This is a genomic window from Enterobacter cloacae complex sp. XAL002, from assembly GCF_049236805.1.
GTDB classification, from domain to species: Bacteria; Pseudomonadota; Gammaproteobacteria; order Enterobacterales; family Enterobacteriaceae; genus Enterobacter; species Enterobacter intestinihominis.
The window spans coordinates 1-56660 of the sequence record NZ_JBMKJN010000013.1 but is presented as its reverse complement, the minus strand read 5'-3'; the positions used below and the strand labels follow the sequence as shown (position 1 = coordinate 56660).

Genomic DNA, 56660 nt, shown 5'->3' with positions numbered 1-56660 from the left:
CGGTGCCGGACACCGGCACCCCACAGGCAGGTCAGATTGCTGTCCAGCCCTTCTCGCTGTAGCGCCTGTTGCAGACGGAACGTTTCACCGGGCGGTACGACATCGTCGGCATCCCCATGCCACAGCAACAGGGGACGATCGGCCAGCTGTGAAAGCGCATGGCTGACGTCCCATTCAGACAACAGGGCCTCAATCTCCTGAGGTGCCTGCGGCGGGAACAGCGTCTTTGCCAGTGACATAAAGTAGCCCGATCCCATCAGGCAAGCCACGGACGTCACCTCCGGATGCCTGGCCATGATCCCCAGCGCCGTCATTCCGCCCATTGATGCGCCTGCGACCGCCAGCCGTTTCCCCTCCACCAGCCCGGCCTGTAAAAGCGCGTCACGCAGCCCGGCGAACTCGGTCAGATTGCCGTGCAGCGTTTGCCAGAACAGCCCCAGCCGCGCCTGTTCATCGCCCGTAAAGCGTGCCCCATGATTCGGCGCATCAGGCATGACCACCCGGAAACCGGCCTGCGCCAGCGCGACGGCAAAATAGCTGTAGACCAGCTTTGAGGAGAGAAAGCCATGATAGAAAACTACCGTCGGCAGCGGCTGTTCACCTTTACCAGCCGGAAAAGCATGGATGATTTCATGCTCACTAAGCAGGCGAGTTTCAATTTCAATCATTGTCGATCCTGTGCTGATGAATGATTCATAATGTTGAGAGCTGGATTACGGTTTCACGATATTTTCATTCGAAATCTACGTCCCAGATAACACTTCGGGAACATTCCCCCAAAACTAAATTCGCAGACCACTACACTATGGCTATCAGGAAAAGAGACAGGTTTATGCGCAGGCTTACCGCTTTATTGCTGGTCTCACTGCTCAGCGGATGTTCCGTATTGCAGGGTACGCCAGAACCGGCACCGCCGGTTACCGATCATCCTCAGGAAATTCGTCGTAATCAGACGGAAGGATTACAACGCCTGGGAACCGTATCCGCGATGGTTCGCGGTTCACCGGATGATGCAGAAGACGCAATTGAAGCACAGGCCGTTGCCGCAAAAGCAGATTATTACGTCATCACGATGATTGATGAAACCATTATTACGGGACAGTGGTATGCACAAGGCATTTTGTACCGTAAGTGAGCATCATCATTTGAACGACCTTTACACTGCTTTGCGTCCGTAGACATTTTCCTGTCCACAATAAACTCCATGCCAGCAACAATGGAAATGAGTTTATTCGCGAAGGATTGCCCGGCGGATACCGGAGACATGTGAAAAGGAGCTGACGATGAAACGAACCCTTGCTTTAACGACGCTATTGCTTTCAGCGGGCCTGCTGAGCACCACGGCGCAGTCGGCTGAATTTGCCAGCGCGGATTGCGTCACGGGCCTGAATGAGATTGGTCAGATCTCCGTCAATAATATCACGGGGAGTCCGCAAGACGTTGAACGTGTCGTCGCCCTGAAGGCCGATGAACAGGGCGCATCCTGGTATCGCATCGTCCAGATGCAGGAAGATAACCATGTTAATCACTGGCGCGTGCAGGCTATTCTTTATGCATAATCCCCTCCGATAAAAGCCACTTAATTTTAGTGGCTTTTCACTTTTGCAAATTTTTTATCTCTCCCGAAACTCAATAAAAACAAAGGCGTAACATTCAGTTACATTAAACAGATAAACGTTCTCTCCGCTCTGCCGTTGAACAGCCATCACTTTTCAATAATGAGCAATATATGATCACCTTTTTCCGCCGGGCAGGACTGGGCACGAAGCTATCGCTGCTAACAGGTGTAAGTGTCGCTACGCTTTTTTTGCTGTTCACTTTCCTGTTGAGCCACAACGCCAGCCAGCAGCTTGAAGATCTTGCGGTTGAAGACCTGCATAACCAGTCCACCGGCATGGTGGATATGGTAGAGATGTTCAACACCAGCCTGAGCGAAGAGGTTGAAAGCTATACCCGTCTGTTCACCACCTTTTTGCCACAGCCATTGAACAGCGACAGTAGCCAGAGCCGGACCATAAATGGGCTTACCGTTCCTTTGCTGAAAGGCGGCGAAACGGAGTTGCATGAAAACAATACGCTTTCTGATGACTTCCTGAGCCGAACGGGAGCCATCTCGACGCTGTTTGTCCGCAGCGGTAACGATTTTGTCCGCGTGGCGACGTCGCTGCGCAAAGAGAATGGTGACCGCGCGATCGGAACCGTTCTTGATACCACCAGCCCGGCATTTGCCGCCATCACTAAAGGGGAGGTCTATCGTGGCCTCGCGCTGCTGTTCGGCAAGCGCTATATCACGCAGTACCAGCCTGTTAAGAATGCGGAAGGCCAGGTTATCGGGATTATCTTTGTCGGCGTGGACATCACCCATTCGTGGAACGTCATGCGCGAGAAAATCCTTAACCGTCGTCTGGGCGAAAGCGGTCACTTCTTTGTACTGGATCGCAGTAGCGGCAAAACGCGCGGACAGTATCTGTTCCATGCCAGCGAAGAGGGCAAACTGCCTAACTGGGACACGGCGACACAGCAGCAGCTTCTGAGTGATAAAGCCGGCACGCTGGAACGCGTGAGCGCGGATGGCCGTACGCTCAAAGTTGCCTACACGCCGCTGCCGGGCTGGAACTGGACCATCGTGGGTGAAGTGGATAAAGCCGTACTGCTTTCAAGCGTCACCACACTGCGCGATCGCTTCCTGATGGCGGGCGTGGTGCTATCCGCGCTCTTCGCGGGCCTGTTCGTTATCCTCATTCGCCGGATGCTAACCCGCCCACTGCGCGAGGTGATCGCGCTTGCCCGGCAGTATGCCGCAGGCGATCTGCGCGCCAGCCTGCCGGTTACCCGCCAGGATGAAGTCGGCCAGCTGATTGACGCCATCAACGGGATCGGGGAAGGCCTGCAAAAAATTGTGTTGCAGGTCCGCGAGGCCGCAAGCGAGATCCATCTGGGGACTAACGCGCTGGCTTCAGACACCGGCGAGATCTCTGAACAGATCAACAAGCAGGCCAGCAGCGTTGAGGAGACCTCCGCCAGCATGGAGCAATTAGCCGCCACCGTGCAGCAAAATGCCGCCAACATGGAGCAAACGCAGCAGCTGGTGGGTGAAACCTCGCGCGCGGTGCATCAGGGTGGAGAGACGGTGACCCACGCAGTCTCCACCATGGATGATATTCGCGATGCATCGAAACGCATTGAAGACATCACCCGCGTGATTGAGTCCATCGCTTTCCAGACCAATATCCTGGCGCTCAATGCGGCGGTTGAGGCGGCGCGGGCGGGCGAGCACGGGAAAGGTTTCGCAGTGGTGGCGCAAGAGGTACGCGCCCTGGCCGCACGCAGCGCCAACGCGGTAAAAGAGATTGAACAGCTGATTGGGGATACGCTGAACAAGGTGAGCGAAGGCCATGCGCTGTCTGAGCAGACGCGTCTGGCGATGGATGCCATCATTGTTCATATCGATAACATCAGCCAGCTTGTCACCGAGATCAACCACGCCTCCCGCGAGCAGTCGGCGGGAATTGGCCAGGTGAATCTGGCGATGACGCACATCGGTGAGGCATCGCACATCAATGCCGATCGCATCTCACGCAGCGAGCAGACAGCACAGACGCTGCGCGAGAAGGGTTCACATCTCACCCGGCTGGTGAGCCTGTTCCAGCTGAAGGCTTAACCGACCCGGCCCGTGGCGCGCAGCAGCAGGTCGTTTTGCACCTGCTCGCTCATCAGCGTGCCGCCCCGGGTATCCAGCATCATGCGGCACCACGCCTGCGCCACGGGCGGCGATGCGTGCCGCAGCATTTGACTTCCGGCCCCGAGTAAAAAGAGCTGCTGCGCGATCTCCCTGCCCTGCGCTTCCTGCGGTTTCCGCAGCTTCTGCTGTAGCTGACGCCAGCTGCGATCGAAGTGCCTGTCCTGGCCTTTGACCTGCGCGAAATCATCGGCGAGCAGGTCGAGAATGCCCGGCTGCTTCGCCAGCACGCGCAGTACATCCAGGCACATAATATTGCCAGAACCTTCCCAGATGCTGTTGACGGGCATTTCACGGTACAACCGCGGAAGCTCACTCTCTTCGCAATAGCCTGCACCGCCCAGCACCTCCATTGCCTCTGCCACAAACGGTATACCCGCTTTGCAGACGCTGTATTTTGCCGCCGGAGTGAAAAGCCGCGCCCATGCGGCTTCCTGCGGGTCGTTGCGGTTGTCCCACCCCCGGGCGAGTCGGAACAGCAGTGCCGTGTGTCCCTCCAACACCAGCGCCATACGGCTTAGCACGTCGCGCATTAACGGCTGGTCGATCAGATTTTTGCCGAAGGTCTGCCGCTGATGGGCATGATAAAGCGCCACAGAGAGCGCACGGCGCATCAGTCCGTGGCTGCCCAGCGCGCAGTCAAAGCGCGTCAGCCCGCCCATCTTCAGAATTTGCCGGACGCCTTCCCCCTCTTCGCCCAGCAGCCAGCCGGAAGCATCAAGAAATTCAGCCTCACTGCTGGCATTTGAGCGGTTGCCGAGCTTGTCCTTCAGACGCTCAAGGCGCACGGCATTACGTTGCCCGTCGGGTAAGAAACGCGGGACAAAAAAGCAGGACAACCCGCCCTTCGCCTGCGCCAGCACCAGATGCGCATCGCTCTGCGGCACGGAGAAAAACCATTTGTGCCCCATCAGCCGGTAACTGCCATCGCTGCATTTCTCTGCTTTGGTAGTATTACTGAGTACGTCCGAACCGCCCTGCTTTTCTGTCATCCCCATGCCGATCAGCAGGCCGCGCTTTTGCGCCCCCGGCGCGAGATGGGGGTCGTAGCGATCGCTCATCAGCGGCGTTAACCACTCATGAAACGGTTTGGGCAGCGACCGTTGCAACAGCGGCGTGGCCGCAAAGGTCATGGTCACCGGGCAAAGCGTTCCCGCCTCCACCTGAGCATGAAGTACGAAACGCGCGGCCCTGGCGACGAACGATCCTTTCCGCGCCTCCTCCTCCCACGCCAGGTTGTGCACCCGGTTGGCGCAAAGCCCCTGCATCAGAAGATGCCATGCCGGATGAAAGCGGACGTCATCCAGCCTCGCTCCCGTGGCGTCATAACGCAGCAGCTCCGGCGGATTAACGTTCGCCAGTCTGCCCAGCTCCAGCGACTCTGCCGTACCCAACTGCTGGCCGATGCTGGCAAGAAGATCCACATCCCACTCAGCCCCTTCGCGCGCTACCGCATCGCGCAGGGCGCAATCAGAGAGAAAAAGGTTGCTGTTCGATAGCGGTGCAGGTTGATTAAAAACGGTATGTGTCTGCCAGTGCATGTTGTCTCCCTCCTTTCATTGGCAATAAAGGTAAGTATGGACAGAGGGCATGAACGCTGCATGGGAGGGGGGTCACACGATGACGATCGTGTTGATATCATTCGTGAAATAGCTCACAGAACATAAGAATAAACTATTTCCTTACTTAACTAATGCTGAATAATTTATTCTTACCCCGTTTTTGTGAGGATCGTTATGCAACAGGCTGCGCACAAGCGTGCATTAATTGCAGGCTCCATCGGTAATTTCATCGAGTGGTATGAATTTGCGGTCTATGGTTTTCTGGCAACGGTGATTGCCAGAAACTTCTTCCAGCTTGAGGGGGAAGCGGAGCTCACCAGCCTGATCCTCACCTGGGCCTCATTCGCCATCGCTTTCTTCTTCCGCCCGCTGGGTGCGGTGGTCTTTGGCCGCATTGGCGACAGGATTGGCCGTAAACCGACGCTGATTATTGTGCTGGTATTGATGACGCTCGCCACCGCTGCCATCGGTATTGTGCCGGTCTACGCCAGTATCGGGATTGCCGCGCCGCTGATCGTTACACTCCTGCGTATTCTGCAAGGACTGTTCGCGGGCGGTGAGTATGGCGGCGCGGTCTCGTTGATGACGGAGTTCGCCCCGCGCGGCAAGCGCGGTCTTTACGGGGCATGGCAGTCCTTCACCGTGGCGCTCGGGCTGTTAGCAGGCGCAGGCATTGTCGCGTTGCTCTCTGCCCTTCTCTCCCCTGAAGCCTTGCACGACTGGGGCTGGCGCATTCCGTTCTTCCTGGCGTTGCCGATGGGTGCGGTCGCGCTATGGCTGCGGGTAAGCATGGAAGAGACACCGAGCTTTGTGCAGCAACGGGAAAAACCGGTTGTTACTCAGGCCAGCACCGCCGCCACGTTCAAAACCATTCTGATGGGCATTGGTCGCGTGATGGTCTGGTCTGCGGCGGGTTATACCTATCTGGTGATTATGCCGACCTATCTGCAATCTGCGCTGCACACCGGTTTTAACCAGGCGCTGCTGATTGCGGTGATTTCTAACATTGGGTTTGCGCTCACGATCATTCCGTCGGGCATGCTGAGCGACAGGATCGGGCGGCGCACGGTGATGATTATCGCCACCGTGCTCCTGCTGATCCTCGCCCTGCCGCTGCTGAAAATTTTGCAGGCGGAGTCCAGCACGCTGGCTGTCAAAGCGATTGTGGTGTTGATTGCGGGAGGACTTGTGGGGATGCTGGCAGGGCCGGGGCCGGCTATGCTGTCTGAGATGTTCCCGACGCGCGTGCGTTATACCGGGCTGGGGCTGGCCTATTCTCTGTCGAATGCGATCTTCTCGGGCTGTGCGGGGCTGATCATTACCGGGCTGATTAAAGAGACGGGCAATCTGGATATTCCGGCCTACTACGTGATGGCAACGGCGGTGGTGAGTATTTTCGCGCTGATGACGTTGAGGAAGGATGACCATTTACGGTCGTTAGAGGAGTGAGATTGTTGCCCGGTGGCGCTGCGCTTACCGGGCCTACGGTACCATGCTTTTGTAGGCCGGGTAAGGCGAAGCCGCCACCCGGCACAACAGGCTACCCGCGCTGACGCACCGCTTCAAACAGGCAGATACCCGTCGCAACAGAAACGTTCAGGGACGATACGCTGCCCGCCATCGGGATGCTGATCAGCTCATCGCAGTGCTCGCGGGTCAGGCGACGCATGCCTTCACCTTCTGCCCCCATCACCAGCGCCATACGGCCGGTCATTTTGCTCTGATACAGGGTGTGATCCGCTTCACCGGCTGTGCCGACGATCCAGATATTTTCTTCCTGCAACAGACGCATGGTGCGCGCCAGGTTAGTCACACGGATCAGCGGAACGTTTTCCGCCGCGCCGCAGGCCACTTTTTTAGCGGTAGCGTTAAGCTGCGCGGAACGATCTCTTGGCACAATCACCGCATGCACGCCTGCTGCATCGGCGCTACGCAGGCACGCACCCAGGTTGTGCGGGTCGGTTACGCCATCGAGGATCAGGAAGAACGGGTTATCCAGCTCAGCGATCAGATCCGGCAGATCGTTCTCCTGATACTGACGGCCCGGCTTCACGCGCGCGATAATGCCCTGGTGTACAGCACCTTCGCTTTTCTCATCCAGATACTGGCGGTTCGCCAGCTGGATCACGACGCCCTGCGCTTCCAGCGCGTGGATCAGCGGCATCAGACGTTTGTCTTCACGCCCTTTCAGAATAAAAACTTCCTGAAAACGCTCCGGCGCGCGCTCCAGCAGGGCCTGCACCGCGTGGATGCCGTAAATCATTTCACTCATTGATGGTTCTCGTAATAAATATTTTCCCTCTCCCGTTGGGGAGAGGGTCAGGGTGAGGGGAAATTACTCCGCCTGCTGTTTCTTCGCCGCGCGCTTCGCTTTGGTTGCGGCCGCTATTTTTTGGGTCTTGGTCGACGGTTTTTTCGCTTTACGAGCGTCTTTTTTCGCCGCCTTGGGCTTCTGCTGCTTCTCGCCACGGAAGGCGCTGTCTGGCTCAAAGTTTACTCTTTTACCTGCCTGACGTCGCTTGCCGCCCGCTTTACCGTTGCCGCCTTTTTTCGCTTTCTCACGCTCGGTTTTCCCGACGTTACGCGGAGCCCGTTCGCTGGAGATGAGGCTGAAGTCGATTTTACGGTCATCCATATTCACGGCTTCTACCTTCACTTCCACCCGATCGCCCAGACGGTAGGTCTGACCGCCGGATTCACCGATCAGACGTTGTCCGACCTGGTCGAAGCGGTAGTAATCGTTATCAAGGCTGGAAACGTGCACCAGACCGTCGATAAACAGCTCATCCAGACGTACGAAGAAGCCAAAGCCGGTGACGCTGGCAATCACACCTTTAAAGACGTTACCCACCTGATCCAGCATAAAGTCACACTTCAGCCAGTCCGCCACGTCGCGCGTTGCTTCATCCGCACGACGCTCGGTCATGGAACAGTGCTGGCCCAGTTGCAGCATCTCTTCCATGGAGTAGTGATACCCACCGGTTTCGGTCGTATTGCCTTTGTGACCTTGCTCGTGCGCCAGCAGATACTTGATCGCACGGTGCAGGGACAGATCCGGATAACGGCGAATCGGCGAGGTAAAGTGCGCATACGACTGTAACGCCAGACCAAAGTGGCCCCGGTTTTCCGGATCGTAAATCGCCTGCTTCATGGAACGCAGCAGCATGGTTTGCAGCATTTCCGCGTCAGGACGATCGCTGATGGATTCCAGCAGCTCGGCGTAATCGCGTGGCTCAGGCTTATTACCGCCAGGCAGCTCCAGACCGAGTTCAGCCAGCACGGAGCGGAACGAGGTTACGGCTTCCGTGGTTGGCTTGTCGTGAATACGGAACAGCGCAGGCTCTTTGGCTTTCTCAACGAAACGTGCCGCCGAGATGTTCGCCAGGATCATACACTCTTCAATCAGCTTGTGCGCATCGTTACGCTGAGTCTGTTCGATACGCTCGATACGACGCTCAGCGTTAAAGATAAACTTTGCCTCTTCACTCTCAAACGAGATCCCACCGCGCTCTTCGCGCGCCTGATCCAGCGTTTTGTAGAGGTTGTGCAGCTCTTCGATGTGTTTGACCAGCGGCGCGTACTGTTCGCGAAGATCCTGATCGCCCTGCAACATATGCCAGACCTTGGTATAGGTCAGGCGCGCATGAGAACTCATCACCGCTTCGTAGAACTTATAGCCCGTCAGACGTCCCTTGCTGGAGATGGTCATTTCGCAGACCATACACAGGCGGTCCACCTGCGGGTTGAGGGAACACAGGCCGTTGGAGAGCACTTCTGGCAGCATCGGTACAACCTGCGACGGGAAGTAGACCGACGTACCGCGGCTGCGCGCTTCGTTATCCAGCGGCGTGTGCGGACGCACGTAATAGCTCACGTCTGCAATAGCCACCCACAGACGCCAGCCGCCACCGCGTTTTTTCTCACAGTACACGGCATCATCGAAGTCGCGGGCGTCTTCACCATCAATGGTGACCAGCGGCAGATCGCGCAGATCCACGCGGCCTGCTTTGGACTCTTCCGGCACTTCTTCACGCAGGTTTTCAATCTGATCTTCAACCGCTTTCGGCCAGACATACGGAATTTCATGGGTACGCAGCGCCATATCGACGGCCATGCCGGTGCCCATGTTATCGCCCAGCACTTCGACGATTTTACCCACCGCTTTGGTGCGACGGGTTGGGCGCTGGGTGAGTTCCACCACCACCACAAAGCCCATGCGTGCGCCCATCACCTCTTCAGGCGGGATGAGAATGTCGAAGCTCAGACGGCTGTCATCCGGCACCACAAAGCCTACGCCCGCATCGGTAAAGTAACGGCCAACGATCTGGCTGGTTTTCGGCACCAGCACGCGGACCACGCGCGCTTCGCGGCGGCCTTTACGGTCTGCACCCAGCGGCTGCGCCAGGATCTGGTCGCCGTGAATACACATCTTCATCTGTTCGGATGAGAGGTACAGGTCGTCTTTACGGCCTTCCACGCGCAGGAAGCCGAAGCCATCGCGATGACCAATAACGGTGCCTTTCAGCAGGTCGAGGCGTTCTGGCAGCGCGTAGCACTGGCGACGAGTAAAGACAAGTTGCCCGTCACGTTCCATGGCGCGCAGGCGGCGGCGAAGGGCTTCAATTTGCTCTTCACCTTCAATGTTCAGTTCAACGGCAAGTTCTTCACGATTGGCGGGTTTTTCGCGTTTTGTTAAGTGTTCAATGATGAACTCGCGGCTGGGGATAGGATTCGCGTATTTTTCGGCTTCGCGTTCCTGGAAAGGATCTTGTGACATGTCGGTTCCTCCGTTGTCAGCTCCGGTGGAAATTTTCTTCATTCCACCAGCAATAATTTATAAAGCGGTTGATTCTCTTCAACCAAATCGGCCAGCGTGTAGTTATCCAGTTCCTTGAGAAAACTTTGCACGGCCTTTGAAAGCGCCTGTTTCAGGCGGCAAGCGGGCGTAATGTGGCAAAACGCACTGCTACAGTTCACCAGAGATAGCGGCTCCAGTTCACGTACCACATCGCCGATACGGATACTCTGTGCCGGTTTACCGAGACGGATCCCTCCATTCTTCCCGCGGACGGCAGCAACGTATCCGGCACGACTAAGTTGATTGATTATTTTGACCATATGATTACGGGACACACCGTACACCTCTGTGACTTCAGAGATGCTGGTCATCTTCCCATCGGGTAACGACGCCATGTAAATCAGCGCGCGTAAGCCGTAATCGGTGAAACTTGTTAACTGCACATCAACCTCAGGAAAAAGGGAAAACGCGGTCAAACCGCAGAGATATTCATTAATGATGATAAACCAGCCAGATAGTTAGCGGCTAATTTATTTGACAGACGGGGCGAAAAAGCGGAGATCCAGGAGCGGTCGCCGGATGGCGCTGCGCTTATCCGGCCTACGGGTTTCCCCGCAGGCCAGCAGTCACGAAGATTATGCGTCGAACGGGTCGCGCAGGATCATCGTTTCAGTACGATCCGGGCCGGTAGAAATAATATCGATCGGCACTTCGGTCAGTTCTTCAATACGCTTAATGTAGTCCAGCGCAGCTTTTGGCAGGCCACTACGTTCTTTCACACCGAAGGTGGTCTCAGACCAGCCCGGCATGGTTTCGTAGATTGGCTCAATGCCTTCCCAGTCGTCAGCGGCCAGCGGAGTGGTAGTCACTTCGCGACCATCTGGCAGACGGTAGCCCACGCAGATTTTCACTTCTTTCAGGCCGTCCAGTACGTCCAGCTTGGTCAGGCAGAAGCCAGACAGGGAGTTGATCTGCACAGCACGACGCACGGCAACGGCGTCCAGCCAGCCGGTACGACGACGACGACCGGTGGTTGCGCCAAACTCGTTACCCTGCTTGCAGAGGAACTCGCCGGTTTCATCAAACAGCTCGGTCGGGAATGGACCTGCACCCACGCGAGTGGAGTACGCTTTGATGATGCCCAGAACGTAATCCACATAACGTGGGCCCAGGCCGGAGCCGGTTGCCACGCCACCCGCGGTGGTGTTAGAGGACGTTACGTACGGATAGGTACCGTGGTCGATGTCCAGCAGGGTACCCTGCGCACCTTCAAACATGACGAAATCGCCACGCTTGCGCGCCTGGTCCAGCAGATCGGACACATCAACAACCATGCCGGTCAGAATGTCAGCAATCGCCATGACGTCATCCAGCACTTTCTGGTAGTCAACGGCTTCGGCTTTATAGAAATTCACCAGCTGGAAGTTGTGATATTCCATCACTTCTTTCAGTTTTTCAGCGAAGGTCGCTTTGTCGAAGAGGTCGCCCACGCGCAGACCGCGACGAGCCACTTTATCTTCGTATGCCGGGCCGATGCCACGACCGGTAGTGCCGATCGCTTTCGCGCCACGCGCTTTTTCACGCGCCACGTCCAGCGCCACATGATAGTCCAGGATCAGCGGGCAGGCTTCGGAGAGCAGCAGACGCTCACGAACAGGGATACCACGGTCTTCCAGACCTTTCATCTCTTTCATCAGCGCAGCTGGAGACAGCACAACGCCGTTACCGATGATGCTGGTGACGTTTTCGCGAAGAATGCCTGATGGAATAAGATGGAGGACGGTTTTTTCACCGTTGATTACGAGAGTATGGCCTGCGTTGTGACCGCCCTGGTAGCGTACAACATATTTAGCCCGTTCAGTCAGAAGATCGACAATCTTCCCTTTACCTTCGTCACCCCATTGGGTGCCCAGTACGACGACGTTGTTACCCATTTTTTTCAAAATCACCGTTTGCTTAAAAATGGATTCTACCATCGCTTTTTCAGATATACAGCACTTTTTGACCCTAAAATATGCCGATTGCGGTTAGTTTTTGATCAGCCAATCGTTTTCCTCAACATGTAGTAGATAACGATACCGGCAACCACAAGTCCACCACCAAAACGACGCAAAATATTGTCCGGAAGTTGGCTCATGGTCGCGATCATCCGTCGCCATGCGCGTGGATAGAGCATCGGGCCGAGGCCTTCCAGCACCAAAACCAAAGCCAGTGCGAGCCAGATCGTTGAATTCATTTTTCATCCTTATAAAAGAAAACCACCGCTCCGTGAAGAGCGGTGGTTTGAATACTCAAACGAGCCTGAGTTTATCGCGTTGCGTTAGTCGGCGTCTTCATATAACGGAAGAAATCGCTGTCCGGGCTGAGTACCATCACATCCTGGTTGCTCTGGAAGCTATTCTCGTAAGCACGCAGGCTACGGATAAAGGCGTAGAAGTCGGGATCCTGGCTGAAGGCATCGGCAAACAGCTTCGCGGCTTCGGCATCGCCTTCACCACGCAGGATACGGCCTTGACGCTCAGATTCCGCCAGCGTCTTGGTCACTTCGTAGTCCGCTGCGGCACGCAGTTTCTCGGCCTCTTCCTGACCCTGTGAACGGTGACGACGGGCTACCGCTTCACGCTCGGCGCGCATACGGTTGTAGATCGCCTCGGACACCTCCGCTGGCAGGTTGATCTGCTTGATACGCACGTCAACCACTTCGATACCCAGTGCAGCCATACTGTTCGGGTTGATCACCGGTACTTTACCGTTGGTTTCAGCCTGAACGCGTTCAGCCGCTTTGGCAATCGCGTCATCCGCTGCCGGTGTTTCCACTTCGTCTTCGGTACCCGCTGTACCTGAGTTCAATGCATCACGCACTTCCAGGGTCAGACGACCTCGGGAGTCGGTCACGATGTCTTTTACATCCAGACGACCAATTTCAGAACGCAGACGGTCAGAGAACTTACGTTTCAGCAGCACTTCTGCCTGAGAAACGTCACCACCGCCGGTTGCCAGGAAGTAGCGGCTGAAGTCGCTGATACGCCATTTGATGTAGGAATCAACGATCAGGTCTTTCTTCTCTTTAGTCACGAAACGGTCGGCCTGGTTATCCATGGTCTGGATACGTGCGTCGAGCGTTTTGACTGACTGAATGAAAGGCACCTTGAAGTGCAGACCCGGCTCGTAGATCACCGGACGCTTGTCGCCGTCACGCACGACGCTGCTAAACTGGAACTTGATCCCACGTTCGCCCTCTTTCACCACAAAGATGGAGGTGTAGAGCACGACCAGTGCGATGATGATGATCGCAATAACTGACTTACGCATCCTTATTCCCCCTGACGCTGGTAGTCGTTACGCTGCGCGTTAGCACGGCGTTGGTCCATAATGTCACCATCGTTCGAAGAAGGCGTTGTGTTCGCGCTGGAGCTACCAGACGAGGCTGGCGGCAGACGCAGCAGGTTGTTGGCTCCGCTGTTGTCTTTTGCTGCCGGTGCAGAACCGCCTTTAAGCATCTGATCCAGCGGCAGGACCATCAGGTTTCCGCCTTTGTTGTCGTTAACCAGCACTTTACGCGTATGGCTCAGCACTTTTTCCATGGTCTCGATATAGAGACGCTCACGGGTAATTTCCGGCGCGGCTTTATATTCCGGCAGGATCTTCGCGAAGCGAGCCACTTCACCCTGTGCTTCCAGGATGGTCTGGGTCTTATACGCGCGCGCTTCTTCCAGAATACGCTGCGCCTGACCGTTTGCACGCGGCTGAACTTCGTTGGTATACGCTTCCGCTTCACGGATGTACTGCTGTTCGTTTTCACGCGCGGCAATCGCATCGTCAAACGCCGCTTTCACCTCTTCCGGCGGACGTGCAGCCTGGAAGTTGACGTCCAGCAGGGTGATACCCATGTTGTACGGACGGATGGTCTCTTCCAGCTCGCGCTGGGTATCGCTACGAATAACGGTACGACCTTCGGTCAGGATACGGTCCATGGTGTATTTACCGATCACGCCACGCAGGGCACTGTCTGTCGCCTGACGCAGGCTGTCATCCGCGCTGGTCACGCTAAACAGATAACGCTCAGGATCGGTCACGCGGTACTGGACGTTCATCTCAACGCGCACCACGTTTTCGTCAGAGGTCAACATCACGCCAGACGCCGCCAATTCACGGACGGACTCCACGTTCACTGCGGTCACGTTATCAATGAAGGTCGGTTTCCAGTTCAGGCCCGGCTCAACCAGATGGCTGAACTTACCGAAACGGGTTACCACGCCGCGCTCTGCTTCTTTAATGGTGTAGAACCCGCTGGCTGCCCAGATGATGACTACCGCCGCGGCCACAATGCTTACTACGCGGCCACCCATAGGCGGGCGCGGACTCTGAGTGGAGTTGCCACCCGAGCCAGAACCTTTTCCTCCGCCAAGGCCACCAAGCTTTTTGCTCAGTTTGCGGAAGATATCATCCAGATCTGGCGGCCCCTGCTCGCGACCACCTTTGTTGCCATTTCCCCCAGAGTTGCCGCCTTGATTATTGCTGCTTCCCCACGGGTCGCGGTCTTGTCCGTTATTACCGGGCTGATTCCACGCCATGTATATGCTCCATATTTGTTATGCAAGGGCGAATTTTTCAGGCTTCCCCTTTCTGATCAGACGATATAGTCCGCCAGCGCAGGTTCTTGTTTACAGAGGCGACGCCAGTCAACGATCGGCATACGCACCTGCATCCCCACGCTGCCGTCATCCTCCATCCACTCTTTTTCTATCGCCTGAAGCTGATAAAACCGGCTACGCAGCCTGCCTTCCTGTGGCGGCAGTCGCAGCGTGTGCTGAGCTACCTCACCGGAAAGACGTTCTGTCAAAGCCTGGAAAAGCAGTGGCACACCAATCCCGGCCTGAGCAGATAGCCAGACCCGAATTGGTTTGTTCTCTTCATCTCGGTCGATACGCGGTTCGAAATCGTCCAGCATATCGATCTTGTTCATCACCAACAGGGTGGGAATTTCGTGGGCGTCAATCTCTTCGAGCACCACATTCACCGCGTCGATGTTCTCCTGCACGCGTACGTCAGCCGCATCAATCACGTGCAGCAGCAGGGTCGCCTGACGCGTCTCCTGCAACGTCGCTTTAAACGCCGCCACCAGATCGTGCGGCAGATGGCGGATAAACCCTACGGTATCCGCCAGTACCGTTTCACCGACGTCTGCGACGTCAATACGGCGCAGCGTAGGGTCCAGGGTCGCAAACAGCTGGTCTGCGGCATACACCTGGGCCTCGGTTATCTGGTTAAACAGGGTGGATTTACCGGCGTTGGTATAGCCCACCAGCGACACCGTTGGGATGTCGGCTTTGGTTCGCGCCCGACGCCCCTGTTCGCGCTGTTTCTCAACACGCTCCAGACGAGAAAGGATCTGGGTTATACGGCCACGCAGCAAACGACGGTCGGTTTCGAGCTGGGTTTCACCCGGGCCACGTAAACCAATCCCGCCTTTTTGTCTTTCAAGGTGTGTCCAGCCACGCACCAGACGCGTCGCCAGATGGCGCAACTGCGCCAGCTCAACCTGCAACTTACCCTCGTGGGTACGCGCACGCTGAGCAAAAATATCTAAGATCAACCCCGTGCGATCGATAACACGACATTCGCAGAGAGCTTCCAGGTTACGTTCCTGAGCCGGAGACAGCGCATGATCAAACAGCACGACTGATGCGCCGGTTGCTTTTACGGCATCCGCAATTTCAACTGCTTTACCTTCACCAACAAAGTACTTCGGGTGCGGCGCTTTACGGCTACCGGTAATCACCTGCATTGCTTCGACACCGGCGGAAGAGACCAGAGATTCAAACTCCTGGAGGTCTTCCATATCTTTGTCTTGCGAAAAATAGATGTGTACCAGCACCGCCTGCTCACCGGCGTCATAACGGTCAAACAAGCGTAAACCTCTCTAAAAAGATCAGCGGGGAACGCAGGATCCCTGGCTCCCCGTGTGGAAAACAGCCCAAAACCTTATTCGGTTTCTTCGCTGTCCTGCGCAGGAGCAGATGAACCCTGCGCGTTGCTGCCATGATGGTAGTTACTGCCAGTGCCGCCGCCAGCGTTATTGCTGTGATGAGATACCGGACGGGACGGAACAACAGTAGAAATCGCGTGCTTATAGACCATCTGGCTGACCGTGTTTTTCAACAGGATCACGAACTGATCGAAAGACTCAATCTGACCTTGCAGCTTAATACCATTCACCAAATAAATAGAAACTGGAACACGCTCCCGACGCAATGCGTTCAGGAACGGATCTTGTAAAGATTGCCCCTTAGCCATTCTATCTTTTCCTTATATGCTTGTTTTGTACTTAGAACCTTGCGATTCTGAAAAATTGCGCACGATACGGCTTAATTGTACACATTCAGTCAGCGATATCACCAATAACCTCAATCACTTCGTTTAACGCCTGTTGTGGTTTTTCACTGTCTAACCAGTGAACCCCCTCCCAACCGCGCAACCAGGTGATCTGGCGCTTCGCTAACTGTCTCGTGGCGCAAACACCTCGATAAACCATTTCATCGTATGAAATCTCGCCTTCAAGATACGACCACATCTGGCGGTATCCCACACAACGAATGGAAGGCATGTCCGTATGCAAATCTCCACGGGCAAAAAGCGCCCGCACTTCTGCTTCAAAATCTGAAGCCAACATCTGATGAAAACGCTGCTCAATTCGTTGATGGAGCAGTTCACGGCTCGCCGGGGCGATGGCGAACTGATGCACCTGATACGGCAGAGCGTCTCCTGACGTTTGCGTCAGTTCCGTTAAAGTTTTACCCGAAATGAAAAAAACTTCCAGTGCCCGGGAAAGCCTTTGCGGATCGTTTGGGTGGATCCGCGCTGCGGCAACCGGATCAATCTCTTCCAGTTGCCTGTGCAAAACGTCCCACCCCTGCTCTGCCGCCTGCCGCTCAATCTCCGCTCTCACTTCCGGATCGGCCGATGGCAGAGGCGATAACCCCTCCAGCAGCGCCTTAAAGTAGAGCATCGTGCCGCCAACTAACAGCGGTATGCGTCCCGCGGCGGTAATCTCGGCCATCTCAGCTAAGGCGTCGCGGCGAAAATCTGCTGCGGAGTAAGCCTGTGCCGGGTCGAGAATATCCAGTAAACGGTGCGGTGCCGCACGCAGTTCGTCTGCGTTGGGCTTCGCCGTGCCGATGTCCATTCCTCGGTAAATGAGGGCTGAATCAACGCTAATCAACTCTACTGGCAAAACTTTACGTAACTCAATGGCTAACGCCGTTTTACCGGAGGCCGTTGGCCCCATTAAAAAAATCGCCTTTGGCAGGCTCGCCTTACTTACATCAGTCATGTTTCAGGGCGGTCATCGCCGTTTTTAAATCAACAGGTTGTAACAAACCACCTGGCGGCGCTTTCACCAGCTGTGGACAGAGGCGTTCCACCTCTGCCAGAACGGTAATCGCCTGCGCCATACTCCACGGCGAATGTTCGCTGGCCAGATGGCGGGCGATCCACTGCGCGGTATCGGCGGCATCAAACGTCGTTTGTTGCGCCAGGTAGCCTATCAGTTCAGGAATCAAGTTTTGTAAATTTTGTTGGCGTAAGGGTAAAGGCACTGCGCGAATTGTCACATGCTGCGCGTCCAGTACGATTTCAATCCCCATTTCGGCAAGAAGCGCCTGGGCACGCTGCAAAACCCCTGTTTCTTCATGGTTTATTTTCAACCGAACCGGGATCAGTAACGGCTGAGCGCAGGCGGCGTTTTCCCCTGGCGTCAGTTGCGCCTGTTTAAGCCAGCGTTCCGCTACCGGCAACGCCAGCAGCATCAATTTCCCCTCACGTTCAAGCAGTGCCATGTCCGGGGCGACAATCGTCAATACCCGGCCAAAACTCTGGCTATGTCCGTCAAGGGAAGACGGGGATACCTCAATATGTTCTTTCCGTTCCACGGCTGGGGTGTCCAGCAATTTACGGTATAACGCCCCTTGCTGCTTTTGATACCCCGGCTGGGCATTTGGGTAGTTGGCGCCCGTCGGGCGCGGTGCGCTTCCCGCTGACGAAAAACGCGGAGCCACTGGTTCGCGCGCGACTGCGGGTTCAGCGAAATGGTTACGTCCGGCCGCCACGCGATTTTCTGGCAGCGATCGCGGTGCAGGAACGTCGTTTTCCAGCGGCAGCGTTGGCTCAGCCTGCTTCTGCAAAACGCTAACGACGCCCTGATAGATAAAATCATGCACCAGACGCGACTGGTGGAAACGCACCTCGTGCTTGGCGGGGTGCACGTTAACGTCAACCTGATGCGGGTCGATCTCCAGATAAAGCACAAAGGCGGGCTGTTGATCGGTGCCGAGCTTATCTTCACAGGCCTGGCGAATGGCGTGGTTAATCAGACGGTCGCGCATCATTCGACCGTTGACGTAGCAGTACTGAATCTCAGCAAACGCGGCGCTACTGGCGTTCGGATCGGCAACCCAGCCGCGCAGGGCCAAATCGCCATGCTGCCACTCAATGGCCAGCGCTTTTTCCAGGAACGGCGTGCCGCAGATGGCGCCCAGCCGACGCTCCTTTTGCCCGCCTTCCGCCACTGCCCGGTACTGACGCATCACCTTACCGTTATGACTGAGGTTAAGAGTGACATCAAAGCGTGCCAGCGCGATGCGGCGGATGATCTCGTCGATATGTCCGAATTCGGTCTTCTCGGTTCGCATAAACTTGCGCCGGGCGGGCGTGTTATAGAAAAGATCCAGCACTTCAAGCGTGGTGCCTACCGGGTGCGCCGCTGGTTTAACCGTGACGTCCATATCGCGCCCTTCGGCGTAGGCCTGCCAGGCTTCCTGCTGGTCGGCCGTGCGGGAGGTCAACGTTAAGCGGGAAACGGAGCTGATACTGGCCAGCGCTTCGCCGCGAAAACCCAGGCTGATAATCGCTTCCAGATCGTCAAGTGACGCAATTTTACTGGTGGCATGACGCGCCAGCGCCAGCGCCAGCTCGTCCTTTTTGATGCCACAGCCGTTATCGCGAATGCGGATAAGCTTTGCGCCCCCGCGTTCAATGTCGATATCAATGCGGGTCGCCCCTGCATCGAGGCTGTTTTCCACCAGCTCTTTCACCACCGATGCAGGGCGTTCCACCACCTCACCGGCGGCGATTTGGTTCGCGAGCTGCGGCGGTAGAACCTGAATCGGCATGAACTCTCCTTAATTAGTCGCGGTCATCTCACCCGGCAGCGCGGCGCTTGCCGTCTGGGCTGCCCCGCCCTGCGGCGCAGACTGAAGCGGATGCGCGTCAAAGTATTTACGCAGACCGTTATAAATCGCTTCAGCAATTTGCTGCTGATAGCTGTCGCTTCCCAGTAAACGCTCTTCACCGTGATTACTGATAAAACCCGTCTCTACCAGAATTGACGGAATATCCGGCGAACGCAGGACACCGAGGCTCGCATGTTCCGGACGACGCTTATGCAGCGATCCGACGCTTTGCAGCTGGTTGAGTACGTTAGTGGCGACATCATACCCGACGCGCTGAGAATGACCGAACTGTAAATCCAGTACCGCCTGGCTGAGATACGGATCGGCCTGGCTGTTTGCCAGCACATCGCCTGCCCCGCCTAACAGTTCAGACTGCTTCTCGTGCTCTTCAAGCCAGTTCGCCATTTCACTGTTGGCACGACGGTTCGACAGTACCCATACCGACGCGCCGGTGGCGTTACGGTTCGGCGCAGCATCCGCGTGAATCGACACCAGGAAGTTGGCGTTTTGCTTACGCGCCACATCCGAGCGTCCCATCACTGAAATAAAGTAATCTCCGTCGCGGGTCATGACCCCTTTGAACATCGGATCGTCATTCAGAAGCGCACGCAGCTTACGGGCAATGGCGATAGTGACGTTTTTCTCCCGCGTGCCGCCCGGGCCAATCGCGCCAGGATCTTGCCCGCCGTGTCCGGCGTCGATGGCGATAATCACTTTGTCGCCACTGACCGGCGTTCGCCGCGCGCTGACCGCCGGACGCGTCACCGTGTTGCTGCTGGTCACGGCGGTAAGTCGGTCATTTTGTGATTTAAACGGATTACGGGCTGGCTCAGACGGCCTTGGGGTATAAACCGGCGCTTCTACGCGTTTTGCTACCACAGGTGCAGGCGGTGGCGGCGGCGGAACATCAGCATTAATGGTAAAAACCACCGTATAACTGGCGCCGTTTTGCTGCTTAACCGCCTTCGTTTTGCCCTTTTCGGTGAGATCGACCACCAGACGCAGAGACTGCGCATCCTTCGGCGTCCCCGAACGGATGCTTTTCACCAGATTGTTGCCGCTGAACTGGAGCGGCAGCCCCTGGATCACCCCGGACTGTTTAATATCGAGCGCCACGCTGCGGCTGTCGATTTGTGAGAAAGCATATTCAGGATCGCCCATAAAGCTGAAGGTAATGCGGGCCTGGCTATCGCCATTCGACACCTGAATATCCGAGAGGCTGGCCGCACCGGCCTGCGCGCACAGCAGAACCGTGGCTGCCAAAATCCAACCTTTAACGCGATTAATCATCCCGTTATCCCTACGCTCAACCGGCTAAACGCGCCAGTAAGGAACAGCCTGATGAGGAAACCGCACTGATGCGCGCCTCACGCCCTTGTGCCTGATAATCCAAGTGAATTTCGACATCCGGGTCAGGCAGCACACCCGCACCTTGTTGCGGCCACTCCACCAGGCAAATGGCGTCGTTGGCAAAGTAATCGCGGATCCCCATAAATTCCAGCTCCTCAGGATCCGCAAGACGATATAAATCAAAGTGGTACACCATGATATTTTCAAGCGTGTACGGTTCTACTAGCGTATAAGTCGGGCTTTTTACGTTCCCGTTATGGCCTAACGCCTGCAAAAAACCACGGCTGAAGGTTGTTTTACCCGCGCCTAAATCACCATACAGATAAATGACGGTCGCCCCCTGACAGGCCTGCGCCACGCGCTTGCCGAGATCTAAAGTGGCTTGTTCATCAGGTAAAGGAATCGCTCGATTAGTCATTTTCTACGTCAATCACATCCGGGTTAACAACACGCCGCAGCGTGCAAAAAAGATCGGTGGCCAGCATACCGCGCGTTCCGTAACGAGCAGCCAGCCTGTCAGCCGCCGCACCGTGGGCCACGCAGCCAGCACAGGCTGCATCATAAAGGGGTAGTTTCTGTCCGAGCAATGCGCCAATGATGCCAGAGAGCACATCACCCATGCCGCCGCTCGCCATGCCTGCATTACCGGCATCAACGATGCCCATCGCATCATCGCTGGCGATAACGGTCCCCGCCCCTTTCAAAACGACAACACCTCCGTAACGTTTTACCAGACGTTGGGCTGAAAGTAAGCGATCGCTTTCAATTTCTGCCACGCTACAGTTAAGCAGCCGTGCGGCTTCGCCGGGGTGTGGCGTCAGAATGCGATTGTGACGCTTATCCGGGTTTATTGCCAGAAGGTTAAGCGCGTCGGCATCCCAGAGCATCGGCTTACGAAAATTCTCGGCCTTTTGCAGGGCCTGTTTACCCCACTCCTGCTGACCCAGGCCCGGACCAATGACTACCACGTCCGCCCACTCAAGACCCTCTTCAATCGCCTGTGGGACAAGCTCGTGGACCATCAGCTCCGGCCGCGCGGTAATAATCGGCGGAATGTTTTCGCTGCGGGTCAGCACGCGTACTAATCCGGCACCGCTGCGCAACGCGGCCTCTCCTGTCATGCGAATCGCACCTGCCGTGCCATGATCGCCACCGATAATCAGCAGCCGGCCATGATCACCCTTATGGGATGTGGGGCGGCGCGGAGGCAGCCACTGAGCAAGCAGGGAGGCATCAAAGCGGGTGATGTGGGTATCCTGTCCAGCCAGCCAGTTTTCCAGCCCCAGTGCGTTGTGATGTAACGTCCCCACGACATCCCGCGCTTTACCGGTAAGCAAACCCGGCTTCAGGGCGATAAAGGTCACGGTGTGCGCAGCCTCAATCGACACGCCCGGCGTCGCGCCGGTTTGCGCCATCAGGCCGGAGGGAATATCCAGCGCCACCACCGGGGCGGGGTGCGCATTAGCGTGGGTAATCAGCGCGGCGACGTCATCGCGAGTCGCGCGCATCAGCCCCGTCCCCAGCAGACCATCAACAATCACGTCGACATCCTCGGGCCAGATAATATCAGGCGCATGAATAATGCCCCCCGCATTCAGCCAGGCCTCTCTCGCCATGCCAGCCTCTTCCGGTAGCGGCTTGTCGCTCTCCAGCGCCAGCAGGGTAACGCGCAGCCCCGCCGCCACCGCAAGACGAGCCACCACATAGCCATCGCCACCGTTATTGCCGTGCCCGCACAGAATCAGGTAGTGCGAGGCATCCGGATAAGCCGTGCGCGCCACGTTAAACGCCGCCTCGCCCGCGCGCTGCATCAGTTCATAAAGGGTAATGCCGAGGCTGTCTGCGGCCTCTTTTTCGGCCCGACGGAGGTCATCCGCATGCCAGATGGAATGTGGTATACTTGCGGGGTTTTTCTTCACAGTATGGTCCGTCATGTCACAGCCCCTCAATCTCAATGAATTAGCGCAAAAAATAAAACAGTGGGGTGCTGAACTGGGCTTCCAGAAGGTCGGTATTACCGATACCGACCTCTCTGCCAGCGAGCCTAAGCTACAGGCATGGCTGGATAAACAATACCACGGCGAGATGGAGTGGATGGCGCGTCACGGTATGATGCGTGCCCGCCCCCACGAGCTGTTGCCGGGTACGCTGCGCGTCATTAGCGTACGCATGAACTATCTGCCCGCTAACGCGGCCTTTGCGCGCACGCTAAAAAATCCTTCGCTGGGTTACGTCAGCCGATACGCGCTGGGACGTGATTACCATAAACTTCTGCGCAACCGTCTAAAAAAGCTCGGGGAAACCATTCAGCAGCACTGTGTTTCGCTGAATTTTAGACCCTTTGTCGATTCTGCGCCTATTCTTGAGCGCCCTATCGCCGAAAAAGCCGGGCTTGGCTGGACAGGTAAGCACTCACTTATCTTAAGCCGCGACGCGGGCTCATTCTTTTTCCTGGGTGAACTGTTGATTGATTTACCCCTGCCGGTAGACGGTCCGGTGGAAGAAGGGTGTGGCCGCTGCGTGGCCTGTATGACCATCTGCCCAACGGGCGCTATCGTTGAACCCTATACCGTTGATGCGCGCCGCTGTATCTCTTATCTCACCATCGAGCTGGAAGGTGCTATTCCAGAGGAATTTCGTCCGCTTATTGGCAACCGCATCTACGGCTGTGATGACTGCCAGCTGATTTGTCCGTGGAACCGTTATTCACAGTTGACGGACGAAGAAGACTTCAGTCCCCGCAAGGCGTTACATGCCCCGCAGCTGATCGAACTTTTCGCCTGGAGCGAAGCCTGGTTCCTGAAGGTGACGGAAGGTTCCGCCATACGTCGTATCGGCCACCTGCGCTGGCTGCGTAATGTGGCCGTTGCGCTGGGTAATGCCCCATGGGATGAAGCCAATCTTCAGGCGCTCGAAAGCCGCAGAGGTGAGCACCCACTTCTTGATGAGCACATAGAATGGGCGATTGCGCAGCAAATTGAGAAGCGAAATGCCGGCGTGGTTGAAGTGCAGTTACCGAAGAAACAGCGCCTGGTCAGGGTGATTGAAAAAGGGCTGCCACGGGATGTGTGATATATTCACAGGCTGTGAATAAAAATAAGAATTCAGGCGCAATAAGGTTTAGCAAACAGGTCAAGTGATCTCAATAACATTTTGAAATCAAATTTTCTTCATAGATTACAGTTAATTACGAAGATATTATTCACCCTGCTAACATTTTGCACAACTGGGATTTATTACAGTTTCTGTGGATAACTCTGTTTACAAGAGTATTTCAGACATAATAGAAAACGTCCCCAACGAAGCATTTCGCTGTGGATAATTTAGGAAAGAAGAAGAATTTGGAGCGGGAAACGAGACTCGAACTCGCGACCCCGACCTTGGCAAGGTCGTGCTCTACCAACTGAGCTATTCCCGCTTGGGTGTTCTGGTGCTGGCGTATCTTGCGATACTTTTCAAATTTTGGAGCGGGAAACGAGACTCGAACTCGCGACCCCGACCTTGGCAAGGTCGTGCTCTACCAACTGAGCTATTCCCGCTTGGGTGTTCTGGTGCTGGCGTATCTTGCGATACTTTTCAAATTTTGGAGCGGGAAACGAGACTCGAACTCGCGACCCCGACCTTGGCAAGGTCGTGCTCTACCAACTGAGCTATTCCCGCAAATCTGTACTGCTTTTGTTGCTGTCGTAACGTGTAATTCTCTGTCGTTACGGGAGGCGCATTATACGAGAAATCCGTTTAGCTGCAACCCCCCTCAAAGCGATTTTTTTGAAATTCAGTTCAAGTGCTTATTTAATCGGCAAGCTGAACAATTTAGCGACAAAAACCCGGCCACGCAAGGCGCCGGATCGCAAAATTAAAGCTTAATAAAGTTTTCGCGATAGTACGCCAGCTCCGCAACAGACTCACGGATGTCGTCCATTGCCTGGTGCGTCCCCTGCTTTGTGAAGCCGTCGAGAATTTCCGGTTTCCAGCGGCGGGCCAGCTCTTTTAAGGTGCTCACATCCAGATAGCGGTAGTGGAAGTAGGACTCCAGCTCCGGCATGTACTTAAACAGGAAGCGACGATCCTGACCAATGCTGTTGCCACAGATAGGCGATTTTCCTGCCGGCACCCACTGCTTCAGAAACTCAAGCGTCGCCAGCTCCGCTTCGCGGTCGCCCAGAGTGCTGGCCTTCACGCGTTCCACCAGCCCGCTGCCAGTATGGGTACGCACGTTCCACTCATCCATCAGCGCAAGCTGGTCATCGGACTGGTGCACGGCAATCGTTGGGCCTTCCGCCAGAATATTGAGGTTAGCATCGGTGACCAGTGTGGCGATCTCAATAATGCGATCGCGCTCGGGATCCAGGCCGGTCATCTCCAGATCGATCCAAATCAGGTTGTTTTCGTCCGCGCTCATGTTATTTTCCACCCTTCTCGCTTAACCGGCAGTAGCAGGTTAACTAGTATTAATTAGAGTGTATCATAGAGGTTTTGCCCGCTATGGGCGACCAGGAGCCAGCGCGATTGAGTAAAAATAAACTCTCCAAAGGGCAGCAGCGCCGCGTGAATGCAAATCACCAGCGCCGTCTTAAAACCACTACGGAGAAGCCCGATTACGACGACAACCTGTTTGGCGAAGCGACGGAAGGCGTGGTGATTAGCCGCTTCGGTATGCATGCCGATGTCGAGTCTGCCGACGGGGACATCCACCGTTGCAATATCCGTCGCACCATCCGTTCCCTGGTGACCGGTGACCGCGTGGTCTGGCGTCCAGGCAAAGCGGCTGCGGAAGGGGTAACGGTTAAAGGTATCGTTGAAGCCGTGCATGAACGCACGTCGGTTCTGACCCGTCCTGATTTCTACGACGGCGTAAAGCCCATTGCCGCCAATATCAACCAGATCGTGATCGTTTCAGCGATTTTACCCGAACTTTCGCTCAACATTATTGACCGTTACCTGGTGGCCTGCGAAACGCTACAGGTTGAGCCGCTCATCGTGCTGAATAAAATCGATCTGCTGGATGACGAGGCCATGGCCTTTGTGAATGAGCAGATGGATATCTATCGCAATATTGGTTATCGCGTTTTGATGGTTTCCAGCCGCACCAAAGATGGCCTGAAGCCGTTAGAAGATGCGCTGACCGACCGCATCAGTATCTTTGCAGGGCAGTCTGGCGTGGGTAAATCGAGCCTGCTTAACAACCTGCTCGGCCTTCAGCAAGAAATCCTGACCAACGATGTGTCGGACGTCTCCGGGCTGGGCCAGCACACCACCACCGCCTCACGTCTCTATCACTTCCCGCACGGCGGCGATGTGATTGACTCCCCGGGTGTGCGTGAATTTGGTCTCTGGCATCTCGAGCCGGAACAAATCTTTAACGGATTTGTCGAATTCCATGACTATATAGGCGCTTGCAAATACCGCGACTGTAAACATGACAACGATCCGGGCTGCGCCATCCGCGAAGCGGTGGAGAACGGTGAAATAGCGGAAACCCGTTTCGAAAATTACCATCGTATTCTCGAAAGCATGGACCAGGTAAAAACGCGTAAAAACTTTTCTGATTCTGATAACTGACAACTAAGCTAAGCGTCGCTAAAATCGTCCCCTTTTTTCAGGTTCCGGCAGCGTACTGCCGGATCAGGAACGACAAAACAATGGCCTGGAGGCTACCTTGTTAAACTCATTTAAACTTTCGCTTCAATACATTCTGCCTAAACTGTGGCTCACTCGCCTGGCGGGCTGGGGCGCGAGCAAACGAGCGGGCTGGCTGACCAAACTGGTCATCGACCTGTTCGTGAAATACTACAAGGTCGACATGAAAGAAGCGCAGAAACCGGATACGGCAAGCTACCGCACCTTCAACGAATTTTTTGTGCGTCCGCTGCGCGACGAAGTGCGCCCGCTGAATACCGACCCGAACGTGCTGGTGATGCCTGCTGACGGCGTGATCAGCCAGCTGGGTAAAATTGAAGACGACAAAATTTTGCAGGCGAAAGGCCATAACTACAGCCTGGAAGCGCTGCTGGCCGGTAACTACATAATGGCGGATCTGTTCCGCAACGGGACTTTCGCGACCACCTATCTCTCCCCACGCGACTACCACCGCGTTCATATGCCGTGTAACGGCATCCTGCGCGAGATGATCTACGTGCCGGGGGATCTGTTCTCTGTAAACCACCTGACGGCGCAAAACGTCCCTAACCTGTTTGCCCGTAACGAGCGCGTCATCTGCCTGTTTGATACTGAATTTGGCCCAATGGCGCAGATTCTGGTAGGTGCTACCATTGTGGGCAGCATCGAAACCGTCTGGGCGGGCACCATTACGCCGCCACGCGAAGGCGTGATCAAGCGCTGGACCTGGCCTGCCGGGGAAGAAGAAGGTTCTGTGGCCCTGCTGAAAGGTCAGGAGATGGGCCGCTTCAAGCTGGGCTCAACGGTAATCAACCTGTTCGCACCGGGCAAAGTTAACCTTGTCGACGAGCTGGAAAGCCTGTCCGTGACCAAACTCGGCCAGCCTCTGGCAGTATCGACGGAGGTCTTTGCAACGCCAGACGTTGCGCCAGCCCCGTTGCCGGAAGAAGAGATCAAAGCCGAGCACGATGCCAGCCCGCTGGTTGACGACAAAAAAGACGAAGGTTAACAACAGAAGGATCGCTGACGTGCGCCCGATTATCGTATTACTGATGGCCTGGTGCCTCAGCATGGGGGCGTACGCAGCGACGGCCCCCGACGCCAAACAGATTACCCAGGAGCTGGAGCAGGCAAAAGCGGCGAAACCCGCTCAGCCGGAGGCCGTTGAGTCGCTCCAGTCTGCACTGAACGCACTTGAGGAACGAAAGGGTTCTCTTGAGCGCGCCCAGCAATATCAGCAGGTTATCGACAACTTCCCCAAACTCTCTCAAACCCTGCGCTCGCAGTTAAACAGCCTGCGTGATGAACCACGCCAGGTACCCGCAGGGATGACGTCCGAGGCGCTGAATCAGGAGATCCTGCAAGTCAGCAGCCAGCTGCTGGAAAAAAGCCGTCTGGCACAGCAGGAGCAGGAACGGGCGCGTGAAATTGCCGACTCTCTCAGTCAGCTTCCACAGCAGCAAACCGATGCCCGCCGTCAGTTAAATGAGGTGGAACGCCGCATTGGGACGCAGACCGGCAACACCCCGCAGAATCAGGCCCAAAATCTTGGGCTACAGGCGGAATCCGCCAGACTAAAAGCGCTGGTTGATGAACTGGAGTTGGCACAGCTTTCTGCTAATAACCGCCAGGAGCTGTCACGGATGCGTTCGGAACTGGCGCAGAAGCAGAGCGAACAGCTGGATGCGTATCTCCAGGCGCTGAGAAATCAACTCAACAGCCAGCGTCAGCGTGAAGCTGAACGTGCGCTGGAAAGCACCGAGTTGTTGGCCGAAAACAGCGCTAACCTGCCCGACAGCATCGTCGCCCAGTTTAAGGTTAACCGAGAGCTTTCTGCCGCGCTGAATCAGCAGGCGCAGCGCATGGATTTGGTGGCCTCGCAGCAGCGTCAGGCCACTAATCAAACCCTCCAGGTTCGTCAGGCTCTCAACACGCTGCGTGAACAGTCCCAGTGGCTTGGCTCGTCTAACCTGTTGGGCGAAGCGTTACGCGCACAGGTGGCTCGTCTGCCAGAGATGCCAAAACCGCAGCAGCTTGATACGGAGATGGCGCAGCTGCGCGTTCAGCGTCTTCATTATGAAGACCTTCTTAATAAGCAGCCGCAAATCCGCCAGATCCGTCAGGCTGACGGACAGCCGCTCACCGGCGAGCAAAGCCGTATTCTGGAAGCGCAGCTGCGCACCCAACGCGAACTGCTCAATTCCCTGTTGCAGGGGGGCGATACGCTGATCCTCGAGCTCACCAAGCTGAAAGTCTCAAACAGCCAGCTGGAGGACGCGCTGAAAGAGGTCAACGAAGCCACGCACCGTTACCTGTTCTGGACATCCGACGTGCGGCCGATGACCTTCGCCTGGCCGATTGAGATCGTGCAGGATCTGCGCCGCCTCATTTCGCTGGACACCTTCAGCCAGCTGGGTCTCGCCAGCGTGATGATGCTCACCAGTAAGGAGACCATCTTCCCGCTGCTGGGGGCACTGATTCTGGTGGGTTTCAGTATTTATTCCCGTCGCCACTTCACCCGTTTCCTTGAGCGCTCCAGCGCCCGGGTGGGGAAAGTGACACAGGATCACTTCTGGCTGACGCTGCGTACAGTGTTCTGGTCAATTCTGGTCGCGTCTCCGCTGCCGGTGCTGTGGATGACGCTCGGATACGGCCTGCGTGAAGCCTGGCCCTATCCGCTTGCCGTCGCAATTGGCGATGGCGTGACCGCCACCGTTCCGCTGCTGTGGGTGGTGATGATTTGCGCCACGTTTGCGCGGCCAAATGGTCTGTTCATCGCTCACTTTGGCTGGCCGCGTAATCGCGTGGCGCGGGCGATGCGCTATTACCTGATGAGCATCGGGCTGATTGTGCCGCTAATTATGGCGCTGATCATGTTCGATAATCTCAATGACCGGGAGTTCTCCGGCTCGCTGGGACGGCTGTGCTTTATGCTGATCTGCGGGGCATTAGCGGTAGTGACGCTCAGCCTGAAGCGCGCCGGGATCCCGCTTTATCTCGACAAGTCCGGCAGTGGCGATAACATGTTTAACCGTCTGCTGTGGAACCTGCTGCTTAGCGCGCCGCTGGCGGCGATGCTGGCGGCGGCTGTCGGTTATCTCGCCACATCGCAAGCGCTGCTCGCACGACTGGAAACGTCAGTAGCTATCTGGTTCCTGCTGCTGGTGGTCTACCATGTTATTCGCCGCGGCATGCTGATCCAGCGTCGTCGTCTGGCGTTTGACCGTGCCAAACATCGTCGCGCAGAAATACTGGCCCAGCGCGCGCGGGGTGAGGAAGAGCCGAACCACGTCAACAGCACCGAAGGGACTTCAGACGCCGATGACGTCGAACTGGATCTCGATGCGATCAGTACCCAGTCCCTGCGGCTGGTACGCTCAATTCTGATGCTGGTTGCCCTGCTGTCGGTGATCTTCCTGTGGTCGGAAATCCACTCTGCGTTTGGCTTCCTGGAGAACATCTCTTTGTGGGATGTGACGTCGACGGTGCAGGGGGTCGAAAGCCTGGAGCCCATCACCTTAGGGGCCGTGCTGATTGCGATTCTGGTACTCATTATCACCACACAGCTGATCCGTAACTTCCCTGCCCTGCTGGAGCTGGCGCTGTTGCAGCATCTGGATTTAACCCCCGGCACAGGCTATGCGATCACCACCATTACCAAGTATTTAATCATGCTGTTTGGTGGGCTGGTTGGCTTCTCGATGATTGGTATCGAATGGTCAAAACTGCAATGGCTGGTTGCCGCCCTGACCGTAGGCCTGGGCTTTGGTTTACAGGAGATCTTTGCCAACTTCGTCTCGGGTCTGATCATTCTGTTTGAAAAGCCGATTCGAATTGGCGATACGGTGACCATCCGCGATCTGACCGGCAGCGTCACCAGGATCAACACCCGCGCCACCACCATCAGCGACTGGGACCGTAAAGAGATCATCGTCCCGAACAAAGCGTTTATCACCGAGCAGTTTATCAACTGGTCGCTGTCTGACTCCGTCACGCGTGTGGTGCTGACCGTACCCGCTCCGTCGGATGCCAACAGCGAAGAGGTGACGCAGATCCTGTATACGGCTGCTGAACGCTGTTCGCTGGTCATCGACAACCCGCCGCCGGAAGTCTTCCTGGTTGATTTGCAGCAGGGGATCCAGATTTTCGAGCTGCGTATCTACGCCGCCGAGATGGGACACCGTATGCCGCTGCGCCATGAGATCCACCAGCTGATCCTGGCTGGCTTCCGCGAGCACGGAATTGATATGCCGTTCCCACCTTTCCAGATGCGTCTGGAAACGCTGGACGGACGTAAGACAGGAAGAACGTTGACGTCTGCGGCGCGTTCGCGCCCGGCGGGAAGTTTATAATCCATTTCCCCCTCCCTTCCGGGAGGGGTTTTTTCATCCGCTATGCCACTTCTGCCACGCAGGTCATCATGCGGCGGCGGTAGTTCTCATAAATCCCCATTGCCAGCAGCGAGAAGAAGATCGGTCCGCCAACCATCCACAGCGTGCTGCTCCAGTCATTTGCCTCAACCACGGGCTGAATGACGGTAAAGATGTTGGCGAACGCGACGACCAGCACCACAACAGTGGTCGCCAGCAGCGTCGCCACGCGGGTTTTGAAGATCACAAACGGTCGCTCCAGATCCTGCTTCGCCTTAAAGAACGGGAACGCCAGCGCCAGGAATAGGTACGGAAGCGTCATCGATACGTTTGCCATCAGGGTCAGCTTGTTATAGAACGCCGACGCGGTATCGCCGCCGAAGGACACCAGCAGAATGAACACGCACACCAGCATGCACTGCATCCACATTGCGTTGGCAGGCATACCGGCAGCGTTCAGCTGCGTCATACGTGCGGGCCACAGCGCCTTTGGCGTCCCCTGAATAATCGCTTTCAGCGGCGAGTAGATCAGCGTGAAGAACGCGCCAGTATAGGCGAGGAACATCGACAAACCGGTAATCCGCGCAAACCAGATCCCCAGGGTGGCCGACGTTTCCGGCGCGAGATCCATGGCGTTGCCCAGCGTCACCCCCAGGCTTTTCATCAACACGTAGGTAATGTTGCCGAGGTTGGTGGTGTTATTGCTCAGTACCTGCTGCCAGTTGGTGCTGACGCCCCAGAGGAAAATCGCCAGCGAGTAGCCAATGGAAATGACGATGGCGGCAAAGATAATGCCTTTGGCAAAGTTCTTTTCCGGGTTTTCGGTTTTATCGACCAGCCCGCCCACGGCTTCAATTCCACCGTAAGCAAAGATGGCAAACACCACGAAGGAGAGCATGGCCAGCCCGGACTGGTAACCCGGATTAGGCGATGAAACGAAGTTGACTTCCTGTGCGAAATGCCCGCCGTTCAGGCACAGAATAGCGATACTGACCAGCAGCAGCACCAGGTTCAGGCACATCACGGAAATTCCGCCAACGGCAGTGATACGGGCAATTTTGTTGATGCCTTTCGAGGCCACCAGCGTGACAACCACCATCCAGCACACCGCCAGAATACCGACCACCTGTGTGGAACTCAGCCCCGCCAGAGACCAGACCTGCGTTTTATCCGCACCGAAGAGAAACGTTGAGAACGGCACCCAGACCTTGGCCGCCGTACTGACCATCCAGACGACATAGGATGAAAACCACATGAACGTACCGATAAACGCATAACGCGGACCGACGCTGTTGTTCATCCACGAATAGATGCCGCCTTCTTCTTTCCTGTACGCCGACCCCATCTCCGCCATCATTAGCGCAAACGGAATAAAGAAGAACAGCGCGGAAACGATATAAAACGGCGTCGCGCTGTAGCCCATCAGATAAAACGCGGACGGGCTATTGGCAAAGCCAAAAACTGACGTAAAAATCATCAGGATGAGCCCGGTAAGGGTCATTTTTTTGAGTGAGTGAGACATATAACCATCCGAAACGGAATTAAACTGCGCGGATGGTAGCAGATGACCAGACAAATATTGTGGCTATCCGAGTCAAATTAAGAAAAAGACCCGTGCATAGAGAAGATAGTAGTTTTTAATGTGGCAGAGTTAAATGACCGAGTAGACCGGGTAAGCGACAGCGCCACCCGGCAATTCTTTATGCGCGATCGACCGTAAAGGCAATCACATCGCCCAGTTGTTCTGCGCCCAGCGCCAGCATGACCAGGCGATCCACACCCAGCGCCACGCCGGAGCAGTCCGGCAGACCGGCTTTAAGCGCTTCCAGCAGGTTGGTGTCAATCGGCTGCTGCGGCAGACCGCGCGCGTTGCGCTTGCGGTTATCCTGCTCGAAACGCTGTTGCTGTTCGCGCGCGTCGGTCAGCTCATGGAAACCGTTCGCCAGCTCGATGCCTTTAAAGTACACCTCAAAGCGCTCCGCCACGCGGTGATCTTCGGTGCTGATCTGCGCCAGTGAAGCCTGGCTGGCCGGGAAGTGATAGACAAACGTCGGACGATCTTTGCCAATCTGCGGTTCAACACCAAAGGTGAACAGCAGTTGCAGCAGCGTGTCGCGATCCTCTTCGTTATCCGCCACGTTGCTCAAATCCAGTTTTGCCGCCACTTCACGCAGCTGTGTTTTATCAGCCGACAGCGGATCAATTTCCAGATGACGCTGGAAGGCCTGCTGATAGGAGAGCGTTTCAGCTTCCGCGCAATCCAGCACCTGTTGGAGCAGATCGTCGACTTCGTTCATCAGACGATACATGTCGTAGTGCGGGCGGTACCACTCCAGCATGGTGAATTCCGGATTATGGTGTCGGCCCATCTCTTCATTACGGAAGCTACGGCACAGCTGATAGACCGGACCACACCCGGCCGCCAGCAGACGCTTCATATGGTATTCCGGGCTGGTCATCAGATACAGATTCATGCCCTGAGAGTGGCCTGGGCCAACAAAACGGGTTTCAAACGGGACCAGATGAATATCCGTGACCGTCGCCTGACTCATGCACGGCGTTTCCACCTCCAGGACACCGCGATCCGCAAAGAAGCGGCGGATCTCCGCCATAATTGCTGCGCGCTTTAGCAGGTTTGGAATGGATGCGCTCGGCTGCCAGGTGGCCGTTTCGCTCATGAGTTATTTCTCCGTTTTCAGACAAGGGCACGAAGTCTACTCGCAAGCCGGGGCAGAGACAAATTTTGCACAGTAAAAGCCCCTTTTCATTGCACAGAGAAATACTGTGACGTCATTCATTAATCACGATGATAAATCACCGCACAGAACAGCAAAAAAATCGAACACGTCAAATTTCCCTCACTTCTACGCGGTTATACTGTTTTACCCATAAAGGAGCAGTGGAATCGCTTCCGCAATCGTCCGTTCGGGCAGGTGAACGTCCTTTAGCTCATCACGTTGCGGGAAAACCAAAATCTGGAGGAATGTCGTGCAAACTTTTCAAGCCGATCTTGCCGTAATAGGCGCTGGCGGGGCTGGATTACGCGCTGCAATTGCTGCGGCACAAGCCAATCCGAACGCCAAAATCGCATTGATTTCAAAAGTCTATCCGATGCGCAGCCACACGGTAGCCGCAGAAGGAGGATCCGCCGCCGTCGCGCAGGATCATGACAGCTTCGAATACCATTTCCACGACACGGTTGCAGGGGGCGACTGGCTTTGCGAACAGGATGTCGTTGATTACTTCGTGCACCATTGCCCAACGGAAATGACCCAGCTGGAACAGTGGGGATGTCCATGGAGCCGCCGTCCGGACGGGAGCGTCAACGTCCGCCGCTTCGGTGGCATGAAGATCGAACGCACCTGGTTTGCTGCCGATAAGACCGGCTTCCACATGCTGCACACCCTGTTCCAGACCTCCCTCCAGTTCCCACAAATCCAGCGCTTTGACGAACATTTCGTTCTCGACATTCTGGTCGACGACGGTCATGCGCACGGACTGGTAGCAATGAACATGATGGAAGGCACGCTCGTCCAGATCCGCGCTAAGGCGGTGGTGATGGCAACGGGCGGTGCGGGCCGCGTATACCGCTACAACACCAACGGCGGCATCGTCACCGGTGACGGTATGGGCATGGCGCTCAGCCACGGCGTCCCGCTGCGTGATATGGAGTTCGTCCAGTATCACCCAACCGGCCTGCCGGGCTCCGGTATTCTGATGACGGAAGGCTGCCGCGGCGAAGGCGGTATTCTGGTCAACAAAAACGGCTATCGCTATTTGCAGGATTACGGCATGGGTCCGGAAACCCCGCTTGGCGAGCCGAAAAACAAATACATGGAACTCGGCCCACGCGACAAAGTCTCTCAGGCTTTCTGGCACGAGTGGCGCAAAGGCAACACCATCTCAACGCCGCGCGGCGACGTGGTACATCTCGACCTGCGTCATCTCGGCGAGAAGAAACTGCTGGAGCGTCTGCCGTTTATCTGCGAGCTGGCGAAAGCCTATGTGGGCGTCGACCCGGTGAAAGAGCCGATCCCGGTGCGTCCAACCGCGCACTACACCATGGGCGGTATTGAAACCGACCAGCAGTGCGAAACCCGCATCAAAGGGCTGTTTGCGGTGGGTGAGTGTTCCTCCGTCGGTCTGCACGGCGCAAACCGTCTGGGCTCGAACTCGCTGGCTGAGCTGGTGGTCTTTGGTCGCATGGCGGGCGAACGCGCGATGGAGCGTGCCGCAACGGCAGGTGAAGCTAACAGCGCGGCGCTGGATGCGCAGGTTGCAGACATCGAAAAACGCCTGAAAGGCCTGGTGAACCAGGAAGGTAACGAAAACTGGTCGAAGATCCGCGACGAAATGGGGCTGTCGATGGAAGAAGGCTGCGGGATCTACCGTACGCCAGAGCTGATGCAGAAAACCGTCGACAAGCTGGCGGAACTCCAGGAACGCTTCAAGCGCGTGCGCATCACCGACACCTCCAGCGTCTTCAATACCGACCTGCTCTATACCATTGAACTGGGCCACGGCCTGAACGTCGCAGAGTGTATGGCCCATTCTGCCCTGGCGCGTAAAGAGTCCCGCGGCGCGCACCAGCGTCTGGATGAGGGCTGCACCGAACGTGACGACATCAATTTCCTTAAACATACTCTCGCCTGGCGCGATGCGGATGGTACCACCCGGCTGGACTACAGCGACGTGAAAATCACTACGCTGCCACCGGCGAAACGCGTGTACGGTGCAGAAGCAGAAGCCGCCGATAAGAAGGAGAAGGCGAATGGCTGAGATGCAAAAACTGAAAGTTGAAGTGGTGCGCTACAACCCGGAAGTGGACGCCACGCCGCACAGCGCTTTCTATGAAGTCCCTTACGACGAGCAAACCTCCCTGCTGGATGCGCTCGGCTATATCAAAGATAACCTGGCCCCGGACCTGAGCTACCGCTGGTCCTGCCGCATGGCAATCTGCGGCTCCTGCGGCATGATGGTCAACAAAGTGCCGAAGCTGGCGTGTAAAACTTTCCTGCGTGATTACACTAAGGGCATCAAGGTTGAAGCGCTGGGCAACTTCCCGATTGAGCGCGATCTGGTGGTCGACATGACCCACTTTATCGAAAGCCTCGAAGCGATTAAGCCGTACATCATCGGCAACCCGCGCACGCCGGATCAGGGGCCAAACACCCAAACGCCCGCGCAGATGGCGAAATACCATCAGTTTTCCGGCTGCATCAACTGCGGCCTGTGCTACGCCGCCTGTCCACAGTTTGGCCTGAACCCTGAGTTTATCGGCCCGGCCGCCATTACCCTGGCGCACCGCTATAACGAGGACAGCCGCGACCACGGCAAAAAAGAACGTATGGCACAGCTTAACGGCCAGAACGGGGTCTGGACCTGCACGTTTGTCGGTTACTGCTCCGAAGTCTGTCCGAAGCATGTCGACCCGGCCGCCGCTATTCAGCAGGGAAAAGTGGAAAGTTCGAAAGACTTTCTTATCGCTACCCTGAAACCACGCTAAGGAGTGCATGATGACGACTAAACGCAAAGCCTACGTGCGACCAATGCCGTCCACCTGGTGGAAAAAACTGCCGTTTTATCGCTTCTATATGCTGCGTGAAGGCACGGCTGTTCCCGCGGTCTGGTTCAGCCTCGAACTGATGTACGGGGTGTATGCCCTCAAGCACGGCCCGGAAGCCTGGGCCAGTTTTGTGGGTTTCCTGCAAAACCCAATCATCGTGGTTCTGAATCTGATTGTGCTCGCAGCCGCGCTACTGCATACCAAAACCTGGTTTGAACTGGCGCCAAAAGCAGCGAACATCATTGTAAAAGGCGAAAAAATGGGGCCAGAGCCGGTTATTAAAGGGCTCTGGGCAGTGACGGCAGTTGTCTCTGTGGTCATTCTGTTTGTCGCACTGTTCTGGTAAGGAGACTACTGTGATCAATCCAAATCCAAAACGTTCAGATGAGCCGGTCTTCTGGGGGCTGTTTGGCGCAGGCGGCATGTGGAGCGCCATTATTGCCCCGGTCATTATCCTGCTGGTCGGTATTATGCTGCCGCTGGGGCTGTTTCCGGGCGATGCGCTGAGCTATGAGCGCGTACTGGCCTTTGCGAGCAGCTTTATTGGCCGGGTGTTCATCTTCCTGATGATCGTCCTGCCGCTGTGGTGTGGTCTGCACCGTATCCACCATGCGATGCACGATCTGAAAATCCATGTGCCAAGCGGTAAATGGGTCTTCTACGGCCTGGCAACCATTCTGACGGTCGTCACGTTGATTGCCGTGGTCACCATCTGACTGAACAGGCCCGCCATCCGGCGGGCTTTTTACTTTTTCATCTTCTCCACCAGCCACCGGGAAAATTCGCGCATGGCAGGCGTTTCTGCCCGGGACTGCAATCGGGTCAGCCAGTAACTGCCGAGCTCAATCTGCGTTGCAAAGGGCTGCACAATGCGCTCGCTGGCTAACAGATGGGTAAACATATCGACAGGCGCAATGGCAATACCAACCCCTGCCTGAGCGGCCTCCAGCATGGTCACGGACGAATCAAATACCATCACACGGTGCGTTGGCGAAGGGGGGTGCTCGCCGGCCGCCTGCATCCACGCGGTCCACTCGTCGCGTCGGTAGGAGCGCAGCAGCGTAAACCTGAGGATGTCGGCCGGACTGTGCAGACTGGCGGCGATATCGGGCGTACACAGCGGCGCGAGCGGCGCATGACAAAGAAATTCAGCCTCGGTGCCATGCCACGCCCCGCCACCGTAGCGGATCGTATAGTCAAGCCCTTCGGCAGCCGGATCAACGCGGTTGTTATGGGTGGAAAGCTGAAGATCGATGTGCGGATAGCCACGGCGAAAATCGTCCAGCTGTGAGAATAAAACCCCGATGGCAAACGTACCCACCACGCCGATTTTCAGCTTCTCCTGCGCACGATGGTTAGCGAAGCGATCCAGCATTCCGGCTATACGATCGAACGAATCATTCAGTACCGGCAGTAAGTTTTCTCCCTCGGTAGTCAACATCAGCCCGCGCGACACGCGAACGAACAGCTGACAGTTCAGGTGCTGCTCCAGCGTTTTCACATGCTGGCTAATGGCTGAATGGGTCACGTTCAGCTCAATGGCCGCATGCGTAAAGCTGAGATGTCTCGCGGCGGCTTCAAAGGCTCGAAGCGAATTGAGGGGGAGATAGCTTCGCGTCATGGTCTCTTCCGTTAGAAAAATTAACAGCTAATGCTAAATTTAACCGTTTGTCAGGCACAGTCAAATCCAACAGACTACGCCTGTCTGACGGGCCCGGACATCCCCTTGACTCGCTATTACGGAAGATTACTGATGATGAAAAAATCTCTTTGCTGCGCCCTGCTGCTCGGCATCTCTTGCTCTGCTCTCGCCGCGCCAGTGTCAGAAAAACAGCTGGCGGAGGTGGTCGCGAATACGGTTACCCCGCTGATGAAAGCCCAGTCGATTCCAGGCATGGCGGTGGCCGTTATTTATCAGGGTAAACCGCACTATTACACGTTTGGCAAAGCCGATATCGCGGCCAGCAAACCCGTTACGCCTCAGACTCTGTTCGAGCTGGGTTCTATAAGTAAAACCTTCACCGGGGTTTTAGGAGGGGATGCCATTGCTCGCGGTGAAATTTCGCTGGACGATCCGGTGACCAGATACTGGCCACAGCTGACGGGCAAGCAGTGGCAGGGGATTCGTATGCTGGATCTCGCAACCTACACCGCTGGCGGCCTGCCGCTACAGGTACCGGATGAGGTCACGGATAATGCCGCCCTGCTGCGCTTTTATCAAAACTGGCAGCCGCAGTGGAAGCCTGGCACAACGCGTCTTTACGCCAACGCCAGTATCGGTCTTTTTGGCGCGCTGGCGGTCAAACCTTCCGGCATGGGCTATGAGCAGGCCATGACGACGCGGGTCCTTAAGCCGCTCAAGCTGGACCATACCTGGATTAACGTTCCGAAAGCGGAAGAGGCGCATTACGCCTGGGGCTATCGTGACGGTAAAGCGGTGCGCGTTTCGCCGGGAATACTGGATGCACAAGCCTATGGCGTGAAAACCAACGTGCAGGATATGGCGAACTGGGTCATGGCAAACATGGCGCCGGAGAAGGTTGCTGATGCCTCACTTAAGCAGGGCATCTCGCTGGCGCAGTCGCGCTACTGGCGTATCGGGTCAATGTATCAGGGTCTGGGCTGGGAGATGCTCAACTGGCCCGTGGAGGCCAACACGGTGATCGAGGGCAGCGACAGTAAGGTGGCGCTGGCACCGCTGCCCGTGGCAGAAGTGAATCCACCGGCTCCCCCGGTCAAAGCGTCCTGGGTCCATAAAACGGGCTCTACTGGCGGGTTTGGCAGCTACGTGGCCTTTATTCCTGAAAAGCAGATCGGTATTGTGATGCTCGCGAATAAAAGCTATCCGAACCCGGCACGCGTTGAGGCGGCATACCATATCCTCGACGCGCTACAGTAAAACATTGCGGGTGGCGCTGCGCTTACCCGGTCTACACAACGCATGAACTTTGTAGGCCGGGTAAGGCGAAGCCGCCACCCGGCAAAACACCCTGCACAATCTCCCGCATTTTCCCTGCTGTCATCTACACTTAACAAAAAACAGTAAGGAAACTCCTATGCGCATTCTGCCTGTTATTGCCGCAGTAACAGCCGCGTTTTTAGTGGTTGCTTGCAGTTCCCCTACTCCTCCGCCTGGCGTCACGGTAGTCAGTAATTTCGACGCACAGCGCTTCCTCGGCACCTGGTATGAAATCGCCCGACTGGACCATCAGTTCGAACGGGGCTTAGAAAAAGTCACGGTCAGCTACAGCGCGATGGATGACGGCGGGATCCGGGTCATTAACCGCGGCTATAACCCTGATCGCCAGATGTGGCAGCAGTCAGTTGGTCAGGCCTATTTCACCGGCGCATCTAACCGCGCGGCCATGAAAGCCTCTTTCATCGGCCCATACTACGGCGGGTATAACGTCATTGCGCTGGACAGAGAGTACCGCCACGCGCTGGTCTGTGGGCCGGATCGCAACTATCTGTGGCTCCTCTCACGCACGCCAACGATCTCGGCGGAAATGAAACAGCAGATGCTGGACATAGCGACCCGGCAAGGGTTTGATGTGACGAAGTTAATCTGGGTAAAACAGCCGCATTAGTGCGTACTGAGTTTTAACCCGATGATACCCGCGACAATCAACGCGAGGCTGGCGATGCGCGCCAGACTCGCAGACTCCCCCAGCAGCAGAATGCCGGTAATGGCAGCCCCTACCGCGCCAATTCCCGTCCAGACAGCGTAAGCTGTGCCGACGGGTAAGGTTCGCATCGCCCATGACAGCATGACGATACTGACAATCATTGCGGCGATAGTGATGACGCTGGGCGTCAGGCGGGTAAAACCGTGGGTGTATTTCAGACCAATTGCCCATACCACTTCGAGCAAACCAGCAATAACAAGAACGATCCAGGACATTTCAGGCTCCTTAACTTAAAGACAAGTTGGGGCCGTCCCCGATGAGTGAAGCGCTTACGGGTCGTCCCGCAAGGCAGAAGTTGCGCCTTATATTTTGGTTAGCGTGGAATTTTTTTTCAAACTTTTTCTGCTGAACACCTTAAAGCAAGAAATAGCCTCAGTAAGGCACGTAGTTCAGGCATTTATGACTCATCCGACTTCTCTATGATGATAGGCTTTCTGATGGCAGGAAGCCAAACCACTAGCCGACTGCGAAAATTTTATGTTCAAAATTCTTTTGATTGACCGTTGTCACTTCACCCGCGCGGGATTTGAAGCCTGGGTCAATCATTCAGACCTGTTTTCGGGTCATTTCGTCGTAACCGGGGTAAATAATCTTTTCCTCGCCAGAGAGCATATCCTGCAATGGAAACCTGCGCTGGTCATCGCTGATTTATCTGGCTTCCGGCAGGATTTACACCATTTTCAGCAGCTTTCCTCCCTGCTAATTGCCAGCGAAACACTGCCTTTTATTATGCTGCAATCAGGGCAGGAGCAGGAGATGACTGATTATCTGGCGCAGTTCCCGATATGGTCTTCGCTCTCCAAAAATACCGATCTGGAAGCACTGGCGGCGGTGATAAACGATGCGCTAACGTCATGCGCGAGTGCGGAGCTACCGAAAATGGCGGCACCGTTGCTGACGCGTCAGGAAGAAAGAGTTCTGACCTTGTGGATGGATGGTGCGAGCAACCAGAAAATTGCCAGCAATCTTCGCATTAACGGAAAAACGGTATACACGTACAAACGCAATATCCGCATGAAGCTGCATATGGATACGCGCTACTCGCCGTTTTTATCGCTACAGGAAGTGGAGAATTGACGGTACGGTGTAATAACTTGCCGTACCGTCGCTTACATTAGTTCTGAGCTTTAGTTGCTGCGCCAGAAATCGCGCTACCACCGTCGGAGATATCTTCCCCTACGCCACGGGTGGTGTTACATGCAGTCAGTACCGAAGAAAGCACCAGAACAGAAAAGATCGCTGCAATTGTTTTCTTAACCATAATATCTTCCTTTTATAGCCAAAGTTATTTTGTGTATAGCAACTTAAGAATAGACAAAATCTTGCCGTTTGACGGAAAAGGAAGAATTTTTAGGAAAATTAGACGGAATTAGCTGGCCGCATGGGAAATGATATGGCCGAGATCCTGGATATCTTCACCCACGCCACGCGCGGTGTTGCAGCCGGAGAGAATTGCGCTGGAGAGCGCTAACAGAAGCAGAATTTTAACGGTACGTTTCATCTTCCCTGCCTGCAAAATCAGGCGCAGCGGGCGCTGCGCCTTTAATCATGACGTAAATTACTTCACGCGGGATACGTATTCGCCGGAGCGGGTATCCACTTTGATCACTTCACCGATCTGTACGAACAGTGGCACTTTCACCACAGCGCCGGTAGACAGGGTGGCAGGCTTGCCGCCAGTACCTGCGGTATCACCTTTCAGACCTGGATCGGTTTCAACGATTTCCAGCTCAACGAAGTTCGGCGGCGTAACCGCGATAGGCTGACCGTTCCACAGGGTCACGATGCACTCAGCCTGATCCAGCAGCCACTTGGCGTTGTCGCCAATCGCTTTCGCGTCCGCAGACAGCTGCTCGAAGGTTTCGTTGTTCATGAAGTGCCAGAACTCACCGTCGTTGTACAGGTAAGTCAGGTTCATATCGACAACATCAGCGCCTTCAGCGGAGTCAGTAGATTTGAAGGTTTTCTCAACACGGGTACCGGTCAGCAGGCGGCGCAGCTTAACGCGCGCAAATGCCTGGCCTTTACCTGGTTTAACGAATTCGCTGGCTTCAACCGCGTACGGTTCGCCGTCCATCATGATTTTAAGACCAGCACGAAAATCGTTGCTATAGTACGTTGCCATAAGGCCCTCTAAATTTGTTAACTGGTAGCTAAGCCACAAAATGGCGCATATTGTAACCCTAAACACCCCGTCCAGAGAAGATTGGTTATCGCAACTTGCCGATGTAATCACCAGTCCTGATGAATTGCTGCGTCTTTTAGACCTCGAACAGCACGAAGCGTTGCGTGCAGGCCGTGAGGCGAAGCGCCTTTTCGCCCTGCGCGTTCCCCGCGCGTTTGTTGCCCGAATGGAAAAGGGTAACCCTGATGATCCATTATTAAAACAAACGCTGACCTCTCAGGATGAGTTTATTACCGCCCCCGGATACAGCACCGATCCGCTGGAAGAGCAGAACAGTGTTGTACCGGGTTTACTGCATAAATACCGCAATCGTGCCCTGCTGCTGGTTAAGGGCGGGTGCGCGGTAAATTGCCGCTATTGCTTCCGTCGCCACTTCCCGTACGCCGAAAATCAGGGTAATAAGCGCAACTGGCAGGTGGCGCTGGACTACATCGCAGCGCACCCGGAACTGGATGAAATCATCTTTTCCGGCGGCGACCCGCTGATGGCAAAAGATCATGAGCTGGACTGGCTGCTGACTCAACTTGAGACCATCCCGCACATTAAGCGTCTGCGCATTCACAGCCGTTTACCGATCGTCATCCCGGCGCGTATCACCGACGCCCTGGTCACGCGCCTGGAGCAGTCCCGTTTACAGGTGCTGCTGGTAAACCATATCAACCATGCGAATGAAATTGACGCGGACTTTCGTGCGGCGATGACGCGTATGCGAATGGCAGGCGTGACGCTGCTCAACCAGAGCGTATTACTGCGCGGCGTGAACGACAGCGCCCACGTGTTGGCCGATCTCAGCAATGCCTTATTTGATGCGGGCGTAATGCCCTATTACCTGCATGTTCTGGATCGCGTCCAGGGCGCGGCGCACTTCATGGTGACGGATGAAGAGGCCCGGAAGATTATGCGCGAGCTGTTAACGCTGGTTTCAGGTTATATGGTGCCGAAGCTGGCACGTGAGATTGGCGGAGAGCCGAGTAAGACGCCGCTGGATTTGCAGCTGCGGCAGCAGTAAAAAAGGAGGTGGCGCTACGCTTACCTGCCTACAGGTAAAGCGGCAGCGCCATCAAAATGTTATATCAGTTCGGGCACTTATAGACCTGGCCGTTCATCTGGCTGGCGGTTGGCACAAAGCTGGACAGCATACCCTGCGTCGGGCTGCTCACCCCGTAAATCACGTTGCCGCCCATTGCCGCAGCCTGATTACGCAGGGCATTGGCCGCACCGCGCATAGAGCCGCCCTCCTCGCCGTGCTGCCCTGACATCCAGTTGCTTTGCTCGCCAGAGGCGGTGCCTAACAGCTGGCATTCGCTGCCCGGCTTATCTTCCACAAAGCGAACGCTCTGGCCCGCTGCCGTCAGCTCATTGCTGGTGCTACAACCCGCCAGCAGCAATGCTGCACCTACAATCCCTGCACAGACTTTTATGCGCATGTTATTCCTCGTTTTCAATAAGCTGGACAGTAGTTGTCCGCGTGTAAACCTTATACTAAAAAGATGACCAAAAGAAAAATGCTGAGCATTTCTGCGAGCCAGATTCCGCTGGCACTCCTCCGACATCTTAAATGAATTCTGATAATAACCTTTGGGATATCGTGTTTTAGCCCCCGATCGTTTTTAGTGATGCGACGTACAACTTTTGTACGGGACTAAAAAAAAGGGGGTTTCATGAGTGCATCATCCTCAGGAGAGGAAAAAGTAACCTGGGTGGGCTATCTGGCGTTCGTGCTCACCATCGTATTTTTCTCAGGTTTTTTCGCCAAAAGTACTGAATGGTGGCGCGTGCTGGATTTTACCGTCCTGAACGGCAGCTTTGGACCGGTGAACGGCGCCCTAACGTTTCGCGGCGAGGGTGGCACAGGAGCGAAAGACGGTTTTTTGTTTGCCCTTGAACTGGCGCCCTCGGTCATTTTATCGCTCGGGATCATTGCCGTTACCGAGGGGCTGGGCGGGCTGCGCGCCGCACAACAGCTCATGACGCCCATTCTGCGCCCGCTGCTCGGCGTGCCGGGCATCTGCTCTCTGGCGCTTATCGCCAACCTGCAAAATACCGATGCAGCCGCAGGGATGACCAAAGAGTTGACCGACGAAGGGGCGATTACTGACCATGAACGCGCCATTTTCGCCACCTTCCAGACCAGCGGTAGCGCCATTATTACCAACTATTTTTCTTCCGGTGCCGCACTTTTTACCTTTATTACCGTCCCGGTGATCGCGCCGCTGGCGGTCATTCTGGTATTTAAATTTGTTGGCGCCAACTTCCTGCGGCTGTGGATCGCCCACATGGAAGTTCGTCGCGTTCAGGAGGAAAAATGATCGCCCAGACGCGTAAAAATATCATGGACTTGTTTATCGATGGCGCCCGCCGCGGCTTTACCATCGCCACCACCAGCCTGCTGCCGAACGTGGTCATGGCGTTTGTCATCATTCAGGCGCTTAAGGTGACCGGCCTGCTGGATATTGTCGGCAGGGTATGCGAGCCCATCATGGCCCTGTGGGGGCTTCCGGGTGCGGCGGCAACGGTACTTCTGGCCTCGGTGATGAGCATGGGCGGCGGCGTGGGGGTTTGCGCCAGCCTGGTCGTCGCCGGCACGCTCAGCGGCCATGATGCCACCATCCTGCTGCCCGCCATCTACCTGATGGGCAATCCGGTGCAAAACACGGGCCGCTGCCTCGGCACCGCGGGCGTGAACCCGAAATATTACCCGCACATCATCGCTGTCTGCGTCATCAACGCCCTGCTCTCGATGTGGGTGATGCAGCTACTCTTCTGAGGAGATAAAAATGGATTTTTCAGCGCTGGAACCGCATCTTTTCCGCCATGCACATCTTGTTTGAGTAACGGCTCGACGGGCAATAAAAAACCCCGGGCATCGCTGCCCGGGGTTCATTCTGAGAGGTTCAGAACAACATGATTACATCATGCCGCCCATGCCACCCATGCCGCCCATACCACCAGCAGCACCTAAGTCAGGCGCGTCGCCTTTAGGCATGTCGGTTACCATGCATTCGGTCGTGATCATCAGGCCAGCTACAGATGCCGCGTACTGCAGAGCAGAACGGGTAACTTTAGTTGGGTCCAGGATACCGAAGTCGATCATGTTGCCGTATTCTTCAGTTGCTGCGTTGTAACCGTAGTTACCTTCGCCCGCTTTCACGTTGTTCGCAACTACTGATGGCTCTTCACCGGCGTTGGACACGATCTGACGCAGAGGGGCTTCCATTGCGCGAAGCGCAACTTTGATACCTACGTTCTGGTCTTCGTTCTGAGCGGTCAGGCCAGCCAGTTTAGCGGCTACACGCACCAGCGCGACACCACCACCAGCAACTACGCCTTCTTCTACCGCAGCACGGGTCGCATGCAGGGCATCGTCAACGCGTGCTTTCTTCTCTTTCATTTCAACTTCGGTCGCAGCACCAACTTTGATTACCGCAACGCCGCCTGCCAGTTTCGCTACGCGCTCCTGCAGTTTTTCACGGTCGTAATCGGAAGTTGCTTCTTCGATCTGCTTACGGATCTGACCAACACGGCCCTGAATAGCGGCTTCTTCACCCACACCGTCGATGATGGTGGTAGTGTCTTTGTTGATCACAACGCGTTTCGCCTGGCCCAGGTCTTCCAGGGTCGCTTTTTCCAGCTCCATACCAATCTCTTCGGAGATCACGGTACCGCCGGTCAGGGTAGCGATATCCTGCAGCATCGCCTTACGACGATCGCCGAAGCCAGGTGCTTTAACCGCTGCCACTTTCACGATGCCACGCATGGTGTTAACCACCAGAGTCGCCAGCGCTTCGCCTTCAACGTCTTCAGCAATGATTACCAGCGGCTTGCCTGCTTTCGCAACGGCTTCCAGCACTGGCAGCATTTCGCGGATGTTGGAGATTTTCTTGTCAGCCAGCAGGATGAACGGGCTTTCCAGCTCAACAGCGCCAGTTTCTGGCTTGTTGATGAAGTATGGGGACAGGTAACCGCGGTCGAACTGCATACCTTCAACCACATCCAGTTCGTCTTCCAGACCAGTACCGTCTTCAACGGTGATCACGCCTTCTTTACCGACTTTATCCATCGCTTCAGCGATCAGTTTACCTACGGTTTCGTCGGAGTTAGCGGAGATAGTACCAACCTGAGCAATGGCTTTAGAGTCAGAGCACGGTACGGACAGCGCTTTCAGCTCTTCAACAGCAGAGGCGACAGCTTTGTCGATACCACGTTTCAGATCCATTGGGTTCATGCCCGCAGCAACGGCTTTCAGGCCTTCGGTGATGATCGCCTGCGCCAGTACGGTCGCGGTGGTGGTACCGTCACCAGCAGCGTCGTTCGCTTTAGAGGCAACTTCTTTCACCATCTGTGCGCCCATGTTTTCGAACTTGTCTTCCAGCTCGATTTCACGTGCAACAGAAACACCATCTTTGGTGATGGTTGGCGCGCCGAAGGATTTGTCCAGCACGACGTTACGGCCTTTCGGGCCCAGAGTGACTTTCACTGCGTCTGCCAGTACGTTTACGCCGCGGAGCATTTTTACACGAGCGTCGTTACCGAATTTTACGTCTTTAGCTGCCATGTTCTTATTTCCTCAAATTCGTACAGTTTCGTGCGTTAATTACGCTTCAACAATTGCCAGAATGTCGCTCTCGGACATGATCAACACTTCTTCATTGTCGATCTTCTCGGATTTCACGCCGTAGCCATCGTTGAAAATGACGATGTCACCAACTTTAACGTCCAGTGGCTGCACAGTTCCGTTTTCCAGGATGCGGCCCTTACCGACAGCGATGATTTCGCCACGCGTTGATTTTGCTGCTGCTGAACCGGTCAGAACGATGCCGCCAGCAGACTTGGTTTCAACTTCTTTACGTTTGACGATCACACGATCATGTAACGGACGAATACTCATTGATAGCTCTCCTTTGAGAAAGTCATTATCAGTTATGGATGACGCCGGTCCGCATGCGGTTTTCCGGCTAGTGCCCTGAGAGATGGGGATAGCTTTTTACCCCTTCAAGGGGTAATCGAAAAAAAATTTGCGAAAGTGTTACCATCCACTCTCTTTTGATGGTGGCGGGACGAGGTAAATGAGTGGACTCAGGCAGGAGTTGGGGCTGGCGCAGGGCATTGGCTTACTCTCAACGTCTTTGTTAGGCACGGGCGTTTTTGCGGTTCCCGCGCTGGCGGCGTTGGTTGCCGGCAATAACAGTCTTTGGGCATGGCCGGTGCTGATCGTGCTGGTGTTTCCGGTGGCGATTGTCTTTGCCATACTCGGGCGGCACTTCCCGAGCGCAGGCGGCGTAGCGCATTTTGTCGGTATGGCGTTTGGGCCGCGAATGGAGCGCGTCACCGGCTGGCTATTTTTGTCGGTGATACCCGTTGGCCTTCCGGCAGCCCTGCATATCGCAACCGGCTTCGGACAGGCGCTGTTTGGCTGGCACGATGAACAGCTGCTGCTGGCTGAACTCGGCACGCTGGCGATTATCTGGTGGGTTGGCTCACGCGGGGCCAGTTCCAGCGCCAACCTGCAAACGCTGGTCGCCGTGTTAATCGTCGCGCTGATCGTCGCCATCTGGTTTGCGGGTGACATTACGGTGGCGGATATTCCTTTCCCCGCGATTAATGACATCGACCACACACAGCTTTTCGCTGCACTATCCGTCATGTTCTGGTGTTTCGTCGGTCTGGAGGCGTTCGCTCATCTGGCATCCGAGTTTAAACAGCCCGAGCGTGATTTTCCCCGCGCCCTGATGATTGGCCTGCTGCTGGCGGGCACCGTGTACTGGGCCTGTACCGTACTGGTGCTGCACTTCAACGCGTTCGGTGAAGAGAAAGCCGCCGCCGCGTCGCTGCCGGGCATCGTGGTGCAGCTGTTTGGCGTTAAAGCCCTGTGGGTAGCCTGCATGATTGGCTATCTCGCCTGCTTTGCCAGCCTCAACATCTATATTCAGAGCTTCGCCCGGCTGGTGTGGTCTCAGGCACTTTATAAACCGGATAGCCCCCTCTCACGCCTGTCAAAGCGTCAGCTTCCGGTGAATGCGCTGAATACCGTACTGGGCTGCTGCGTGGTGAGTTCCCTGGCCATTTATCTCCTCGACATCAACCTTGACGCGCTGATTATCTACGCCAACGGTATTTTCATCATGATCTATCTGTTGTGCATGCTGGCGGGCTGTCGGCTACTGAAAGGACGCTTTAAGGCGCTGGCGGCTATCGGGTGTGTCCTGTGCCTACTGCTGCTGGCGATGGTGGGATGGAAGAGTGTGTACGCCATCGTCATGCTGGCGGGGCTGTGGGTGTTTTTACCGAAGCGGCAAAATCCGCAGGCCCGGTGAGCGAGCGCCACCGGGCAAGAAACTTACCGATCGTCTTTATGATCTAACCGGTCGCGCTGCTCATCCTTACGCTGATATTCCCCTTCAAAGGTATCCCCCGGGCCGGTGCTGAAACCACCGCCTGGCATACGGCTGAAACGCAGATGCGGCAGCAGCTTCATGGTCAGACGCTTCTGCACCGGCGGCAACAGCAACAGCAGGCCGAGGAAGTCTGTAAAGAAGCCCGGCAGGATCAGCAGCAGGCCAGCAATAATCAGCGACACGCTTTTGATCATCTCGGCGGCCGGGCTTTCACCTGCGGCCATCTTCTGCTGCATTAACAGGAAATTTTTGAAACCCTGATTGCGCACCAGCGACATGCCGATGACGGAGGTGAAGATCACCAGAATCAGCGTCAGCAGGACGCCCAGCACATGGGCAACCTGGATGAAAATCGAAATCTCAATGTAAACATAAAGAAAGAAAGCAATAAATGGTATCCAGCGCACTGGCATCTCCTGTGTGGCAGGTGCCTTCTGGCCCCTGACTGAATGTGTTCGCGAAGCGCGTAGATAAGAAATGGTGACGGTTAGCCAAAATTCAATCGGTTTGCACGGATATTTTTTCTGGAAATATTAAAGCGGTGACATATTTCACAGATTAATAATTATCATGAAATCGGGTCGATAATAAGTGATCCAGCTTACGGCAATTCGCTATCATCAGCATATGATCTCGAGCATCTGGCCGATTGAGGGAATAATCGTCGGTCATAAAATATTCAAAACCACATATCTACTGTGTGTTTAGTACAATCCATCGGCAGCTTGAAAAGAAGGTTCACATGTTAAACAACATTCGTATCGAAGAAGATTTGTTGGGTACCAGGGAAGTTCCAGCGGATGCCTACTATGGTGTTCACACTCTGAGAGCGATTGAAAACTTCTACATCAGCAACAGCAAAATCAGCGACATCCCTGAATTTGTGCGTGGCATGGTGATGGTAAAAAAAGCCGCGGCTCTGGCAAACAAAGAGCTGCAAACCATTCCTAAAAGCGCTGCAAATGCGATTATCGCCGCGTGCGATGAAGTGCTGAACAACGGCAAATGCATGGATCAGTTCCCGGTTGACGTCTATCAGGGCGGCGCAGGCACCTCCGTCAACATGAACACCAACGAAGTGCTGGCAAACATCGGCCTGGAGCTGATGGGTCATCAGAAAGGTGAATACCAGTACCTGAACCCGAACGACCACGTTAACAAATGTCAGTCCACCAACGACGCCTACCCAACCGGCTTCCGCATCGCGGTGTATGCCTCTGTCGTCAAACTGGTCGACGCGATTAATCAGCTGGGTGATGGCTTCCAGCGTAAAGCCGTTGAGTTCCAGGACATCCTGAAAATGGGTCGTACCCAGCTGCAGGACGCGGTGCCGATGACGCTCGGCCAGGAGTTCCACGCGTTTAACGTGCTGTTGAACGAAGAGACCAAAAACCTGCTGCGCACGTCCGAACTGCTGCTGGAAGTGAACCTGGGCGCTACCGCCATCGGTACCCGCCTGAACACCCCGGATGGCTATCAGCAGCTGGCGGTACAGAAGCTGGCTGAAGTGTCCAACCTGCCGGTTGTGCCTGCAGAAGACCTGATTGAAGCCACCTCAGACTGCGGCGCCTACGTGATGGTGCACAGCGCATTGAAACGTCTGGCGGTGAAACTGTCCAAAATCTGTAACGACCTGCGCCTGCTCTCCTCCGGTCCGCGCGCTGGCCTGAATGAAATCAACCTGCCAGAGTTGCAGGCGGGTTCATCCATCATGCCAGCTAAAGTGAACCCGGTGGTGCCAGAAGTGGTGAACCAGGTTTGCTTCAAGGTGATTGGTAACGATACGACCGTCACCATGGCCTCCGAAGCCGGTCAGCTCCAGCTGAACGTAATGGAGCCGGTGATTGGCCAGGCGATGTTTGAATCTATCCACATTCTGACCAACGCCTGCTACAACCTGCTGGAAAAATGCATTAACGGCATCACCGCGAATAAAGAAGTGTGTGAAGGCTACGTCTATAACTCCATCGGCATCGTCACCTACCTCAACCCGTTCATCGGCCACCACAACGGCGATATCGTCGGGAAGATTTGTGCCGAAACCGGTAAGAGCGTGCGTGAGGTGGTTCTCGAGCGAGGATTGTTGACCGAAGCCGAACTGGACGATATCTTCTCCGCCCAGAACCTGATGCACCCGGCATATAAAGCGAAACGATATACCGATGAAAGCGAACAGTAACCGTTCAGGCTAAGCTTCCGAAAGGCACGTCACTTGTGACGTGCCTTTTTTCTTTATGGCCGTTACCAAAACACAACAATTCAATATCAACTTGTTAATAAGCAAGGCAGGTCTTTATGTTTGGAGCAGAACTCGTCATCGTCCTGTTGGCGATTTATTTGGGCGCACGACTCGGGGGTATCGGCATCGGCTTTGCCGGCGGTCTCGGCGTGCTCGTACTTACCCTGATCTTTCAGATTAAACCCGGCGCAATCCCTTTTGACGTTATCGAAATCATCATGGCGGTTATCGCTGCCATTGCGGCCATGCAGGTCGCTGGCGGTATGGACTACCTGGTGAGCCTGGCGGAGCGTATGCTGCGTCGTCATCCAAAATACATCACCTTCCTTGCCCCACTGGTGACCTGGTTTATGACCATTCTCGCCGGTACTGGCCATACCGCTTTCTCCACGCTGCCGGTCATCACCGAAGTGGCGAAAGAGCAGGGTATTCGCCCGTCTCGCCCTCTTTCTATTGCTGTAGTCGCCTCCCAGATTGCGATCACCGCCTCGCCCATTTCCGCGGCAGTGGTCTTTTTCGCGGGTATTCTCGAGCCGATGGGCGTAAGTTATCTGACGCTGCTGGCGATCTGTATTCCGGTCACGCTGATTGCGGTAATGATCACTGCCGTGCTGTGTAACTTCCTCGGCGCCGAGCTGAAAGACGATCCGGTTTACCAGGAGCGTCTGGCAAAAGGTGAAGTGAGCCTGCGCGGTAGCCAGGTCTTTGAGCTGAAGCCGCATGCAAAACGCTCCGTGCTGCTGTTCCTGATTGGTATCGTCGCCGTGATGTTCTACGCGACCGCCATCAGCGATACGGTAGGTCTGATCCAGAACCCGGTTCTGCCGCGTAACGAAGCGATTGTGGTATTTATGCTGACCATCGCGACGCTGATCAGTATCACCTGTAAAATCGACACCAGCGAAGTGCTGAACGCCAGCACCTTCAAATCCGGTATGAGCGCCTGCGTGTGCGTGCTGGGTGTGGCGTGGCTCGGTGACACCTTCGTGAAAGCGCACATCAGCGATATCCAGACAGTTGCAGGCGACCTGCTGCACAACTATCCGTGGCTACTGGCGGTGGTGCTGTTCTTTGCCGCAACGCTGCTGTACTCTCAGGCTGCGACCACCAAAGCGCTAATGCCTGCGGCACTGATGCTGGGCGTGACGCCGCTGACGGCGATTGCCTCTTTCGCGGCGGTTTCAGCCCTGTTCGTGCTGCCAACCTACCCAACCCTGCTGGCCGCGGTTGAGATGGATGACACCGGCTCGACCCGTATCGGTAAATACGTGTTTAACCACGCGTTCCTCATCCCGGGCGTGGTGGCGATTACGCTCTGCGTGGTCCTCGGCTTTATCATCGGCGGCATTGTGCTGTAAACGGTTAGCCGTTGTAAAAATAGTTAAAAACGGGCCGCGCTGCGGCCCGTTTCATTAATGACCAATCACATGGCGTGATATAGTGAAGACTTTCGTGATGAGGAGGTCGACTTGTGAACACGCCTGATGCTGTTGTTGTACTGTGTACCGCCCCTGATGAAGCTTCTGCCCAGGATCTCGCCGCCAAAGTGCTGGCCGAAAAACTGGCTGCCTGCGTCACGCTACTTCCCGGCGCCACCTCCCTTTATTACTGGGAAGGCAAGCTGGAGCAAGAGTACGAAGTCCAGATGTTGCTCAAAACCAATCTGACCAACCAGCAGGCGCTCCTCGACTGCCTCAAGTCTCATCATCCTTACCAAACCCCGGAGCTGCTGGTGCTGCCAGTGGTCCACGGCGATAACGATTATCTCTCATGGCTCAACGCTTCTTTACGCTGATCCTGCTGCTGTGCAGCACGTCAGTTTTTGCCGGGTTGTTTGACGCGCCCGGCCGTTCGAACTTTATTCCTGCCGACCAGGCATTCGTTTTCGACTTTCAGCAAAACCAGCACGATCTCAGCCTCACCTGGCAGGTGAAAGAGGGTTACTACCTCTATCGCAAGCAGGTCAGCATCACGCCGGCAAAGGCTGACGTCGGCGCATTGCAGATGCCCGCTGGCGAATGGCACGAGGACGAGTTCTACGGTAAAAGTGAAATTTATCGCCAGCGCATAAGCGTGCCCGTCACGGTGAATCAGGCGGATAAAGGCGCTACCCTGACGGTGACGTATCAGGGCTGCGCCGATGCGGGCTTCTGCTATCCCCCTGAAACAAAGGTCGTTCCGCTTAGCGAAGTGAAAGCGGCGGCCTCCCCTCTCCCCTCAGGGGAAATGGCCAGTGTGAGGGGTGAAGGCGAAGCCGCTTCAGACCTTCCGTTCTCAGCGCTTTGGGCGTTATTGATTGGTATCGGCATCGCCTTTACGCCCTGCGTACTGCCTATGTACCCGCTTATCTCTGGCATCGTGCTGGGCGGTAAGCAACGCCTTTCCACCGCCCGCGCGCTGTTGCTGGCCTTTATCTATGTGCAGGGCATGGCGTTAACCTATACGGCGCTCGGCCTCGTGGTCGCCGCTGCCGGGTTGCAGTTCCAGGCCGCCCTTCAGCACCCCTATGTGCTTATCGGACTGTCAGCAGTGTTTATTCTGCTGGCGCTGTCGATGTTTGGCCTGTTCACTCTGCAACTGCCCTCTTCCCTGCAAACCCGTCTGACGCTAATGAGCAACCGTCAGCAGGGGGGCTCTGCGGGCGGCGTGTTCGCCATGGGTGCCATCGCCGGGCTGATTTGCTCACCCTGCACCACCGCGCCGCTGAGCGCCATCCTGTTATACATTGCCCAGAGCGGCAACCTTTGGCTCGGCGGCGGCACGCTGTACCTTTACGCGCTCGGCATGGGTCTGCCGCTGATCCTTGTGACGGTATTTGGCAATCGTCTGCTGCCGAAGAGCGGCCCGTGGATGGAGACGGTGAAAACCGCGTTTGGTTTTGTCATTCTGGCGCTACCGGTATTCCTGCTGGAACGCATCATCGGTGATGTGTGGGGTACGCGTCTGTGGGCTATGCTCGGCGTGGCCTTCTTCAGCTGGGCATTTATCGTGAGTCTGGGTGCGAAGAAACCGTGGATGCGCCTGCTACAGATCCTTCTGCTGGCGGCCGCGCTGGTGAGCGTCCGTCCGCTACAGGACTGGGCGTTTGGCACCCCGACAGGTCAAACGCAGGCTCATCTGAATTTTATACAGATTAAGAACGTGGACGATCTCAACCGCGCCCTGGCGCAGGCGAAAGGAAAACCGGTCATGCTCGATCTCTATGCCGACTGGTGCGTGGCCTGCAAAGAGTTTGAAAAATACACCTTCAGCGATCCGCAGGTACAACATGCGCTGAGCGATACCGTTCTGCTCCAGGCGAACGTTACCGCCAACAGCGCGCAGGATAAGGCTCTGCTGAAGCAACTTAACGTGCTCGGGCTGCCTACCATCCTGTTCTTCAATGAACAGGGGGAAGAACAGCTGACGCAGCGTGTAACCGGGTTTATGGACGCGACGGCATTCAACGCGCATTTGCGCAATCGCCAACCGTAAACAACACTTTAGACGGGACAAACCGTTGGGAATAGCGGAGGAGATAACCGTGCAACGCGAAGACGTACTGGGACAAGCCCTGCAATTACTTGAGATTCAAGGGATCGCCAGCACCACGCTTGAGATGGTAGCCGACCGTATCGATTACCCTCTGGATGAACTTAAGCGCTTCTGGCCGGATAAAGAGGCGCTGCTGTATGATGCCCTGCGCTATCTCAGCCAGCAGGTGGATATCTGGCGCAGGCAACTGATGCTGAATGAAGAGCTGACCACCGAGCAAAAGCTGCTGGCACGCTATACCGCACTGACGGAGTGTGTCACCAACAACCGTTACCCAGGCTGTCTGTTTATCGCCGCCTGCACCTACTTCCCCGATCCCGGACACCCCATCCATCAGCTGGCAGATCAGCAAAAACGAGCCGCGCACGAGTTCACACACGAGCTGCTGACCACACTTGAAGTGGATGATCCGGCAATGGTCGCGAAGCAGATGGAGCTGGTGCTGGAAGGTTGCCTGAGCCGCATGCTGGTGAACCGTAGCCAGGCGGATGTGGATACGGCGCACCGTCTGGCGGAAGATATTTTGCGGTTTGCGCAGTGCCGTATGGGTGGTGCACTGACCTAAGCCAGCATTCCCGTCCAGGCGGAAATAAACAAACACAGCGCCATTGCACGTTGAAATCGCACCATCGCCACGGTGGTGCGGAAAATCCGGTTCACCGCCTTCCCCAACCACGCCCAGCACAACAAACAGACCACTGAGATCGCCAGAAACCATAGCGCCATCAGCGAAATATCCCGTAATGCATGGTCGCTTGCCGGAGCAAACAGGCTGACGACGGCCAGCGCCATCATCCAGGTTTTTGGGTTTACAACCTGTAATAACGCCGCCGCCCGCGCGGTAAATCGAACATGACGCCTGGAGGAGAGATTCGCGGCCGGGGCGCTAAACAGCTGCCAGCTCATCCAGGAAAGCCACAGCACGCCCGCCCAGCTCATCACCTGACGTATCAGCGGATACTGGCGTAACACTTCTCCTGCCCCAGCGCCTGAAACCAGAACAATAGCGCTGGCGGCAATACACCCGCCCAGGATCGCAGGAATCGTATTTTTTACGCCAAAGTGCTGACTGTTAGCCAGTACCAAAATATTGGTTGGCCCCGGTGTAATCGAGGCGACAAATGCAAACAGCAGGAAGGGTATTAAATTCACAGGTGGCTCCTTTTAGTAGAGCCATGAATGTGCCGTTATTTTCTGGAAACGTCTGGAAGGTTTGTGCACAACCGACGGTAGTGTGCCGGAGAAATACGGTACGCCCGCTGGAACCAGCGACCAAGATGGCTTTGATCGGCAAAACCTACTGCCGTCGCAACATCAACAGGTAGTTCCCCATACGCCAGCATCTGTCGGGCCTTTGCCAGGCGCAGCTGGATAAGCCAGGCGTGCGGCGCAAGGTGAAATTCGCGCTTAAAGCAGCGGGTGAGCGTAAAGCGATCCGTCCCCGTCTCCCGCGCAAGGTCTGACAGCCCCACGTTCTCGCCGATATGCGCATAGAGATAGTCGCGGGCACGCTGCGCCACAGCGGAGCTTTGTAACTGCGACGGGAGTTTCTTCCGCCAGTGGCAGTGGGCTGTAATCTTAGTGAGCAGGTTATCCATTGTGCTCTGTTGTACGATCTTCATCTCATCGTTATGCAGCGAGGCAAATGTATCACCGATAGCGCGCACCAGCTGAGGCTCTCGCGTCAGCGTTTGGGCAAAGTGGAGGGTGTAACTCCCGGGAGTAGAGTCATACAGCCCTTGAAGCGTACGGGTGAGCCAGTGTTCATCCAGATAAAAGGTCAGATAAGTAAAGCCACCCTCTACCGGTGCATCACCGTCATGTATTTCACCAGGCTCAAGTAAAAAAGCATCGCCCGGCTGGCTACGGTGGCGTTCACGGCGACAGTGGAACTGCTGCGTACCGGAAAGGGTTATTCCGACCAGATAGCTATCATGCCAGTGGGGATCAAAGGCGTGTCCTTCGAAATGCGCCTTAATTGTCTCAATACCTGTTTCTGCATGCTGACGCAGCTCAAGCCAGTCGTTTGCCATACTGCCCTCCTCTTACCGTCAGCATTGCCACATCTTGCCTGAACTGTCTGGAAGATTTGTGCATTTTCAGCGCACAAACGGACAGATTGCCGCAAACTTAAGCAGTTGAACAGCTTTTCCCGAAATAATGTTGACGATCGCGCGCGATTGCGGTTTAATGCGCTCCGTTGCCCGGATAGCTCAGTCGGTAGAGCAGGGGATTGAAAATCCCCGTGTCCTTGGTTCGATTCCGAGTCCGGGCACCACTATTTAAAGAACCCAGCCTATGGCTGGGTTTTTGCTTTTCTGCGCTTATCAAAACCTTACCTAAATTTTATTCCTGTATCTCTTCCCGATGAGGTCGTGCGGCCGGCA

General features: G+C 55.6%; 54 protein-coding genes and 4 tRNA genes (1 of these 58 running past the window's edge). 25 read left to right on the top strand and 33 right to left on the bottom strand.

Going from position 1 to position 56660, the window contains the following annotated elements; genetic code table 11:
• Positions 1 to 668, bottom strand: partial view of an esterase gene (gene yjfP / locus ACOT0L_RS14165; protein WP_023299141.1) — the 5' portion only. Its footprint begins 55 nt before the window's first position; only the first 668 of its 723 coding nucleotides appear in the window; its start codon is at positions 666 to 668; its stop codon lies beyond the left edge, outside the window.
• A gap of 137 nt (positions 669 to 805) precedes the next feature.
• Between yjfP and bsmA the strand changes: the two genes are divergently transcribed.
• From bsmA to ACOT0L_RS14150, 3 genes are all read left to right on the top strand, one after another.
• Complete coding sequence (gene bsmA / locus ACOT0L_RS14160; protein WP_003856011.1) at positions 806 to 1135, top strand: biofilm peroxide resistance protein BsmA; 330 nt, start codon at positions 806 to 808, stop codon at positions 1133 to 1135.
• A gap of 148 nt (positions 1136 to 1283) precedes the next feature.
• A complete protein-coding gene (gene yjfN, locus ACOT0L_RS14155; protein WP_017694671.1) occupies positions 1284 to 1559 on the top strand; it encodes a DUF1471 family protease activator YjfN in 276 nt (91 codons plus the stop codon).
• Between the two features lie 170 nt (positions 1560 to 1729).
• Positions 1730 to 3661, top strand: a complete 1932-nt coding sequence (locus ACOT0L_RS14150) for a methyl-accepting chemotaxis protein (protein WP_126503224.1) — start codon at positions 1730 to 1732, stop codon at positions 3659 to 3661.
• Here ACOT0L_RS14150 and ACOT0L_RS14145 read toward each other — a convergent pair.
• Positions 3658 to 5280, bottom strand: coding sequence for an isovaleryl-CoA dehydrogenase (locus tag ACOT0L_RS14145; protein WP_126503226.1), 1623 nt, complete (start codon positions 5278 to 5280; stop codon positions 3658 to 3660). The genes ACOT0L_RS14150 and ACOT0L_RS14145 overlap by 4 nt on opposite strands.
• 195 nt (positions 5281 to 5475) lie before the next feature.
• Here ACOT0L_RS14145 and ACOT0L_RS14140 point away from each other — a divergent pair, with 195 nt between their 5' ends.
• Complete coding sequence (locus tag ACOT0L_RS14140; protein WP_126503228.1) at positions 5476 to 6750, top strand: MFS transporter; 1275 nt, start codon at positions 5476 to 5478, stop codon at positions 6748 to 6750.
• A gap of 91 nt (positions 6751 to 6841) precedes the next feature.
• Here ACOT0L_RS14140 and rlmB read toward each other — a convergent pair whose 3' ends face one another.
• The 14 genes from rlmB to nnr all read right to left on the bottom strand — a co-directional run bounded on the left by rlmB (position 6842) and on the right by nnr (position 22613).
• Complete coding sequence (gene rlmB / locus ACOT0L_RS14135; protein WP_003856001.1) at positions 6842 to 7573, bottom strand: 23S rRNA (guanosine(2251)-2'-O)-methyltransferase RlmB; 732 nt, start codon at positions 7571 to 7573, stop codon at positions 6842 to 6844.
• Between the two features lie 63 nt (positions 7574 to 7636).
• Positions 7637 to 10078, bottom strand: coding sequence for a ribonuclease R (rnr, locus tag ACOT0L_RS14130; RefSeq protein WP_023299135.1), 2442 nt, complete (start codon positions 10076 to 10078; stop codon positions 7637 to 7639).
• Between the two features lie 38 nt (positions 10079 to 10116).
• Positions 10117 to 10542: a nitric oxide-sensing transcriptional repressor NsrR gene (nsrR, locus tag ACOT0L_RS14125; protein ID WP_003855998.1), complete on the bottom strand. Its 426-nt coding sequence runs from the start codon at positions 10540 to 10542 to the stop codon at positions 10117 to 10119.
• Between the two features lie 192 nt (positions 10543 to 10734).
• A complete protein-coding gene (locus ACOT0L_RS14120; protein ID WP_032621775.1) occupies positions 10735 to 12033 on the bottom strand; it encodes an adenylosuccinate synthase in 1299 nt (432 codons plus the stop codon).
• Between the two features lie 104 nt (positions 12034 to 12137).
• Positions 12138 to 12335, bottom strand: coding sequence for a DUF2065 domain-containing protein (locus tag ACOT0L_RS14115; RefSeq protein ID WP_003855996.1), 198 nt, complete (start codon positions 12333 to 12335; stop codon positions 12138 to 12140).
• A 71-nt stretch (positions 12336 to 12406) separates the two neighbouring features.
• Positions 12407 to 13411 (bottom strand): protease modulator HflC, encoded by a 1005-nt coding sequence (hflC, locus tag ACOT0L_RS14110; RefSeq protein WP_022646821.1) that lies wholly within the window; start codon positions 13409 to 13411, stop codon positions 12407 to 12409.
• A 2-nt stretch (positions 13412 to 13413) separates the two neighbouring features.
• Entirely contained in the window at positions 13414 to 14673 is a 1260-nt protein-coding gene (gene hflK, locus ACOT0L_RS14105) for an FtsH protease activity modulator HflK (protein WP_022646820.1), read from the bottom strand.
• Between the two features lie 56 nt (positions 14674 to 14729).
• The gene (hflX, locus tag ACOT0L_RS14100) at positions 14730 to 16010 is read right to left on the bottom strand and encodes a ribosome rescue GTPase HflX (protein ID WP_003855991.1); all 1281 of its coding nucleotides are present in this window, start codon (positions 16008 to 16010) and stop codon (positions 14730 to 14732) included.
• A gap of 74 nt (positions 16011 to 16084) precedes the next feature.
• Entirely contained in the window at positions 16085 to 16396 is a 312-nt protein-coding gene (gene hfq / locus ACOT0L_RS14095) for an RNA chaperone Hfq (RefSeq protein ID WP_006810391.1), read from the bottom strand.
• An 85-nt stretch (positions 16397 to 16481) separates the two neighbouring features.
• A complete protein-coding gene (miaA, locus tag ACOT0L_RS14090) occupies positions 16482 to 17432 on the bottom strand; it encodes a tRNA (adenosine(37)-N6)-dimethylallyltransferase MiaA (protein ID WP_063163224.1) in 951 nt (316 codons plus the stop codon).
• Positions 17425 to 19269, bottom strand: a complete 1845-nt coding sequence (gene mutL / locus ACOT0L_RS14085) for a DNA mismatch repair endonuclease MutL (protein ID WP_126503230.1) — start codon at positions 19267 to 19269, stop codon at positions 17425 to 17427. Before mutL ends, miaA begins: the two co-directional genes overlap by 8 nt.
• Positions 19270 to 19278: 9 nt before the next feature.
• Positions 19279 to 20619: an N-acetylmuramoyl-L-alanine amidase AmiB gene (gene amiB, locus ACOT0L_RS14080; RefSeq protein WP_022646817.1), complete on the bottom strand. Its 1341-nt coding sequence runs from the start codon at positions 20617 to 20619 to the stop codon at positions 19279 to 19281.
• Between the two features lie 16 nt (positions 20620 to 20635).
• Positions 20636 to 21097, bottom strand: a complete 462-nt coding sequence (tsaE, locus tag ACOT0L_RS14075; RefSeq protein WP_003855970.1) for a tRNA (adenosine(37)-N6)-threonylcarbamoyltransferase complex ATPase subunit type 1 TsaE — start codon at positions 21095 to 21097, stop codon at positions 20636 to 20638.
• Positions 21090 to 22613, bottom strand: a complete 1524-nt coding sequence (nnr, locus tag ACOT0L_RS14070) for a bifunctional ADP-dependent NAD(P)H-hydrate dehydratase/NAD(P)H-hydrate epimerase (protein ID WP_126503232.1) — start codon at positions 22611 to 22613, stop codon at positions 21090 to 21092. The genes tsaE and nnr overlap by 8 nt, the downstream gene beginning before the upstream one ends.
• Here nnr and queG point away from each other — a divergent pair.
• Positions 22612 to 23751: a tRNA epoxyqueuosine(34) reductase QueG gene (queG, locus tag ACOT0L_RS14065; RefSeq protein WP_047637851.1), complete on the top strand. Its 1140-nt coding sequence runs from the start codon at positions 22612 to 22614 to the stop codon at positions 23749 to 23751. The two genes, nnr and queG, sit on opposite strands and share 2 nt — an antisense overlap.
• 270 nt (positions 23752 to 24021) lie before the next feature.
• Here the strand turns inward: queG and ACOT0L_RS14060 are convergent.
• The 4 genes from ACOT0L_RS14060 to orn all read right to left on the bottom strand — a co-directional run bounded on the left by ACOT0L_RS14060 (position 24022) and on the right by orn (position 25081).
• Positions 24022 to 24097 (bottom strand) — tRNA-Gly (locus tag ACOT0L_RS14060).
• A gap of 45 nt (positions 24098 to 24142) precedes the next feature.
• A tRNA-Gly gene (locus tag ACOT0L_RS14055) sits at positions 24143 to 24218 on the bottom strand.
• 45 nt (positions 24219 to 24263) lie between these two features.
• Positions 24264 to 24339 (bottom strand) — tRNA-Gly (locus ACOT0L_RS14050).
• 196 nt (positions 24340 to 24535) lie between these two features.
• Complete coding sequence (gene orn, locus ACOT0L_RS14045) at positions 24536 to 25081, bottom strand: oligoribonuclease (RefSeq protein ID WP_003855965.1); 546 nt, start codon at positions 25079 to 25081, stop codon at positions 24536 to 24538.
• A 107-nt stretch (positions 25082 to 25188) separates the two neighbouring features.
• On the opposite strand from orn, the gene rsgA reads away from it, so the two are divergent.
• The 3 genes from rsgA (at position 25189) to mscM (ending at position 30650) form a co-directional block, all read left to right on the top strand.
• Positions 25189 to 26241, top strand: a complete 1053-nt coding sequence (rsgA, locus tag ACOT0L_RS14040; protein ID WP_072202591.1) for a small ribosomal subunit biogenesis GTPase RsgA — start codon at positions 25189 to 25191, stop codon at positions 26239 to 26241.
• A gap of 97 nt (positions 26242 to 26338) precedes the next feature.
• Positions 26339 to 27307: an archaetidylserine decarboxylase gene (asd, locus tag ACOT0L_RS14035; RefSeq protein ID WP_022646813.1), complete on the top strand. Its 969-nt coding sequence runs from the start codon at positions 26339 to 26341 to the stop codon at positions 27305 to 27307.
• A gap of 19 nt (positions 27308 to 27326) precedes the next feature.
• Positions 27327 to 30650, top strand: coding sequence for a miniconductance mechanosensitive channel MscM (gene mscM, locus ACOT0L_RS14030; RefSeq protein ID WP_022646812.1), 3324 nt, complete (start codon positions 27327 to 27329; stop codon positions 30648 to 30650).
• A 40-nt stretch (positions 30651 to 30690) separates the two neighbouring features.
• On the opposite strand, the gene yjeM is transcribed toward mscM, so the two are convergent.
• Positions 30691 to 32190 carry a glutamate/gamma-aminobutyrate family transporter YjeM gene (yjeM, locus tag ACOT0L_RS14025; RefSeq protein WP_126503234.1) on the bottom strand — a complete coding sequence of 500 codons (1500 nt, stop codon included), beginning with the start codon at positions 32188 to 32190 and terminating at the stop codon, positions 30691 to 30693.
• Positions 32191 to 32368: 178 nt separating this feature from the next.
• Positions 32369 to 33346 carry an elongation factor P--(R)-beta-lysine ligase gene (epmA, locus tag ACOT0L_RS14020; protein ID WP_003855960.1) on the bottom strand — a complete coding sequence of 326 codons (978 nt, stop codon included), beginning with the start codon at positions 33344 to 33346 and terminating at the stop codon, positions 32369 to 32371.
• A 310-nt stretch (positions 33347 to 33656) separates the two neighbouring features.
• Between epmA and frdA the strand changes: the two genes are divergently transcribed.
• Genes frdA through frdD form a run of 4 tightly spaced genes read left to right on the top strand, consistent with a single transcriptional unit; the run spans position 33657 to position 36950 of the window.
• On the top strand, positions 33657 to 35447 hold the full coding sequence (gene frdA / locus ACOT0L_RS14015) for a fumarate reductase (quinol) flavoprotein subunit (protein ID WP_023299127.1): 1791 nt from the start codon (positions 33657 to 33659) through the stop codon (positions 35445 to 35447).
• On the top strand, positions 35440 to 36174 hold the full coding sequence (locus tag ACOT0L_RS14010) for a succinate dehydrogenase/fumarate reductase iron-sulfur subunit (RefSeq protein WP_126503236.1): 735 nt from the start codon (positions 35440 to 35442) through the stop codon (positions 36172 to 36174). The genes frdA and ACOT0L_RS14010 overlap by 8 nt, the downstream gene beginning before the upstream one ends.
• Positions 36175 to 36184: 10 nt before the next feature.
• Entirely contained in the window at positions 36185 to 36580 is a 396-nt protein-coding gene (frdC, locus tag ACOT0L_RS14005; protein ID WP_003855953.1) for a fumarate reductase subunit FrdC, read from the top strand.
• Positions 36581 to 36590: 10 nt separating this feature from the next.
• Positions 36591 to 36950 carry a fumarate reductase subunit FrdD gene (gene frdD / locus ACOT0L_RS14000; RefSeq protein ID WP_000609653.1) on the top strand — a complete coding sequence of 120 codons (360 nt, stop codon included), beginning with the start codon at positions 36591 to 36593 and terminating at the stop codon, positions 36948 to 36950.
• Between the two features lie 29 nt (positions 36951 to 36979).
• Here the strand turns inward: frdD and ampR are convergent, their stop codons facing one another.
• A complete protein-coding gene (gene ampR, locus ACOT0L_RS13995; RefSeq protein ID WP_038415122.1) occupies positions 36980 to 37855 on the bottom strand; it encodes a LysR family transcriptional regulator AmpR in 876 nt (291 codons plus the stop codon).
• A gap of 132 nt (positions 37856 to 37987) precedes the next feature.
• Here ampR and ACOT0L_RS13990 point away from each other — a divergent pair, with 132 nt between their 5' ends.
• Both ACOT0L_RS13990 and ACOT0L_RS13985 read left to right on the top strand, forming a co-directional pair.
• The gene (locus ACOT0L_RS13990; protein WP_063857782.1) at positions 37988 to 39133 is read left to right on the top strand and encodes a cephalosporin-hydrolyzing class C beta-lactamase ACT-39; all 1146 of its coding nucleotides are present in this window, start codon (positions 37988 to 37990) and stop codon (positions 39131 to 39133) included.
• A 157-nt stretch (positions 39134 to 39290) separates the two neighbouring features.
• The gene (locus ACOT0L_RS13985; RefSeq protein ID WP_032625173.1) at positions 39291 to 39821 is read left to right on the top strand and encodes a lipocalin family protein; all 531 of its coding nucleotides are present in this window, start codon (positions 39291 to 39293) and stop codon (positions 39819 to 39821) included.
• Here the strand turns inward: ACOT0L_RS13985 and sugE are convergent.
• Entirely contained in the window at positions 39818 to 40135 is a 318-nt protein-coding gene (gene sugE, locus ACOT0L_RS13980; protein WP_015572453.1) for a quaternary ammonium compound efflux SMR transporter SugE, read from the bottom strand. The two genes, ACOT0L_RS13985 and sugE, sit on opposite strands and share 4 nt — an antisense overlap.
• A gap of 262 nt (positions 40136 to 40397) precedes the next feature.
• On the opposite strand from sugE, the gene ACOT0L_RS13975 reads away from it, so the two are divergent.
• Positions 40398 to 40997, top strand: a complete 600-nt coding sequence (locus ACOT0L_RS13975; RefSeq protein ID WP_023299123.1) for a helix-turn-helix transcriptional regulator — start codon at positions 40398 to 40400, stop codon at positions 40995 to 40997.
• 37 nt (positions 40998 to 41034) lie between these two features.
• On the opposite strand, the gene ecnB is transcribed toward ACOT0L_RS13975, so the two are convergent.
• The 3 genes from ecnB to efp all read right to left on the bottom strand — a co-directional run bounded on the left by ecnB (position 41035) and on the right by efp (position 42045).
• A complete protein-coding gene (gene ecnB, locus ACOT0L_RS13970; protein WP_006178941.1) occupies positions 41035 to 41181 on the bottom strand; it encodes a lipoprotein toxin entericidin B in 147 nt (48 codons plus the stop codon).
• Between the two features lie 108 nt (positions 41182 to 41289).
• Positions 41290 to 41421 carry an entericidin A/B family lipoprotein gene (locus tag ACOT0L_RS13965; RefSeq protein WP_006810410.1) on the bottom strand — a complete coding sequence of 44 codons (132 nt, stop codon included), beginning with the start codon at positions 41419 to 41421 and terminating at the stop codon, positions 41290 to 41292.
• A gap of 57 nt (positions 41422 to 41478) precedes the next feature.
• Positions 41479 to 42045 (bottom strand): elongation factor P, encoded by a 567-nt coding sequence (gene efp / locus ACOT0L_RS13960; protein ID WP_003855940.1) that lies wholly within the window; start codon positions 42043 to 42045, stop codon positions 41479 to 41481.
• Positions 42046 to 42085: 40 nt separating this feature from the next.
• Between efp and epmB the strand changes: the two genes are divergently transcribed.
• The gene (gene epmB / locus ACOT0L_RS13955) at positions 42086 to 43114 is read left to right on the top strand and encodes an EF-P beta-lysylation protein EpmB (protein WP_022646803.1); all 1029 of its coding nucleotides are present in this window, start codon (positions 42086 to 42088) and stop codon (positions 43112 to 43114) included.
• Between the two features lie 64 nt (positions 43115 to 43178).
• Here epmB and ACOT0L_RS13950 read toward each other — a convergent pair whose 3' ends face one another.
• The gene (locus ACOT0L_RS13950; RefSeq protein ID WP_022646802.1) at positions 43179 to 43532 is read right to left on the bottom strand and encodes a DUF4156 domain-containing protein; all 354 of its coding nucleotides are present in this window, start codon (positions 43530 to 43532) and stop codon (positions 43179 to 43181) included.
• A gap of 234 nt (positions 43533 to 43766) precedes the next feature.
• Between ACOT0L_RS13950 and ACOT0L_RS13945 the strand changes: the two genes are divergently transcribed.
• Both ACOT0L_RS13945 and ACOT0L_RS13940 read left to right on the top strand, forming a co-directional pair.
• On the top strand, positions 43767 to 44414 hold the full coding sequence (locus tag ACOT0L_RS13945) for a nucleoside recognition domain-containing protein (RefSeq protein WP_038415111.1): 648 nt from the start codon (positions 43767 to 43769) through the stop codon (positions 44412 to 44414).
• Positions 44411 to 44872 carry a YjiG family protein gene (locus ACOT0L_RS13940; RefSeq protein WP_022646800.1) on the top strand — a complete coding sequence of 154 codons (462 nt, stop codon included), beginning with the start codon at positions 44411 to 44413 and terminating at the stop codon, positions 44870 to 44872. The genes ACOT0L_RS13945 and ACOT0L_RS13940 overlap by 4 nt, the downstream gene beginning before the upstream one ends.
• Before the next feature lie 141 nt (positions 44873 to 45013).
• Here ACOT0L_RS13940 and groL read toward each other — a convergent pair whose 3' ends face one another.
• Both groL and ACOT0L_RS13930 read right to left on the bottom strand, forming a co-directional pair.
• A complete protein-coding gene (groL, locus tag ACOT0L_RS13935) occupies positions 45014 to 46660 on the bottom strand; it encodes a chaperonin GroEL (protein ID WP_006810416.1) in 1647 nt (548 codons plus the stop codon).
• A gap of 39 nt (positions 46661 to 46699) precedes the next feature.
• Positions 46700 to 46993 carry a co-chaperone GroES gene (locus ACOT0L_RS13930; RefSeq protein ID WP_003855929.1) on the bottom strand — a complete coding sequence of 98 codons (294 nt, stop codon included), beginning with the start codon at positions 46991 to 46993 and terminating at the stop codon, positions 46700 to 46702.
• Positions 46994 to 47171: 178 nt separating this feature from the next.
• Here ACOT0L_RS13930 and yjeH point away from each other — a divergent pair, with 178 nt between their 5' ends.
• Positions 47172 to 48419 (top strand): L-methionine/branched-chain amino acid transporter, encoded by a 1248-nt coding sequence (gene yjeH / locus ACOT0L_RS13925; RefSeq protein WP_032625164.1) that lies wholly within the window; start codon positions 47172 to 47174, stop codon positions 48417 to 48419.
• Between the two features lie 23 nt (positions 48420 to 48442).
• Here yjeH and ACOT0L_RS13920 read toward each other — a convergent pair whose 3' ends face one another.
• On the bottom strand, positions 48443 to 48907 hold the full coding sequence (locus ACOT0L_RS13920; RefSeq protein ID WP_185817707.1) for an FxsA family protein: 465 nt from the start codon (positions 48905 to 48907) through the stop codon (positions 48443 to 48445).
• Positions 48908 to 49242: 335 nt separating this feature from the next.
• Here ACOT0L_RS13920 and aspA point away from each other — a divergent pair, with 335 nt between their 5' ends.
• The 5 genes from aspA to ACOT0L_RS13895 all read left to right on the top strand — a co-directional run bounded on the left by aspA (position 49243) and on the right by ACOT0L_RS13895 (position 54838).
• Positions 49243 to 50679 (top strand): aspartate ammonia-lyase, encoded by a 1437-nt coding sequence (gene aspA, locus ACOT0L_RS13915; protein WP_003855923.1) that lies wholly within the window; start codon positions 49243 to 49245, stop codon positions 50677 to 50679.
• 116 nt (positions 50680 to 50795) lie between these two features.
• Complete coding sequence (locus tag ACOT0L_RS13910) at positions 50796 to 52097, top strand: anaerobic C4-dicarboxylate transporter (RefSeq protein WP_008502949.1); 1302 nt, start codon at positions 50796 to 50798, stop codon at positions 52095 to 52097.
• A gap of 113 nt (positions 52098 to 52210) precedes the next feature.
• Positions 52211 to 52534, top strand: a complete 324-nt coding sequence (gene cutA / locus ACOT0L_RS13905) for a divalent cation tolerance protein CutA (RefSeq protein WP_003855908.1) — start codon at positions 52211 to 52213, stop codon at positions 52532 to 52534.
• Positions 52510 to 54213 carry a protein-disulfide reductase DsbD gene (locus ACOT0L_RS13900; protein ID WP_126503239.1) on the top strand — a complete coding sequence of 568 codons (1704 nt, stop codon included), beginning with the start codon at positions 52510 to 52512 and terminating at the stop codon, positions 54211 to 54213. The genes cutA and ACOT0L_RS13900 overlap by 25 nt, the downstream gene beginning before the upstream one ends.
• Positions 54214 to 54262: 49 nt before the next feature.
• Positions 54263 to 54838 (top strand): transcriptional regulator, encoded by a 576-nt coding sequence (locus ACOT0L_RS13895; RefSeq protein ID WP_022646797.1) that lies wholly within the window; start codon positions 54263 to 54265, stop codon positions 54836 to 54838.
• Here ACOT0L_RS13895 and ACOT0L_RS13890 read toward each other — a convergent pair.
• Positions 54835 to 55425: a LysE family translocator gene (locus tag ACOT0L_RS13890; protein WP_023299118.1), complete on the bottom strand. Its 591-nt coding sequence runs from the start codon at positions 55423 to 55425 to the stop codon at positions 54835 to 54837. The genes ACOT0L_RS13895 and ACOT0L_RS13890 overlap by 4 nt on opposite strands.
• A 35-nt stretch (positions 55426 to 55460) precedes the next feature.
• Positions 55461 to 56306 (bottom strand): AraC family transcriptional regulator, encoded by an 846-nt coding sequence (locus tag ACOT0L_RS13885; RefSeq protein WP_063163231.1) that lies wholly within the window; start codon positions 56304 to 56306, stop codon positions 55461 to 55463.
• Between the two features lie 169 nt (positions 56307 to 56475).
• Here ACOT0L_RS13885 and ACOT0L_RS13880 point away from each other — a divergent pair.
• Positions 56476 to 56551 (top strand) — tRNA-Phe (locus tag ACOT0L_RS13880).
• Positions 56552 to 56660 lie beyond the last annotated feature (109 nt).

Bases quoted from the DNA above. Each gene is read 5' to 3' on its own strand.
- bsmA (WP_003856011.1), top strand. From the start codon at position 806: ATGGCTATCAGGAAAAGAGACAGGTTTATGCGCAGGCTTACCGCTTTA.
- yjfN (WP_017694671.1), top strand. From the start codon at position 1,284: ATGAAACGAACCCTTGCTTTAACGACGCTATTGCTTTCAGCGGGCCTG.
- ACOT0L_RS14150 (WP_126503224.1), top strand. From the start codon at position 1,730: ATGATCACCTTTTTCCGCCGGGCAGGACTGGGCACGAAGCTATCGCTG.
- ACOT0L_RS14145 (WP_126503226.1), bottom strand. From the start codon at position 5,280: ATGCACTGGCAGACACATACCGTTTTTAATCAACCTGCACCGCTATCG.
- ACOT0L_RS14140 (WP_126503228.1), top strand. From the start codon at position 5,476: ATGCAACAGGCTGCGCACAAGCGTGCATTAATTGCAGGCTCCATCGGT.
- rlmB (WP_003856001.1), bottom strand. From the start codon at position 7,573: ATGAGTGAAATGATTTACGGCATCCACGCGGTGCAGGCCCTGCTGGAG.
- rnr (WP_023299135.1), bottom strand. From the start codon at position 10,078: ATGTCACAAGATCCTTTCCAGGAACGCGAAGCCGAAAAATACGCGAAT.
- ACOT0L_RS14120 (WP_032621775.1), bottom strand. From the start codon at position 12,033: ATGGGTAACAACGTCGTCGTACTGGGCACCCAATGGGGTGACGAAGGT.
- ACOT0L_RS14115 (WP_003855996.1), bottom strand. From the start codon at position 12,335: ATGAATTCAACGATCTGGCTCGCACTGGCTTTGGTTTTGGTGCTGGAA.
- hflC (WP_022646821.1), bottom strand. From the start codon at position 13,411: ATGCGTAAGTCAGTTATTGCGATCATCATCATCGCACTGGTCGTGCTC.
- hflK (WP_022646820.1), bottom strand. From the start codon at position 14,673: ATGGCGTGGAATCAGCCCGGTAATAACGGACAAGACCGCGACCCGTGG.
- hfq (WP_006810391.1), bottom strand. From the start codon at position 16,396: ATGGCTAAGGGGCAATCTTTACAAGATCCGTTCCTGAACGCATTGCGT.
- miaA (WP_063163224.1), bottom strand. From the start codon at position 17,432: ATGACTGATGTAAGTAAGGCGAGCCTGCCAAAGGCGATTTTTTTAATG.
- mutL (WP_126503230.1), bottom strand. From the start codon at position 19,269: ATGCCGATTCAGGTTCTACCGCCGCAGCTCGCGAACCAAATCGCCGCC.
- amiB (WP_022646817.1), bottom strand. From the start codon at position 20,619: ATGATTAATCGCGTTAAAGGTTGGATTTTGGCAGCCACGGTTCTGCTG.
- tsaE (WP_003855970.1), bottom strand. From the start codon at position 21,097: ATGACTAATCGAGCGATTCCTTTACCTGATGAACAAGCCACTTTAGAT.
- queG (WP_047637851.1), top strand. From the start codon at position 22,612: ATGTCACAGCCCCTCAATCTCAATGAATTAGCGCAAAAAATAAAACAG.
- nnr (WP_126503232.1), bottom strand. From the start codon at position 22,613: ATGACGGACCATACTGTGAAGAAAAACCCCGCAAGTATACCACATTCC.
- orn (WP_003855965.1), bottom strand. From the start codon at position 25,081: ATGAGCGCGGACGAAAACAACCTGATTTGGATCGATCTGGAGATGACC.
- yjeM (WP_126503234.1), bottom strand. From the start codon at position 32,190: ATGTCTCACTCACTCAAAAAAATGACCCTTACCGGGCTCATCCTGATG.
- epmA (WP_003855960.1), bottom strand. From the start codon at position 33,346: ATGAGCGAAACGGCCACCTGGCAGCCGAGCGCATCCATTCCAAACCTG.
- ACOT0L_RS14010 (WP_126503236.1), top strand. From the start codon at position 35,440: ATGGCTGAGATGCAAAAACTGAAAGTTGAAGTGGTGCGCTACAACCCG.
- frdC (WP_003855953.1), top strand. From the start codon at position 36,185: ATGACGACTAAACGCAAAGCCTACGTGCGACCAATGCCGTCCACCTGG.
- ampR (WP_038415122.1), bottom strand. From the start codon at position 37,855: ATGACGCGAAGCTATCTCCCCCTCAATTCGCTTCGAGCCTTTGAAGCC.
- ACOT0L_RS13990 (WP_063857782.1), top strand. From the start codon at position 37,988: ATGATGAAAAAATCTCTTTGCTGCGCCCTGCTGCTCGGCATCTCTTGC.
- ACOT0L_RS13985 (WP_032625173.1), top strand. From the start codon at position 39,291: ATGCGCATTCTGCCTGTTATTGCCGCAGTAACAGCCGCGTTTTTAGTG.
- sugE (WP_015572453.1), bottom strand. From the start codon at position 40,135: ATGTCCTGGATCGTTCTTGTTATTGCTGGTTTGCTCGAAGTGGTATGG.
- ACOT0L_RS13975 (WP_023299123.1), top strand. From the start codon at position 40,398: ATGTTCAAAATTCTTTTGATTGACCGTTGTCACTTCACCCGCGCGGGA.
- ecnB (WP_006178941.1), bottom strand. From the start codon at position 41,181: ATGGTTAAGAAAACAATTGCAGCGATCTTTTCTGTTCTGGTGCTTTCT.
- ACOT0L_RS13965 (WP_006810410.1), bottom strand. From the start codon at position 41,421: ATGAAACGTACCGTTAAAATTCTGCTTCTGTTAGCGCTCTCCAGCGCA.
- efp (WP_003855940.1), bottom strand. From the start codon at position 42,045: ATGGCAACGTACTATAGCAACGATTTTCGTGCTGGTCTTAAAATCATG.
- epmB (WP_022646803.1), top strand. From the start codon at position 42,086: ATGGCGCATATTGTAACCCTAAACACCCCGTCCAGAGAAGATTGGTTA.
- ACOT0L_RS13950 (WP_022646802.1), bottom strand. From the start codon at position 43,532: ATGCGCATAAAAGTCTGTGCAGGGATTGTAGGTGCAGCATTGCTGCTG.
- ACOT0L_RS13945 (WP_038415111.1), top strand. From the start codon at position 43,767: ATGAGTGCATCATCCTCAGGAGAGGAAAAAGTAACCTGGGTGGGCTAT.
- ACOT0L_RS13940 (WP_022646800.1), top strand. From the start codon at position 44,411: ATGATCGCCCAGACGCGTAAAAATATCATGGACTTGTTTATCGATGGC.
- groL (WP_006810416.1), bottom strand. From the start codon at position 46,660: ATGGCAGCTAAAGACGTAAAATTCGGTAACGACGCTCGTGTAAAAATG.
- ACOT0L_RS13930 (WP_003855929.1), bottom strand. From the start codon at position 46,993: ATGAGTATTCGTCCGTTACATGATCGTGTGATCGTCAAACGTAAAGAA.
- yjeH (WP_032625164.1), top strand. From the start codon at position 47,172: ATGAGTGGACTCAGGCAGGAGTTGGGGCTGGCGCAGGGCATTGGCTTA.
- aspA (WP_003855923.1), top strand. From the start codon at position 49,243: ATGTTAAACAACATTCGTATCGAAGAAGATTTGTTGGGTACCAGGGAA.
- ACOT0L_RS13910 (WP_008502949.1), top strand. From the start codon at position 50,796: ATGTTTGGAGCAGAACTCGTCATCGTCCTGTTGGCGATTTATTTGGGC.
- ACOT0L_RS13900 (WP_126503239.1), top strand. From the start codon at position 52,510: ATGGCTCAACGCTTCTTTACGCTGATCCTGCTGCTGTGCAGCACGTCA.
- ACOT0L_RS13885 (WP_063163231.1), bottom strand. From the start codon at position 56,306: ATGGCAAACGACTGGCTTGAGCTGCGTCAGCATGCAGAAACAGGTATT.